Here is a 55,919-nt window from a genome sequence, read left to right as displayed (position 1 = left end):
CCCGTCCGCGCGGGACCCGGCTCATGCTCGCGGCCACGGCCGGTATGACCGCGACCGGGGTCGCGGTCGCCGTCTGCGCCGGCCCGCTCGCCCGTCTCAGCGAGCAGGCCGCCGACGACCTGCTGCACCCGCGCGCCTACCGGTCAGCCGTTCTGGGGGAGGAGAATCCGTGATCCGTTCCCTGACCCGTCCGGAACGGGCCCGCCGGGGCCTGCGCCACCTGCCGATGATCGCCTGGCTGTGGATCCTGTGGGTCCTGCTGTGGGGGTCCACCGGCGCGGTGGTCCTCATCGGTGGCCTGCTCGTCGCCGTCGGGGTGGTCCTGGCCTTCCCGCTGCCCGCCGTCCTGCCCGGCGCCGTACCCAGGCCGCTGCGCACCGTAGGAGTGCTGGTCCATCTGCTCACGGACCTCGTCCGGTCGGGGACCACCGTCGCCTGGCAGGTCGTCCGCCACGGCAGGAAAACCTCCTCCGCGATCATCGAAGTCCCCTTGCACCTGGACAGCGACCTTCTGATCACAGCCGTGGCCGAACTCACCACCATGACCCCGGGAACGCTTGTGGCGGAGATCGACCGGCGCCGCAAACGCCTGTACGTGCACGCACTGCCGATCCGCGACCGGCACGACATCACCCATCGCCGACACGGAGTACAGGCCGTGGAAGGCCGGGTCGCACGCGCCGTCGGCCACCGCCACAGAGCCGACGGACCCGGACCGGAAGCGGGTCGTCCGGACAACCCCCCGCGGCGCACCCGAAGGAGGAAATCATGATCACCGTCTACGGTGCCACGCTGGCCATGATCGCGGTGGCCGGCCTGCTCACCCTGCTGCGTCTCGTGAGCGGCCCGCGTGCCCTCGACCGCATCATGGCGCTCGACGTCCTCGTCACCATGGCCATCGCCGCGATCGCCGTGGGGATGACCGTACGCGAGGACACCACCGCCATCCCCGTGGTCGTCGTTCTCGCCCTGCTGGCCTTCATCGGGTCGGTGACGGCAGCCCACCTGATCGAGAAGCGGGAAGGCATGCGATGACCCTCGTGCTGGACGCGGTCACCGCCGTCCTGTTCACCACTGGAGCCGCCTTCTGCCTGCTCGGCGCCCTCGGCCTGCTCCGCTTCCCGGACACCGTGAGCCGTCTCCACGCCGCCGCCAAGGCCCAGACCCTCGGCCTGCTGCTCATCCTGGTCGGAGCGGCCGCGCAGGCGCCCGCGCGCCATGCCCCCGTCCTGCTGCTCGTCGCCCTCTCCCAGCTGCTCACCGCCCCGATCACCAGCCAGATCATCGGCCGAACCGCCTACCGCACCCACGGCCTCGACCGCGATCTGCTGCTCCGCGACGAACTCGCGGACCGCCTCGCGCGCGAGGGCACGCCCCTCCAGGGACGCGACCGGCCCGAGCGCGACGAGGACGCCGAACGCTGACCGCACCTCACCCGTGGCAGCGACGACGGGCGCCGTGGCGTTTGCGCCGGTCGCCGACAGGTAACCCGTCAGGCCCCCGGGGTGGCAGGTGCCCGGAAGGAGCAGGTGTGGCATCAGCGGAAGCGGAAGGTCGAGGGCGGCATGAAGGTATCCGACTACATCCTCCAGCGGTTGCGCGAGTGGGACGTGGACCATGTCTTCGCCTACGCCGGCGACGGCATCAACGGTCTGCTGGCGGCATGGGGACGCGCCGACAACCACCCCAGGTTCGTTCAGTCCCGCCATGAGGAGATGTCCGCCTTCCAGGCCGTGGGGTACGCGAAGTTCTCCGGCAAGGTGGGCGTCTGCGCGGCGACCTCGGGCCCGGGCGCCATCCACCTGCTCAACGGCCTGTACGACGCGAAACTCGACCATGTCCCCGTCGTCGCCCTCGTCGGACAGACCAACCGCAGCGCGATGGGCGGCTCGTACCAGCAGGAAGTCGACCTGCAGAACCTGTACAAGGACGTGGCCTCGGAGTTCTGCGAGACGGCGATGGTGCCGGAGCAGCTGCCGAACCTCATCGACCGGGCGATGCGCACCGCGTACGCCAAGCGCACCGTCACGGCGATCATCCTCCCCGCCGACGTGCAGGAACTGGACTACAACCCGCCGACGCACGCCTTCAAGATGGTGCCGTCCAGCATGGGGCTCAGCCACTACGCCCCGGTGCCCGCCGACGCGGACGTCGAGCAGGCCGCCGACGTCCTCAACGCCGGTGACAAGGTGGCGGTTCTCATCGGCCAGGGCGCCCGCGGGGCCCGCGCCGAGGTGGAGGAGCTGGCGGACATCCTCGGTGCGGGCGTGGCGAAGGCGCTGCTCGGCAAGGACGTCCTGCCCGACGACCTGCCCTACGTCACCGGAGCCATCGGCCTGCTCGGCACCCGCCCCTCCTACGAGCTGATGCGGGACTGCGACACCCTGCTGATGATCGGCTCCAGCTTCCCCTACACGCAGTTCATGCCGGAGCTCGACCAGGCCCGGGCGGTGCAGATCGACATCGACCCGCACATGATCGGCCTGCGGTATCCCTTCGAGGTGAACCTCGTCGGCGACGCGCGCGAGACACTGCGCCGGCTGCTGCCGCACCTGCGCCGCAAGGACAACCGTGCCTGGCGCGAGAAGATCGAGAAGGACGTGGCGCGCTGGTGGGAGGTCATGCAGCGCCGCGCCGCCGTCGACGCCGATCCGATCAACCCGGAGTACGTGGTGCACGCCCTCGACGGCAGGCTCCCCGACGACGCCGTCATCACCGCCGACTCCGGTTCGGCCGCCAACTGGTACGCCCGTCACCTGCGGCTGCGCGGCCGGATGCGCGGCTCCCTGTCGGGCACCCTGGCCACCATGGGGCCGGGTGTGCCGTATGCCATCGGTGCGAAGTTCGCCCATCCGGACCGACCGGCCATCGCCCTCGTCGGTGACGGCGCCATGCAGATGAACGGCATGATGGAAATGGTCACGGCCGCCAAGTACTGGCCGCAGTGGCCCGACCCCCGCCTGATCGTGGCCGTCCTCAACAACCACGACCTGAACCAGGTGACCTGGGAGATGCGGGCGATGGAGGGCGCGCCCCAGTTCGAGGAGTCGCAAGCCATTCCCGACCTGCCGTACGCGGAGATCGCGCAGCGCATCGGGCTTGAGGGGGTCCGTGTGGAGAAGCCCGAGCAGGTCGAGACGGCCTGGGACCGAGCGCTGTCGGCCGACCGGCCCTTCGTCATCGACTTCCGCACCGACCCGGCCGTGCCACCCATTCCTCCGCACGCGGACCTGGACCAGATCGAGGCCGCCGCCGCAGCGGTTCTCCGCGGCGACAGCGACCGCGGGTCCATGATCAAGCAGGGGTTCAAGGCCAAGGTGCAGGAGATGCTGCCAGGCACCCGGCACCGCAAGGACCGCCCCGGCGCCGGCCCCGACGACAGCGCCGGTGGGAAACCACTCTGACGGCGATCAGCGCGAACCCTCTCAATGTTCAAGAACCCCAGTTGCCGTGTCTGTTCCGCCCGGCGTTTCGGAAGGTAGCTTGGTGGACAAGGCCCCTTAGAGGAGGGCGATTCGATGCCGTGGTTCGTATGGCTGCTCGCCGCCGCGGCGCTGGGTGCCGCGGAGTTCTTCACCCTGACACTGGTCTTCGGGTTGCTGGCGGGCGCCGCGTTGGTTGCCGCCGTAGTCGCTGGTGTGGGCATCGGCGTTCTCGGCCAGCTCATTGCCTTCGGAGCAGCAGCGGCTGCGGGCCTCTTCGTCGTCCGTCCTGTCGCGCTGCGGCATATGGCACAGCAACCCCTCACCCACGAGGGCAGTGATGCGCTGATCGGCAAGCGGGCCGAGGTCATGCAGGAGGTCACCGCGACCCACGGCCTGATCAAACTGTCCGGCGAGGAGTGGTCCGCCCGCGCCTACGACGAAAGCCTGGTGATCCCGGTGGGAGCGCTGGTGGATGTCATGGAGATCGAGGGCGCCACGGCCATCGTCTACCCCCGCGAACTCCTTCCATGAACGGCTGAACGCACAGCAACGGAGGCACTGTGGAGCCAGTTGTCATCCTCACTCTCGTGGCGGCCATTGTCGTCGTCTTCCTCGTGGCCTCCACTGTGCGGATCGTCCCGCAGGCGCGGCGCTACAACATCGAGCGGTTCGGCCGATATCGCCGGACGCTGCAGCCCGGCCTGAACCTGGTCCTGCCGGTGGCGGACCGCATCAACACCAAACTCGACGTGCGCGAGCAGGTCTATTCGTCCGACCCCAGGCCGGTGATCACCGAGGACAACCTCGTGGTGAACATCGACACCGTGCTCTACTACCAGATCACGGACCCACGGGCGGCGGCCTACGAGGTCGCTGACTACCTCCAGGCGATCGATCAGCTCACCGTGACCACGCTGCGCAACGTCATCGGCAGCATGGACCTGGAGGAGACGCTCACCTCGCGTGAGGAGATCAACTCCCGGCTCCGCGCCGTCCTCGACGACGCCACCGGCAAGTGGGGCATCCGGGTCAACCGTGTCGAGATCAAGGCCATCGATCCACCGCACACCATCAAGGAAGCGATGGAGAAGCAGATGCGGGCCGAGCGTGACAAGCGCGCGGCCATCCTGCACGCCGAAGGGGAGCGGCAAGCCAAGATCCTTACCGCGGAAGGCACGAAGCAGAGTGACATCCTGGAGGCGCAGGGCACCCAGCAAGCCATGATCCTGCGGGCGGACGGCGAGGCCAAGGCGGTGGAGCTCGTCTTCCAGGCCGTCCATCGCAACAATGCCGATCCGAAGGTCCTGGCCTACAAGTACCTCGAGACGCTCCCGCACTTGGCAGGCAGCGACAACAACACGTTCTGGGTGATCCCGGGGGAGCTGACCGAGGCAGTGCGGACCGTCACCCGAGCGTTCGGCGACCAGTCGACGACAGGCCCTGCCCAACCTGTGCAACCTGAGCAAGCGGCCACCGCCGACGATCACGGCACGTCGGACGAAACCCGGATTCCGCAGCTCGATGCAGGCTCGACGGTTTCCCTCGACGCCGCCACGGCTGCTGACGAGGCCGAGAAGCAGGCCGCCGCCGCGGTGAGCGACGCCAAGGCGGAGGCCGAGGCCGCGAAGACGGCCCAGGTGCCGCGCCGGGGGCGGACGTCCGGCGACTGACCCCACCCTCGCATGTGAGGGTCGGCTCATCCCGGCACCGCCCGCGGGGAGGGTGGCCACGTGTACGACGTCCCGCTCTGGCTGTGGTTGGCGTTCGCCGTGACCGTGGTGGTGTCGCTGACGGTGGACTTGCTGGCCCATCGCAGCGCGCATGTCATCGGGTTCAGGGAGGCGGCGGCCTGGAGCGGTCTGTGGGTCGGCCTCGCGCTGCTCTTCGGCGGTGTCGTCTTCGCCGTCGTCGGCACGACGGCGGGTACCGAGTACACCACCGCCTGGCTGCTGGAGAAGAGCCTGTCGGTCGACAACCTCTTCGTCTTCGCCGTGATCTTCGCCTACTTCAGGGTGCCCCGCGCCTACCAGCACCGTGTGCTGTTCTTCGGCGTCATCGGCGCCCTGGTTTTCCGCGCCATCTTCCTCTCCCTCGGCGTCGCCGTGGTCAGCCGCTTCACCGCCGTCCTCTACGCCTTCGCCGCCGCCCTCTTCTACAGCACCTACAAGCTCCTCAAAGAAGAGGAGGAGTCCTTCGACCCCGGCAACAGCTTCGCCGTGAGAGCGCTGAGAAGGATCGTCCCGGTACGGGACGAGTACGCCGGCACGAGATTCTTCGTCAAGGAGGCGGGAAGGCGCGTGGGTACGCCGCTTCTCGCGGTCGTGGCCGCCATCGAAGCCGCCGATCTGATCTTCGCCGTGGACAGCGTGCCCGCCGTGCTCGCCATCAGCGATGACGTCTTCATCGTCTACACCAGCAACGCGTTCGCGATCCTCGGCCTGCGCGCCCTGTACTTCATGCTCGCCGGGCTCCTGGACCGCTTCCACTACCTCAACGTCGGCCTCGCGATCATTCTGTCCTTCATCGGCGTCAAGCTCGTCCTCCAGGCGTCCCACAAGATCATCAGTCCCGCCGTCCCCGAGATCCCCTCCCCGGTGAGCCTGGCCGTCATCGTCGTCGTCCTGGCCGCATCCGTCGGGCTGAGCCTGCTGCGGCCCGTCCAACCCATGCCCGAGCAGCGCCCCGACCCGCCGCCGCCCGAACCCTGACAAGCGCTTGCACGCAGCACGGGCGGCACAAGACGCTCGGGATCTTCGTGCCCGTATGGGCGCCCGGTCCTTGCAGCTCGACGCACCAGACCCCGCTCACCTGCGCTGATGCGGCACCGTTGGTTCCCTCCGACCTGATCCGCCGGACAGGCCCTAGCGACGCGGCGGTCGGAGGCGGACGGTCGTGATGGCGTGCCGGTGGATGCCGGTGACCTCGATGACCCAGCCCGCGAGCTGGACGCTCTCCCCAGGACGCTGCGGCAGGTGTCCCAATCGGGCCAGGACCAGGCCGGCGACGGTCGTGTAGGAGCCGTGGTCGAGGTCGCCGACGTCCACCCCGAGGTCGGGCAGGTCGTGGAGGGGGAAGCTGCCGGGCAGGTCCAGGGATCCATCGCGCTGTGTGTGCACGGTCGTCATATCGCGGTCGGTCTCGTCGTAGATCTCGCCGACGATCTCCTCCAACAGGTCCTCGATGGTCACGATGCCTCCGACCGAGCCGTGCTCGTCGACCACGACGGCGAACTGCTGGCGGGCGGCCATCAGGCGCCGCAACGCTTCGGAGACCTTCATGAAGTCGGAGAAGAAGGGCGCGGGGTGGGCGAGGCCGGCGACCGCGGTGCTGTCCTCACTGGTGATCAGGTCGCGCAGGTGAACAATGCCGATGACCTCGTCGATGCGGCCGGCTCGAAGGACCGGGGCACGGGAGTGCCCGGAGTGGGCCAGTTTGAGGCGGGCCTGCGCGGCCGGCATGCCGTCGGGCAGGGCGAACACCGAGCGGCGCGGGATCAGGACGGCACGCAAGGGCCGCTCGTGGATTTCCAGGGCGCCGGAGATGATGGTGCGCTGCTCGGTGGTCAGGCCCCGGTGGCCGACGACCATGTCGCGCAGTTCTTCGGGGCTGGGGGGCTGCTCGGCCTTGCGCGGATTGCCGCCGAACAGGCGGACGACCAGGTCGGTGGTCCTGCTCAGGGCCCATACGGCCGGACGGGAGACGGTGGCCAGCACATCCAGAGGCGTGGCCGCCAACAGCGCCCACCGTTGTGCGTACTGCATGGCCAGACGCTTGGGCGCGAGTTCGCCCGCCACCAGGGTCACAAAGGTCAGGACCAAGGTCACCAGGCCGATCGCCAGCGGTTCGGCGGCCCGCCCGGCGAAGCCCAGGGTGGGCACCAGGGGCTCGGCCAGCGACACCGCTGCGGTGGCCGAGGCCAGGAATCCCGCCAGGGTGATGCCGATCTGGATGGTGGCCAGGAACCGATTGGGGTCCTCCGTCAGGCGCACCAGCCGAGCGGCGGCGGCTCCTCCGCCGCGGCCCAGGCGTTTCACCTGACTCTCCCGCAGCGAGATCAGCGCGATCTCACTCCCGGCGAACAGGGCATTCAGCACGATCAGCGCGGCAACGAGTGCGAGAGTCAACCAGTAGCCGTCCATAACGTCACAGTGCCATCAGAGGGCACCTGGCGCCGTGCACGGCGGCGGCACCCCGTACCGGCGTAGCGGAGGCGCCGAGCTGCTGTGGGATGGATCGGGCGCCCCGATCGAGCGGAAGCACGCTCGTGCTGCTGGCGTGTTACCTCCGGGCCGGGGCGGGCCGACGCAGGCTCCTCGGCTGCCTCATCCGGCCCGGCGGTCCCTTGCCCCGCGGGCCCCGCGGAGGAGGGCCGCGCCGGCCAGGAAGCCGGCCAGGGCTGCGGTCGGCAGCCCGAACGGACCGTGGTCGGCCGGACCGGCGTCGGCCACGCCGAGCAGGCCGAGCACGCAGGCGGCGTAGCCGGCGGTGGTCGCGGTGGCGCGCAGCCCGGGCCGGCGGAGCGCCCTGGGCGTCCACCGACTGCGCGAGGTGAGGTCGCCGCGTCGCAGGCCGCGCCTCTCGATCCGGCCGAAGACCGCCACCAACGCGCCGAGCACGGCGAAGAGCCCGACCAGCCAGGGCAGCTTCCACAGCAGCCACGCTCCCGTGTCCCCCGGAGGCTGGGGCAGCGGGACCCGGCCGGACGCGTACGCGGCCGCGGCGACGAGCACGAACGCGCTCATGTGCCACAGCAGCACGGTCAGGATCACCGAGTTCACGGCGATCACGGCCATCCACGCCCCGAGCCGTTGCATCCACCGATCGCCCGCGTCGCGCAGCAGCAGTGCCAGCCCGAGCTGAGCCGTGGCCAACGCCAGCAGCGCGAGCGTCGGCGGCGAAAGATTGCGCAGCGGCATGCCGGCATAGTCGACCATGCTGACCGGATACGGGCCGGTCACCGTGAGCAGCACCGCCAGCCCGGCACCGCCCACCAGTAGCGGCACGGCCACCCCGGGCCGGACCGGTAGCGTCCCGTCCTGCCAGGCGAAGCCGATCTGGTGCACTGCCAGCCAGGCGAACAGGAAGTTGCCCAGCTGCAGCATCGGCGCGTCGAACGCCAGCCGCGCCACATCCCCCGCGGCGACCAGCCCGACCAGCACCAGCGGCACGACCAGACGCGCCCGCCGGTGCAGGCGGTGCATCAGCGGCGTCAGGAAGATCACCACGAGGTAGACGAGCAGGAACCACAGGGGGATGGAGGCCAGCCACACCGCCTGGCCCACCTGGCGGGGATCGACGCCCGCCAGCCGGGCGGTCAGAGCGGCGGCGGCGAGTGTCACCAGCAGCGCGGTCGTCGGCCGTACGAGCCGCGCGCTGCGGTCGAGCAGCCAGTCCGTGACGTCGCCGCCCCGACGGGTGTGCGAGGTCAGCGAGGCGGCGTTGGCGAACCCACCCACCATGAAGAACACCGGCATGACCTGGACCAGCCAGGTGATCGGGCGGCCCCACGGCAGCACTTGAAGGGCGCTGAAGCCGTCCAGGCCGTCCGCCCCGCCGGTGACGACGATGACCGTCCAGTGGCCGAGCACCACGATGAGGATGGCGAGCGCCCTCAGCAGGTCGACGTAGCGTTCCCGCTGCGGCGGTGTGCGCTCCGCGAGCTCGCGCAGGCCGGGCATGTGGCCATCATAGGAACGGGCGGCTGACGAAGATCGCAACCACCCACCGGATCTCGCGTACACCGGCGAGGTCGGTCTGCGCCGGATCCGGAACCGCACCTGCCCGTCCCTGTCTTCTACCTATAGGGATGACCCGTCTGCCCTACCTATAGGGATGGTCGGCCGCACCACCGGGAACCCATGGGGCGTCGATCCGGGCAACAGTACCCAGGACCGAGCGGTGCGGAATGGCCGCGAATCGGCGCGTCGGTGACCCATGGAGGAGTTGGTGCGGTGCTGTTCCCGCTGGCCGCTCACACCGGGGGCACGGCGCCGGTGCCCTGGCCGCAGCGGCGGCTCCGCCGTGCCGTGCGGGACGTGGCCGCCATGGTCGCGGCGGTGGCCTGGGCGTCGATGGCCCTTGGTGGTGGGCTGTTCACCTGGCGCAGTGAGGGCTACGGCTTCGCATGCTCTCGGCTCGGTCCGTGCGGCGGGAAAGCCGGGGCGGCCTGGTGACGCTCCAGGAGCTGTACCTGACACTGCTGGTCGCCGGCACGGTGCTGCTGGCCAGCATCGCCGCGGCCCGCGCCGCCCACCGCGTCGGTCTGCCCGGCCTGCTGCTCTTCCTCGCCGTCGGCGTGATCGCCGGCGAGGACGTCATCGGCCTGCACTTCGATGACGCGCAGCTAGCACAAGCGCTGGGCACCGCCGCGCTGGCGGTCATCCTCATCGAGGGTGGCCTGACCACCCAGTGGAGCGACATCAGGCGCCTTCTGGCGCCGGCCGGGGTGCTCGCCACCGTCGGGGTCGCCGTGTCGGTGGTCGTCACCGCGGCGGGCGTGCACTGGCTGCTGGGCATGGACTGGCACCTGGCGCTGCTGCTCGGGGCGATCGTGGCCTCCACCGACGCGGCGGCCGTCTTCGCCGTGCTGCGCTCGCTGCCGCTGCCGCAGAAGGTGACCGGCCTGCTGGAGGCCGAGTCCGGCTTCAACGACGCCCCGGCCATCATCCTGGTGATGGTCTTCTCCGCCGCCACCTCCGCGCTGCCCGGCGCGGGGTACATCGCCGGCAACGTCGTCTACCAGCTGGCCGTGGGCGGGCTGCTCGGCGTGGTGCTCGGAGGCATGGGCGCGGCAGCGCTCCGGCGCATCGCCCTGCCGGCGACCGGCCTGTATCCGCTGGCCACGCTCGGCTTCGGCATCCTCGCCTTCGCCGCCGCCGGCGTCGTGAACGCCAGCGGCATCATCGCCGCCTACCTCGCCGGCCTGGTGCTGGGCAATGCCAAGCTCCCCCACCGCGCCGCCACCCGCTCCTTCGCCGAAGGCGCCGGCTGGCTGGCCCAAATCGGCCTGTTCGTCATGCTCGGCCTGCTCGTCACCCCACGCCAGCTGCCCTCCGCGATCCTGCCCGCCATCGTCACCGGCCTCGTGCTGCTGCTCGCCGCCCGCCCCGCCTGCGTCGCCGCCTGCCTGAGCCCCTTCCGCGTGCCGTGGCGCGAGCAGGCGTTCATCTCCTGGGCCGGGCTGCGCGGCGCCGTCCCGATCGTGCTGGCCACGTTCCCCGTCGTCGCGGGCGTCGATGGCGCCCAGGACCTGCTCGACATCGTCTTCGTCCTGGTCGTCCTGTTCACCCTCATCCAGGGCCCGGCCCTGCCGGCCGCGGCCCGCGGCCTGGGTTTGACCCGCTCCGATGCCCTGCGCGACGTCCAGGTCGAGACCGCGCCGCTGGATGTGCTCGACGCGGACCTGCTCACCGTGACCGTCCCGCCGAGCTCCCGCCTGCAGGGTGTGGCGGTCTTCGAACTCCGCCTGCCGCCGCCGACCGTGCTCACCCTCGTCGTCCGCGACGGCACCGCCCTCGTTCCCGGACCTGACACCGTGCTCCGCACCGGTGACGAGCTACTGCTGATCACTACGCCGCAGACCCGGGAGGCCGCTGAGCGACGACTGCGCGCCGTCGGACGCCGCGGCAAACTCGCACGCTGGTTCGGCGAACACGGCGACCCGGGCCCCACCGCCGCCCCGGCGTCCGACGCCACGCCGTAACCACTGCTATGGCCGGGCACCCCGGCGTTCGCCCGGCCACTCAGCCGGCGTACACGTCGGATGAGCGCCTGGCCTCCAGGGGCACGCAGGACCAGACCCGGCCGACCCCCTGGCCTTGGCACCCGACCATCGCGTAACATGCGTTACGCAACACGCGTTACGCGAAGAGGAGGGCCTCGTGCCTCGACAGGTGGACCATGCCGAGCGCCGCGCCGAGATCTCCGGTGCCGTCTGGCAGGTCGTGAGCGAGAGCGGGCTGGAGGGGCTGACACTGCGGGCGGTCGCCGCCGCCGCCGGGTGCACGACGGGCATGGTCACCCACTACTTCCGCGACAAGAAGGCGCTCCTGGCGCACGCCCGGTCCGTCATGCATCGCCGCATGGCGGACCGCATCGACGCGATGCCCGTGCGGCACGCAGACCCGCGGGCCCACCTGTACGCCGTGGCCGAGCAGGCACTGCCGCTGGACGAGGAACGGCACCTGGAGGCCGTGGTGTGGTCGTCCTTCCTGCTCACCACCCGCACCGACCCGGAACTCCTGCGCGAGCACTCCGTCAGCCACGCCTCCTGGGTGCGCCGACTGACCGCTCTGGTGCGCGCGGCACTCCCCGGTGAGCCGGAGCCGGGGGACCTGGAGGACCGGGTGCGCGCCCTCGTCGCATGCCTGGACGGCCTGGCCCTGAACGCCGTCACCGATCCGGACGCCTACCCGCCCGACGTCCAACGGCGCGTCCTGGACAGACAACTGGACCTGATCCTCGAAGGAAACCGCACCCTGTGACCACCCCCGATCTCACCATCGCCGCCGCGGCGGCCGACCACCCGAGCGTCCGGCAACTGGTCCGCGCCCTCGACGACGACCTCGCCGCCCGCTACCCCGACGAGCCCTGCACCGGCGGCTCCCACCTGCGCCCCGCCATCCGCTTCCTGCTTGCGCAGGCCGACGGCCGCCCGATCGGCTGCTGTGCCGTCCAGCCCTTTCCCTCCCCCGACACCGCCGCCGAACTCAAGCGCATGTACGTAGTCCCCGAGGCCCGCGGCCGCGGCATCGCCGCCCGCCTCCTGGCCGAGGCAGAACGCACCGCCACCGCCCTCGGCCACCCCGAGATGCGCCTGGAGACGGCCGTCCACCAGCCCGAAGCCATCGCCCTGTACACCCGCGCCGGCTACCAGCCGATCCCCAACTACCCGCCGTACGAACACAAGACGCTCAGCCGCTGCTACGCCAAACCCCTCCCGCTCCCCAGACCGGCCCGGCCGGAGTGGGACGGGGGCGAACTGTCCACCTTCCTCGCCGGACAGGGCCTTTCCCCCAAGGACGTCCTCGCGCCCGGAAGCCGGTACTGGCTCACCCGGGACACCGCAGGCCCCGCCGCGGCCCTGGGCTGGGAACGCCAGGACGACCACGTGCTGCTGCGCAGCGTCGCCGTCCGCCCCGACCTGCGCGGCTGCGGCGCCGCACGACGCCTGGTCGAACACGCGCTCACGGACGCCGCCGCGCAAGGAGCCCGCACGGCCTACCTGTTCTCCACGGGAGCCGGAGCCTTCTGGACCCGACTCGGATTCCGCCCGGTATCGGTCGCCGAGGTCGCCCACGCCCTGCCCAACGCCCCCCAGATCCACCAGTACCGCACCGCCGGAACACTTATGGACGAAGCGGCCTGGCGACGCGACCTTCACACACTCGCCGCCGGCCCGGCCGACACCGCGGAGCCAACACCGGCCCCAAGCCGCTGATCATCAGCGGAGGCACTGGTGCGGGGCTTTTTGCGGTGCTATGGGTGTGTGGTGCTACAGGTGCACGACGACCAGGGCGATGTCGTCACGGGAGCCGCCGGCCACGCCGAGGCGGGCCAGTAGCGCGTCGGAGAGGCGGTCGGGGCCCATGCCGGCGTAGCGGGCCAGGGCGTCGGTCAACCGGTGCAGGCCGGCATCGATGTCCTCGCCACGGCGCTCGATGAGGCCGTCGGTGTACAACACGAGGGTGTCGCCGGGGGCGTAGGGCCGAGCGGCGTGCGGGCGGGTGAGGTGCTTGGGGCGGGCGCCCAGGGGCGGGTCGGTCGCTTCATCGAGCAGGTCGCAGCCTCCGTCGGGATGCAGCAGGACGGCCGGGGGATGGCCGGCGCTGCTGTACGTGATCCGGTGATGGTGGGTGTCGACCACGACCTGGACAGCGGTGGTGGCTACCGCCCCCTCCACCGAGCGGGCGTACAGGCCGAGGACTTCCAGCGACTTCGCGGGCTCGTGCAGGGCACGGACTGCGGCGCTCAGTGCGCTGCGGAGCATGCCCATGACGGCGGCGGCCTCCAGGCCGTGGCCGACGACGTCGCCGACGGCTACGCCGAAGCAGCCATTGGGCAGGTCGACCAGGTCGTACCAGTCGCCGCACACGTTCAGCGACCCGACTGCGGGCAGGTAGCGAACCGCGACGTTCGGGTGCCGGGCCAGGTCGGGCGCGTGCAGCATGGCCTCCTGCAGAGCGACGGCGACCTGGCGTTCCCGTGCGTGTGCCTGGCGCAACTCTTCGTTCAGGCGCTGCAGCTCCCGCGATCGCGCATACAGCTCGGCCTCCATCGCCTCGCGCTCGCTCAGCGTACCGCTTTGTGGGCGGGACGGGCGGGACAGGACGAAGGCGGTCACGTCCTCCACTCGGTGGATGATCCACGCCACTTGTCCGTCCGGCCCGAGGACGGGGGTGTTGATCGGGGACCACCACCGCTCCTCGAACGTCCCGGGCCGGGATGTGACGGGGATGTCGTACTTCTGCACCGCCATCGTGTCCGGCTCTCTCGACCGCAGGACCCGGTGCAGCGAGGCGTCAAGGTTGCGTACCCCGTCCGCGTCCGGGTCCGCCGGATTGTCCGGGAAGGCGTCGAACAGGTACTGCCCCACCAGCTCCGGCCTGCTCCGCCCGGTGGCCCTCAGGTACGCATCGTTGACATCGACGATCACCAAGTCGGACCCGAGTACCAGATAGGGACTGGGTGTGGCCGCGAACAACGCTGAGTAGTCGATCTGCGGTTCCACAGGTCTAGCGCCAGTCCTTTCCGCTGCTCAAAGGGTGCTTCTTGCCAATCTAGGCAGTGCGCGGCGCGCGCGCTCGCCGTCCTGCCGCCATCCGCGTCGCACGGGACGAGGGCGCAGCGGTCGGTGGGATCTCCCAGGGCCGCTCGTCCACTCCCGCCAGCCAATGGGGCCTTCCTCGCGGCCGATAGTTACACCTCGCTGGCCTGGCGGGTGTGGTCACCGGCAGTGCCCCAGGAACGTCTTGGCTTGTACCTCGTCGCTGCCGGGCTGGTGCTGGCTGTGGCGGCGCGCCTGTCCTCCGACGCCGCCAGGAAGAGGTACAGCAGCAGCCCGTTCGTACTCCCCGCTGCCGCAGCCGGCGCCGATCACCACGGCGGCGGCCGGCACCGCCACCACGGCCTCCGGCCAGTCCCGCGGCCGTACCACCGCAGACGCCGGCACCAGCACGAGCAGCGCGGCGGACAGCACCTCGGTGGTGCCCTGCGCGGTCGGGTGCTCGATCGTCTTGGTGTCGAGAGCCGTTCGCCGCCGGGCATGCTCAGCTGCACGTACAGGCTGACGGTGGCCGGGGTGCCGGAGGCTCCTGGTCGGTGACGCGGATGACGCGGCCGGCAGGCACCCCCGCCCCGTCCAGGAGCCGAGACGCGGGCGGGGATGATCATGCAGCCGAGTGGCGGGCCGGGACCGCCGTCTCCGTGGCGGCGTCACCGGCCCGCGCGGCCCGTTGCTTGTGCTGCATCCGCCATCCGTACCGGGTGATGCCGCGCGGCTTGTAGATCGAGAGAGCGGTAGCCGTGAGCAGGACGGCCACGGCTGCCGCGGCGTCGGCCACGAGCTGAACCCGCATCCCGTTGAGGTCGCCGCTGGACAGGTTCGTTCGTGCTGCGGTGTCTGCCACGCGGTCGGCCACCTGCATGTGCAGCAGGAGAAGGGACGTGGCCACGACGGTCAGTGCGAGCTTGGCCAGCACCCAGTAGTGGCGCAGCAGCCCCCACGTTGTTCCGAGCGACTGGACGACTCCGGTCAAGAGGGAGGCGAAGGCCAGCGGGACGATCACGTACCAGCCGGTCGTCTCCAGGGCGACATAGATGCCGCGGACGCGCTCGGCGTCCCGGCCGGTCAGGCCGGCGACCGCGAGGACCAGGAAGACCGCGACCGAGCCCAGCCAGCCCACCGACGATGCGACGTGCGCGGTGAGCGCGAGTTTGCGGAGGGCCGGCGGCATCAGCATCAGTGGCCGCCGTGCATGCCGGGTCCCATGCCACTGCCGGTGAGGTGCAGCACGAGGAACAGCACCACCACGGCGAGCGCCACGATCCCGGACACCTTCACCCAGCGCGGGGCGCCGGGGGCTGCCCCGCTGTCAGAGGGGGCGGTCGGTGAGTCGGTCGTACGGGTCCCCTCGGTCGGGCGGGGGCGGCCCTCGGGCTCGGATTCCATGCGGCCACTTTTATCGAGACACTGTGTCTACGTCAAGCCATGATGTTTCGAGACCGTCGTCCCGTACACTGCCGTGGTGCCGAAGCTGTGGAACGAGACCATCGAGGAGCACCGCCGCGCCGTACGGGAGGCGGTACTGGAGACCGCGGCGGCGCTCGTGGCCGAGCAAGGGCTGCGGGGCGTGACGATGTCGCGGATCGCCGAGCAGAGCGGCATCGGCCGGGCCACCCTGTACAAGTACTTCCCGGACGTCGAGTCGATCCTGGTGGCGTGGCATGAGCGGCAGATCGGCGGCCACCTTGCCGAGCTCTCCGAACTCTGTGACCGCCCCGGCACCCCGGGCGAGCGGCTGGAGGCGGTGCTGGAGCGCTACGCGCTGATCCAGCAGCAGCGGCATGGCCATGGGGGCGAGCTGTCCGCCCTCATGCACAGCGGTGACCATGTCACGCACGCCGAGCAGCATCTGCGCCACTTCGTCAGGGAGTTGCTGACCGAGGGCGTTCAGGCGGGCGAGGTCCGGGACGATGTCTTGCCGGACGAGTTGGCAGGCTATTGCCTGCACGCCCTCGCCGGAGCCGCAAGCCTGCCGTCCAAGGCCGCGGTGCGGCGGCTCGTCGCCGTGACCCTGGCTGGGTTGCGTCCTCAGGGCTGACGACCCATCCGTTGCGCTGTGCGGCTGGTCCTGGCGCCGAGTCCCGGGCGTAGATCAGGCCGTGGTGCGTGCTGTGGCGAAGAGACGCCCGCGGAGACAGAGGAATGCGAGGCCACTCGCGACGAGAAGCCGCAGAGACGAGTCCGCTCCAAAGTGCTCGCCGAGCGGAGATCGCGGCGCCCCGGACGCCGGGCATGCCGATGATGGTCACGGCCACGGAGTTCAAATCCGCGTCCCGGCGCCCGGTGCGATCGAGCGGGTGCCGGTCAGTGTCCACCGCTCGATTCGACGGCGAGGCGCATGCGGAAGGTCTTGCCGCCGTCCTTCGACTCGTACACGCCGTCCTGGGTGGCGGCCAGGATGTGCTCGGCGCCGACCGCGGTGAGCGCCTGGGGTGGTTGGCCGCCCGGCACGGTGGAGACCTTCTTCCACGTGGCGCCGCCGTCGCTGCTGCGGTTCAGGACACCGGCCTGGTCGATCCCGTAGAGGGCGTCCGCGGCCTTCCAGGAGAGGTACGCCAGCACCGGCTTCTTGCCCTTGGCGAACGTCCTGCCGCCGTCGGTGCTGCGGGCGACGCCCTCGGCGGTGGTGGCGAGGATGAGACGGGGGTCGTTGGGGCTGACCGCGATGTCGAGCGCCTCGAGGCTCGCCCCGTCCTTCCAGGTGGTGCCGTCCTTGGTGGTGCGCAGCAGGGCGTTGGTGGCGTCGTAGCCATAGACCGTGCCGTGTGCGTGGTCCAGCGCGTGGAAGTCCGACTCGCCGGACAGGGACAGCGACGTCCAGGTCTTTCCGGCGTCGGTGCTCTTGATCAGTCCCTTGTTGCCGCCGGAGGCGGGATGGCCGCTGGCGTAGAAGGTGTTGTCCCCGGCCACCGTGAAGCCCATGAAGTCGTCCCTGCTGTCGCCGACGAGCCGGGGCTCGCCGCCTGTGCCAGGGGTGTAGACGCCCTCGTGGGTGGCGACGTACAGGCGCTGGTCGGAGGGGTCCAGGCCGAGGCCGTGGATGTGGCTCACCGTTGTTGCGGCGGTGGACGTATCCGCGCCGTCTTTGTCATCGGAGCAGGCGGCCACGGTCAGGGCGAGAGTCAGGGCGGCCGCTGTCGCGGCGGCATGGCGCTTGTTCATGGTTCCTCGGAGACATCGGGCGCGCGGTGACGCGGAAGGCCGGGAGGGTGCGGTCGAGGGAAATGTGCGGAGGCCAGGGCCCGGGCCGTCCGGCTCCTCGGCGAGCGTGCCGCGGAGCCGGACGGCCCGGTGCGACCTGGCTCAGAGCCGGTCGAGGATGCTCTGCAGTTGCGTGACCTCGGCGGACTGGCCCTTGACGATGTCGCCGGCCATCTTCTTGGCGGCGGCGTTCTTGCCGTTCTTCTGCTCGTCCTTGGCCATGGCGATCGCGCCGTTGTGGTGCTCGATCATCATCTGGGCGAACATCTTGTCGAACTCCTTGCCCTTCATGGCCTGGAGTTCCTTCATGTCCGCGTCGGACATCATGCCGTCGCCACCGTGACCGCTGCCGTGGTCCATGCCGGGCATGGACTCCATCGCGGTCGGCTGCTTCCAGGACTGCAGCCAGCCCTTCATCGTCTTGATCTCAGGGTCCTGGGCCTGCTCGATCTTCTGCGCGATGTCCTTGATCTCCGCGTCGGAGGCGCGGCCGTCGGCGAGCTGAGCCATCTCCAGGGCCTGCTCGTGGTGGGGGATCATCATCTGCGCGAACATCACGTCCGCGTCGTCGAAGTCCCCGGCCTTGTCCCCGGCGTCGGTGGTCGCCGTGGCCGATGACGAGCTGCTGCCGTGGTCCATGCCGCTCATGTCGTCACCGTCGCCACCGCAGGCGGACAGCAGCAGAGCTCCCGCCGCGACGATGCTCGCTGCCGCGATACGGCGAGTGGACGTGCGGCGCAGGGCGCGCGTGAAGGCAGTCATGATCGGTTTCACCTCGGGTGTTGTCTGGTTCTAGTGGCTGTTTTCGGGCGTGCGAGACGGCGGGATCGCGCGTGGTGCGCGCCCGCGAGGGTGTCTCGGCCTACAGCCGAAGGACCGACAACTGGGTGAGATCGGGGCCGCGTGGCGGCGGGTTGGGGTGCAGCACCGCGGCGACCTGGGCACGAAGGCTCGCCAGCCAGTCGGGGTGGCGGGCGAGCGCCGACCGGACGAGCGCGGCGAGCACCCATGCGGCGAGCAGGACGGCCAGGCAGAGGGAGAGCATGTCCATCGCCATGACGGGCGTGTCGGTGGACGGCGCGTGCCCGGAGGCGGCCGCGTGCTCGGATTCCGCCATGGTCGGAGTCGAGGCGGCCTCGTACGTCGCCGAGACCGCATGGGTCGTCGGCGCCGATGCATGGGAGGCCGGGCCCATCTCGGCGGCATGCGAATCGGTGGGATGACCGATGGTGTGCATGACGAACACACCGAACGCGAGCACGACCACGAGCAGCAGGTGCCCGAGGGCGCCTCCTGTTCGTACGTACCGGCTCACGGTCGCTCCCCACACATCCTTCGAGAGCCGCCGCGGCCCTCGGCCCCCGACACTACCGAAGAGGAGCCGGAACTGGTTGTGGATTCGAACCTCTTGGTTGTACAGTCGAACCATGTCAAGGGATCGCAGGGCCGATGACCCGGCCGCTCTGCAGGAGGCACTGGCGGGTTTTGTGCGTGCCTTCGGGCTGCACCAGCCGGAAACCACTCCCTGTGGCCAGCAGATCTCGGTCTCCGAGGCGCACGCCCTGGGCGAGTTGGCGCAAGAGGGCGCACTGCGGCAGGTGGAGCTGACGCGTCGGCTGCGGCTGCAGAAGAGCACCGTGAGCCGCCTGGTCACCCAGCTGTCCGCCCGCGGGTGGGTCGAACGCGCCCCGGCCCCTGACGACGGACGCGGTGTCGTCCTGCGCCTCACCCCCTCGGGGCGGCGAGCCGCGCAGAACCTTGCTCAAGCTCGACGGGAGCGCTTCTCCCAACTGCTCGAAGCAATCCCGGCCCACGAAAGAGCGGGCGTGCTCCACGCCCTCGATGTGATGGTGGAGGCACTGGATGAATAGCGGCAAGCGCCGTGCCCTGGTGGCGGGCGCGGGCGTGATGATCGCCGGCGCGGTGACGGCTGTCGCCTTGGTGGCCGGCGGCTCAGAGAAGGAGCCGGGCGACGGCCGGACCGAGCGGCAGGAGTTAGTGGCCGAGCGCGGCAGAACCGTGATGCCCTTCGACCTTGAGCGGACCACCCACCGCTTCACCCCCACGGCAACCGGGGGCACCCAGGATGTCGTGGCCGACCGGCGCGGCGATACCGAGCAGATCGACCTGATACGCGATCACCTGCGCAAGGAGGCCGCGGCGTTCAGCCGGGGGGACTTCGCCGACCCCGCCCGGATCCACGGCGCCGACATGCCGGGCCTCGCCGAACTGCGGGACGGGTATGACCGTATCGAGGTGACGTACGAAGACCGGGCCGACGGGGCCACCCTGACCTACACCACGCAGGATTCGGCGCTGGCCGACGCCCTGCACGACTGGTTCGAAGCCCAGCTCGGCGACCACGGCGCGCACGCCGAGTCCGGCCATTGAAGCGGAAGGAGCAAAGGGGGCAAGGGCGCGACAGCGCGATGACGAACACCACCACCGCGTCTCCACCTGTGCTCGCCCGGGTGCTGATCGTCGGCTCCGGCATCATGAGCCTCGCCAACTCGGTCACCGTTCCCTTCCTGGCCGTGTTCCTCCACCAGGAACTCGGGCTCCAGCCGGGCATGATCGGCTTCATCATCGGCTCATCGGTGTTCTTCTCGGTCTTCGCCGGGTTCGTCGGAGGCTCGCTCTCCGACCTCCTCGGCCGGACCCGGCTGCTACTGGTCTCCCTGCTGGGAGTGATCGGCTCCTTCGTGGGCCTCTACTTCAGCCACGGCGTCCTTGCGGTGTTCGTCTTCAACGCGACGATGGCGCTCAGCAGCAGCTCCTTCGGCCCCGTGGGCAAGGCGCTGCTGAGCGACCTGCTCCCGCCGGGCCGGCGGGTGAAGTGGTTCTCCTACCAGTACGTGGCCACCAACATGGGCTTCGCCGTCGGGCCGGTCGCCGGCGCGGCGGTCGGTCTGGCCGGCGACCGGTCGGCGTTCCTCGTCGGCGCGCTCGGCTACGGCGTCTACCTGCTCGGCCTGGCCGGAGTCCTGCTGCTGACCTCGTCGTCCGCGCCGGCCGGCGAGCCCGACGGGACGGCCACCGGCGAGGGGCAGGCGCGGCTCTTCGGCAGCGTGCTCAAGGGACTCGCGGACAGCGCGCGGGTCGTGGCGACTGACGCGCGGCTGCTGTTCCTCATCCTCGCCGGACTGCTGCTGGAGGCCGTGCACGGCCGTATCTCCTCGCTGCTCGCGCAGCATCTCTCCGACGGTTTCGCCGACGGCACCGCGATCCTGGGGTACGTGCTGACCACCAACGCGGTGACCGTGGTCGTCCTGCAACTGTCCGTCTCCCGGTTCACGGCCAAGCGCAACCCCGTAGCGTCCATCGTCGTCGGCGGTCTGCTGACCGTCCTCGGCATGGCAGGCTTCGCGTTCGCGGAGGAGACCTGGCACTTCGTCGCCGCGATGGTGGTGTTCTCGCTCGGCGAGATCCTCATCTATCCGGCTGAGTTCGCCATCATCGACCGGATCGCGCCGGAGGACCGCCGAGGCTCGTACTTCGGCGCGCAGACCTTCGCCCAACTCGGCGTCTTCCTCGGCCCCTACACCGGTGGCCTGCTGCTCGCGGCCTACGGCGGCACGACCATGTTCCTCGGCGTCGGCTCGTTCGCCCTGGCCAGTGTGGTCATCTATCTGCTCGTCGGCCGGCGGATCCCCGGCTTGTCCGGCCCCGTGCCGGAGCGCACCGCGGAGCGGCCGAAGCAGGAGCCTGCCGATGACATGGCGTGAGCGGGGACTACGACTACTGGCGCCGGGGACCTGCGAACGGGCGCCCGCTGGCTCAGTCCTCGCCCACCACGGTCAGATCGTCGCCGAGGGCTGCGGCGATCTCGGCGGCCCGGGGTGCGGATACGCCTACTCCCCGAGAGAGGTCCCCGGGACCTTGCCCCGCCCCCCGTACCCCGGCCAGTACGTGGCGACAGGCTCGTCCAGTGACCCAGCGGGGTCCTGCCTTCCGGCAGACCCCGCTGGTCAATGGCTGCACGTCTACCTGAAGGACCGCAGGCGCAGGCTGTTCGTCACGACGAATACGGACGAGAAGGCCATCGCCGCGCCCGCGATCATCGGGTTGAGCATCCCGGCCGCGGCCAGCGGCAGGGCGGCGACGTTGTAGCCGAAGGCCCAGAAGAGGTTGCCCTTGATGGTGGCCAGCGTCCTGCGGGAGAGGCGGATCGCGTCGGCCGCCACCCGCAGGTCGCCGCGTACGAGGGTCAGGTCGCCGGCCTCGATGGCGGCGTCCGTGCCGGTGCCCATGGCCAGGCCCAGGTCGGCGGTGGCCAGGGCGGCCGCATCGTTGACGCCGTCGCCGACCATGGCGACCGAACGGCCTTCGGCCTGCAGCCGCTTGACGACATCCACCTTGTCCTGGGGGAGGACCTCGGCGATGACCTCGTCGATGCCGACGCTCCGCGCCACGGACTCGGCGACGAGCCGGTTGTCGCCGGTCAGCAGCACGGGCTCCAGCCCGAGCCTGCGCAGTTCGGCCACCGCCTCGGCGCTGGTCTCCTTGATCGCGTCGGCGACGGTCAGGACGCCGCGCGCCTCGCCGTCCCAGGCGACGGCAACCGCCGTACGTCCCTCGGCCTCCGCGGCGGCCTTGGCCTCGGCCAGCTCCCGTGGCAGCTCGATCACCCACTCCTCCAGGAGCTTCTCGCGGCCTATGAGCACGGCGTGGCCGTCGACGACGCCCTGGACGCCGAGCCCGGCGACGTTCTCGAAGTTCTCCGGTACCGGCAGGCTGCGGGCCCGCTCGACCGCGCCGACGGCGATGGCCTGGGCGATCGGGTGCTCGGAGGCGTGCTCCAGGGAGCCCGCCAGCCGCAGCAGTTCGCTCTCGTCGACGCCTTCGGCGACGTACACGTCCTGCAGAGTCATCCGGCCCGTGGTGACCGTGCCGGTCTTGTCCAGGACGATCGTGTCGACGCGGCGCGTGGACTCCAGGACCTCCGGCCCCTTGATGAGGATGCCGAGCTGCGCCCCGCGGCCCGTGCCGACCATCAGCGCGGTCGGCGTGGCCAGGCCCAGGGCGCACGGGCAGGCGATGATCAGGACCGCGACGGCGGCGGTGAACGCGGCGGCGGTGTCACCGGTGGCGCCGAGCCAGCCGCCGAGAGTGGCGACCGCGATGAGGAGAACGGCCGGGACGAAGACGGCGGAGATCCGGTCGGCGAGGCGCTGCACGGCTGCCTTGCCGTTCTGCGCGTCCTCGACGAGCTTGGCCATCCGGCCGAGCTGGGTGTCGGCGCCGACGCGCGTCGCCTCGACGACCAGTCGGCCGCCGGCGTTGACCGTGGCGCCGGTGACGGCGTCGCCGACCGTCACGTCGACCGGCACGGACTCGCCGGTGAGCATAGAGGCGTCGACCGCGCTCGCGCCCTCGACCACGGTGCCGTCCGTGGCGATCTTCTCGCCGGGCCGTACGACGAACCGGTCGCCTACCGCCAACTGCCCGACAGGGATGCGCACTTCCTTACCACCGCGCAGCACGGCGACATCCTTCGCGCCGAGTTCGAGCAGCGCCCGCAGCGCCGCGCCCGCCTTGCGCTTGGACTTCGCCTCCAGATAGCGCCCGGCAAGGATGAAAGCGGTCACGCCGGCCGCGGCTTCCAGGTAGATCGACGAGGAGCCGTCCGTGCGGGAGATGGTGAACTCGAAGCCGTGCCGCATGCCGGGCATGCCGGCGTGCCCGAAGAACAGCGCCCACAGCGACCAGCCGAGCGCGGCGAGCGTACCGATGGACACCAGCGTGTCCATGGTCGCGGCGCCGTGCCGGGCATTCGTCCAGGCCGCCTTGTGGAAGGGGAAGGCACCCCAGACGACGACCGGGGCCGCCAGGGTCAGTGACAGCCACTGCCAGTTGTCGAACTGCAGGACCGGGACCATCGCCATCAGCACCACGGGCACGGACAGGGCCAGCGACACGAGCAGCCGCTGCCTCAGCGAGAGCAACTCGTCGTCCGCCGCCACGGGCGCCTCGGCGGCGCTCTCCTCAGCGGCGGGTGGCGACGGCTCCTCGGCGGTGTAGCCGGTCTTCTCGACGGTGGCGATGAGGTCGGCGACCTCGACGCCCTCCGCGTACGTAACCTTCGCCTTCTCGGTGGCGAAGTTGACGGTCGCGGTGACGCCGTCCATGCGGTTGAGCTTCTTCTCGATGCGGGCGGCGCAGGAGGCGCACGTCATGCCGCCGATGGAGAGCTCGACATCGGTGGCGGGCGCGGACGCTGCGCCGGGGGACGTCTTTTCGGGAGCCGTGCTGGTCATACATATCTCCTGGGAGAGGCCGGGACGCACAGCGTCCGTATCAGCGGAGCGATGCGTCCCGGCGCGGGAGGTAATGCCCGGTAGGTGGTCTGGGCCGGATGCCCGAGCCGGACCGTCAGGCCCGGCCGACGAGCTCGTAGCCGGCCTCGTCGACGGCGGCCCGGACGGCCTCCTCGTCGAGCGGGGCGGCGGAGGTGACGGTGATCTCACCGGTCTCGGCCACGGCCTTGACCGCGGTCACGCCGTCCAGGGCGGATATCTCCTGGGCCACTGCGCCCTCGCAGTGGCCGCAGGTCATGCCGGAGACCTTGTAGACGGTGGTGACGCCGTCGCCCTGGACGGCGGTCGCGGCGCCCGAGCCGCAGGAGCCGTCGGAGGAGCAGCAGGATCCGGAGTTCGTCTGGGTGGTCATGGGTGCTCCCTCAGGGGGTGGATGCGTGGGTCTGCCGTCGGGAGAGCGTGATGTCCTCGGTCTCTCCCGGCACACCGATGCTATACCCCCTGGGGGTATGTGCAACCTGTGATGCCGCCCACACGTGCAGCGTTGGGGATGTGATGACGGCACCAACCCTCGCGCCGGATGTGGGCGGCGAGCGCCGCTCCGGTGTCGCGCCGGGCCGGCGCCGGCGTCTGCGGCGGCGGCGGCCCCAGCCGCGGGGTCGGCCGCCCGAGCAGCCATTCTTCCGGGCGTCGTGCACGCGCGGCCATGCGGATGCGGCGATCGACAACAGGAAGTACACCGCCGGCGCGGCAACCACGAGCTGTCAGACGGGTGACGACATCCCGGCAGCCCGGCGGTGCTCGCTGGGGCTGCCATGAGTCGCGGCTCCTTCCTCGGGCCGCCAGCGCGCGGATTTACCCCTGGGGGGTATATTGAGCCTGGGCGGATGGTGGCGGACAACGGGAGGGGATCGGGTGTGAGGCCCGTGGGGCGCTGCTCCAGGCCGGCGTCGGCGTACGCTCGGACCGCCGGCCGGTCGGCACTCGGCGTGCTGGTGGCCGCCTTGGTTGCGCTTGCCGTCCTCGTCCACCATGACTCGACCGCGATGGCCGGAACCCATGACATGCCGGGCACGTCGATGGCGGGGATGACCGAGCCGGGAGCCCGCCACCTCAGCGCAGACCCACATGCGTCGCACTCCGGGGCGGCTGGACCATCAGCTCACGAGGATGCCCCGGCCGGACACGCGGGCAACGTCATGAACTGCGGTGACGGCATCGCCCAGCACTGTGGCGCGGCGAGCGTCACGACCACCAACCTCTGCCCGCCGAAAGAGACGCTCCGCGCGAGCGCAGCCGCGGACCCGGTTCCCTCGCGCGCCACCGTCACCGCCCGGACGGCCGAACGGGCCCCGCCCGAGCTGTCCGTCCTCTCTCAACTGCGCATATAGGCCGCGAGTTCGCCCCGGTACGGCCGGGGCCCGGCCACAGCCCATGGCGTCGCCACGTACGCGATGCCGCGCACTTGAGAGAAGAGGACCCATACCGTGAACAGCCTCAACCGTCGCTCCCTCCTGCTCGCAGGTCTCGGCGTCGCGAGCGTCGGCACGCTCGCCGCCTGCAGCAGCGGTTCATCCAACACACCCACCCTGATGAGCCCTTCGGGCTCTGCCGTCGCCCGCGCGGAGAAGAAGCGCCGCGCCACCGGCACCGAGCGCAAGGTCACCCTGACCGCGGCCCCCGTCACCCTCGACCTCGGCGGCGTCAAGGCCAGGACCTGGGCCTACGGCGGACAGGCCCCCGGCAGGGAAATCCGGATCTCCGCCGGTGACACCCTCGTCGCCGAACTCTCCAACCAGCTCCCGGACAGGACCCCCACGTCCGTCCACTGGCACGGTCTCGCCCTGCGCTCCGACATGGACGGCGTGCCGATGGTCACCCAACGGGACATCCGCGCCGGCAGCGCCTTCACCTACCGCTTCATCGCCGCCGACCCGGGCACCCACTGGTTCCACCCCCACTCCGGGCTCCAGCTCGACCGCGGCCTGTACGCACCACTGATCGTCGAGGACCCCAAGGAGCCGCTCTCCTACGACGACGAATGGGTCGTCGTCCTCGACGACTGGCTCGACGGCGTCACCGGCACCCCCGACGAGGCCCTCGCCGAACTCCGGCAGGGCATGGCCGACCACGGCTCGGCCGGCACCGGCAGCACGCCTGGCCACGACATGTCCGGCCACGGCATGTCCGGCCACGGCATGGGAGACACGGACATGGACGGGATGAGCACGTCGCCGTCCGCGTCCTCCTCCGGTGACGGCGATGACATGTCGATGAGGTTCATGCTCATGGGCGCCACCAGTGATCTCCTCGGCGGCGACGCGGGCGACGTGAAGTACCCCTACCACCTCATCAACGGCAAGGTGCCGGCCGACCCGGACGTCTACACCGGCAAGCCGGGCCGGCGCGTGCGGATGCGCTTCATCAACGCGGGCGGCGACACCGCGTACCGGGTGGTGCTCGGCGGGCACAGGATGACCGTCACCCACACCGACGGCTACCCCGTCGAGCACCGGCAGACCGACGCCCTGCTGATCGGCATGGGCGAGCGCTACGACGTGCTGGTGACCCTCGGCGACGGTGTCTTCCCGCTCGTCGCGCTCGCCGAGGGCAAGGACGCGACCGGCCTGGCCCTGGTGCGTACGGGATCCGGCAGCGCGCCGTCCGCGGCCGTCCGCCCGAAGGAGCTGAACGGCACGGTCACCACCGCATCGGCTCTCAAGGCGGCCGAGGACGTGCGTCTGCCGTCGAGGAAGGCGGACGTCGTGCACCGCGTCGAACTGACCGGCGGTATGGAGAAGTACGACTGGGCCGTCAACGGCCGCAGGTTCGACATGGCGAACCCGGACGCCGCCCCTTTCCTGGTCGAGGAGGGGCAGCGGGTCCGCCTGGACTTCGTCAACACCACGGAGATGTGGCACCCGATGCACCTGCACGGCCACACGTTCCAGCTCGGTGGTAGCGGCGCCCGGAAGGACACCACGATCGTGCTGCCGAAGAAGACGGTGTCCGTCGTCTTCGACGCCGACAACCCGGGGCAGTGGATGCTGCACTGCCACAACGTCTACCACGGCGAGGTGGGGATGATGGCTCTCGTCGCCTACCGGGCATGACGGCCGACGTGTGCAGCACCCGGGTCCGGCCACCGGCCGGGCCCGACCCGTCCCCACACCAGCAGGTAGGGCGCGGCGAGGACGAGGCTGCCGTCGGTGGCCTCGTTGTGCTCGGCGAACAGGTCGGCCAGATCGGCCCTGGCGCGCTTCCAGCGCCCGGCGGCCTCCAGGACCGCGCGATGCTCACGGAGTGGACCCGGCTTGTTCTCGAAGACGGTGACGGCGTGCGCGACCGAGGAGTATGCGACGCGGACCCGTTCGACACGCGTTCGGACGGCTATGGGGAGCGGGGTGAACCAGGCGCGGACGTGCGCGGGGTCACCCCAGCGCATCGGCGAGCCGTTGTCCTCCGGTCGGCGGCCGAGGTGGCGCCGCACGGTCGGGGCGATCCGGCCCATGATCCCGTCGGGCGTCCAGGAGGCGACCGCGAGCAGTCCTCCGGGACGGCAGACACGGACCAACTCGGCAGCGGCCCGGGACGGTTCGGGCGCGAACATCACACCGAAGGTGGACACCACGACATCGAAGGCCCCCGCGGCGAACGGCAGAGCCTGCGCATCTCCGGCCACGAACCCGACGCTCCGGCTCGGCAGTTCCGCCCGGCGAGCGCGATCCGCCGCGATCCGCAGCAGTCCCGGCTCCAGGTCCACGCCCACGGTATGGGCTCCGGCACGTGCGGCGGCGAGCGCTGCGGGCCCGGACCCGGTGCCCACGTCCAGGACGCGCGGCACGGGCGCATGCCGTGCCCGACCCGGCTCGGGGCCGAGAGCAGCCAGGGCAAAGGCCGTCACATCGTCCGCGGCATGCGCCCATGCGTCACCGGCGGCGGTGTAATCGCCTCCCTGCCAGTCGCCGCTCACCGCCGGCCCGTCCGCCCCGAGTGGCGCAGCAGCGTGACGCCGTACTCGGCCAAGTCCTCCGGCAGCCGGGCCAGGCCCGGGAGCTGCTCGATGTGGTGGACGCCCGGGGGCGCGGTCCCGGTGAGCAGTTCGCGAGTGACGTACGCGGCGGTCAGGCCGGTGACGCGGCTCTGCTCGCGTCCGGTGAGCGCGTAGGCCGCGTGCCGGTCGCCGTGCCAGGCATCAGCCCGTACGGCGAAACCGTCGCCGCCCAGGTGGACGCGGCCGGAGAGGTCGGCCAGCCGCCGCTGAACGTCCGGTCGGGCGGTCAGTCGCGTCAGACCGGCTCGGCGCATCGTGAACAGGGCGGTGCTCAGCGCACGGGAGTCGAGGCACAGGCGCGTGGTCACCTGGGGGACGCCGAGGGTGCGGGGCAGCGTGTGCTGGTCGGAGAAGGGGAAGGGGTGGGCGGTCCGGGGACCGTGGCCGGGCAGTTCGGTGCGCAGCGGACGGGCGCGCACCGGCTCGGCCAGACCGGCCATCGTCCAGCGCAGCGCGTCGGTGCCGTGCCGCTCACCGGTCCCGAACAGCAGCGTGAGGTCGATGCGGTCGGCCCCGCCGACGGCTTCGTGGGCGCGACGGGCGAGCAGGTTCGTCACACCCGGCGCGACGCCGACGCTCAGCACGCCCGTGGCCCCGGCGTCCGTGGCCACACCGCCCAGCTCCGCCACGGCGTCCAGCAGCCGCGCGGTGGCTGAGACGTCGACGACATGGATGCCGCCTTCGAGGCAGACCCGGGCGACCCCCGCGTCCGGCGGCTCCACACACAGCACCACCGCGGCCACCGCGCCGAGTCCATCCAGCACCCGCCGGAAGCCCTCGGGGTCGGCGACGTCCACGCGGACGCCGCCGAGCCGACGCGCCCGCTCCGCGTTCCGCCCGCCGGGCACGACACGGCCCGGGTACCAGGCGCCGAGCGTCGACGTCACGGTCGCGCCGACAGCACCGTAGCCGCCGACGACCAGGATCCGGCCGTCGGTTCCCCGTGATTCCGCTGTAGTCATACTCCAGTGAATTACACTGTAGTGGCACTACAGTCAAAATCCGGGAGTCCAGGGAGCCCTCATGCCGATGACCCGCGCCGAGAAGGCCCGCCGCACCCGGCAGCGCATGCTGGAGGCCGCGACCCGGCTGTTCACCGAACGCGGCTGGACGCGGACGACCGTCGAGGACGTCGCCCGCGCGGCCGAAGTCGGGGTCCAGACCGTGTACTTCACGTTCGGCACCAAGCGGGCCCTGCTGAAGGAGGTCCTGGACGTCGCGATCGCCGGTGACGGCGACCCGGTCGCCACCCTCGACCGCCCCTGGGCCCGCAAGGTGCTCGCCGAACCGGACCCGGCCGGACAACTCGCCCTCCAGGCCGCCGGAGCACGCGAGGTGCTGGAACGTGCCGCCCCCGTGCTGGACGTCGTACGCGGCGCGGCGGCAGCCGACCCGGAACTGGCCGAGCTGTGGCGCACCAACCTCCAGCAGCGGCACACCGTCCAGCTCCACTTCGCCGAGGCACTGTTGGCCAAGACCGGCGGGTGTCTGCGGGACGGCCACGACGGGGCGGCGGCCGCCGACATCGCGCTCACGGTGCTCGGACCGGAGACCTACGACCTGCTGGTCAGCGGACGCGGCTGGACCCCGGCCCGCTGGGAACGCTGGGCCGCGGACACGCTCGTACGACAGTTGCTGCCCTGAAGGCTGGAGTCCGGGAGCGGGCGGATCCAGCGGCCCCGCTTGGGGGACCGGGTTTGCGGCGTCTGACGCGGTGTTACCCCTACGGGGACGGCATCAGCCGTCGCTGCCATACCCGCTGGAGGTTCCTGTCATGACCACTGCCGTCAAGGACATGCTCGACACCTACCCTGCCGATCTGGGCCGGGTGGACCGGGAGAAGCTTGCCCGGTGTATCGAGGAATGCATCGCCTGCGCGCAGGCGTGTACGGCGTGCGCGGACGCGTGCGTGTCGGAGGAGATGGTCAGTGAACTGACCAAGTGCATCCGTACGAACGCCGACTGTGCCGACATCTGCAACGCGACCGCTTCCGTTCTGTCCCGCCACACCGGCTACGACGCCAACGTCACCCGAGGGATCCTGCAGGCGTGCGTGACCGTCTGCAAAGCCTGCGGCGACGAGTGTGAGCGCCACGCCGGCCGGCACGAGCATTGCCGCGTGTGCGCCGAGGCGTGCCGTCGCTGCGAGCAGGCGTGCCATGACCTGATCGGTTCCCTGGGCTGACATGCGGCCCGTCCACCCCGTACTGCAGCGGGGCGGACGGCGCCGACTCCGGCAGGCAGCAGCTTGCTGGTGCCCCCGGGGTACACAGCGGACTCGGCTACGCCGGTAGGGAGGCATCGCGACCGACCAGCGAGACCAGCCGGAACGACCCGGCAGGATCCGGCCGCCGCGCGCCGCGTGCGCCGAAGTCGAGGTCTGCGCCGCGATCCCGGCACCCGCGGCGACGGCGGCACCCGCCGTCGCCGTGATCACGGCATACGGCACGCGGACGGCGCACCGGCCCAAGACGATGTGTGCTCCGACACGGCGAGATCGACGCACTGACGGCCCCCAACCGTCGCCGCCCCGCCCCGCATGGCGCGGCATGGTTCTTCCGGCATCGCGGGTGTCCGGAGCGGATCGCACAGTAGTCGGCATCGACCCCGTGATCGGGAAATCCGCGTCCCTTGATCACCACAAGATCCCCTCAAGGCGCGGCAAATTCATGGCCTCGGTGGCGGCGACTGTTCGCAACGCGGGCTTCGAGCAGCCGGTCATCCTGCCCCGCCGGCACCAGGACAGACCGTGACCACGCGGCCGTCGTCTACGCGCCGCGTACGTTCACGAACAAGCCCGACCTGTTCCAGGGCGGAGCCTTCACGGCCGTCGTCAACACCAGCACGGGCTCGGTCACCAAGCTCGGGTTCACCGCGTCGCTCGCGTACTTCGACCCCACGTGCAACTCCTCTGCGCACATGGCGGCGTTCATGGTGACGTCCGCGGACGCGGTCGACTTCGACATCCGGCCGCCCCCGAAGACCTTCTTCCCACGCCGTTTGAACAGCGTGTCGTCCACCGCCACCGTCAGCGGGGTTCCAGTCGGGCACCAGCGAGCGCACCACCAGGTGGGACAGCGACGCGCCCAGCGGATGCGGCTCTCCAGCAGGCACAGGCGAAGAAGGAGTGGGCCCGGTCACGGGGCCAGCAACGGGTCAACAGAAGCATCGGCGGGTCCCTCACCACAGGCGACACAAGCACCGCCGACGCTTCCTTGGTGTCTGCCTCCCGACCGGGCCGATGGCCACCACTTTCACGAGGCCGCTCCGAAGACGCGGAGCGAGTACGTCGCCCCGTCCTTGCCCGCGCCGTACACCACCAGGACGGTCGCGGCGGAACCCGCCCGGTACAGGGGGCTGTCGACGGTCTTCCCGGTCCGGTCGTGCAGCTTGTCGACGGCGGCCGTGGTCGTAGTCAGCCAGCGGGCCGCCGCCTCCGGATGCGCGTCCGGGGGGTCCAGTTCGACACACTGGCGCAGGAAGTCGGCGCGACCGGGGGCCGTCCGGCCGGCGGCGCACGTCAGGGACTTCAGGTCGCCGTCCAGGCTCCACACGACGGCGACGGACAGCTCGGTGCCGGCCGTGGGGTGGGCGACACCGGAGGAGAACCACACGGCGGGCCGGTCGTCGTCCGCGTCGAAGTCGTTCTTCTTCCTCGCGCTCAGTGTGATGTGCCACCGCTTGGTCAGCCGGGCCAGGTAGTCAGCGCCGGTGTATCCCTTCGCAAGAACGGCATTGGGGACGGCGTCGCGAACCTTGTCCGAGGTCGCGGGCCGGGTCGGCCAGTCGTCCAGGTCGGCGGTGGCCGAGGGCGACGGCGTGGCCGCCGCCTTCGGGGCGGACGAGGTGGCGGACGAGGTGATCTCGCCCTCGCCCGGCCCCGGAGACGCCGAGGAGCCGGAGCCCGGTGAGGAGCCGGGGTGCGAGGAACACCCGGTGAGCAGGGCGCCGGCGGCCAGCGCCGCCGCGAGGGCGTGCGGGAACTTCATGAGCGTGGGCTCCGTTGCGAGGTGCAGCCTGGGAGATGTGCGGCAGTGGGAAGGCGGTGCGCCCGCACCTCCCGGTCGTACGCGGACCGTGGGACGGACGCACCGCCGTGCCGTGGTGTACTGCTGTGGAGTACGGCCGTGTGTCAGGGCATCGCGTCGTGGAAGCAGATGCCCGTGCTGGACGCGGTCGTCGTCGGCTTGAAGACCACCGCGTCGTAGGCCACGTCCTGGTCGCCGGTGTAGTCGCTGCGGCTGGTGTTGTCGGCCTGGAGGTTGCCGCCCTGCCACATCCGGACCGTGCCCAGCTCCACCCAGACGTCGTTGCCGTTGCTGCGGGTGGCCTGCTTGACGCCGCAGGTGCGCGTGGGTGTGGCCACAGCGGTGTTCATGCCGACGTGGACGGTGTACGGCACGATGGCCTGCGCCCCGTGGTTGGGCAGGTGGACGTAGATGTCGTACAGAAGGCCCGTGGTGCCCGGCTCGGACATTTTGGACGGGTCCGGTGTCCAGGTCGCGGTGACCTTGTGCCACAGGTTGGCCGCGCTGCCCGTGCCACCCGCGTAGCCGTGGGTGAACCAGGCGTGCCCGTCGTATCCGGCGCCGAGCTGGTGCAGGTCGATCGGGGCGATGTCGCCGGTCGCCCGCCAGGTGCCGTCGCCGCGGTGGTAGGTGAAGTTGTCCCCGAACTGGAGGGTGAACTTGCCGCCGCTCGGCTGCGATTCGGTGCAGCCCTGGGTGTTGTCGTCCGGGTCACCCAGGTCGTCGACCAGCAGCCCGCTGGGGGCGTTGCCGCAGGGGCCCGCCGCGTACTGCCGGTTGAGCTGCGGCTCGCCGCTGCCGGGGGAGTAGGCGAGGTTCTCGCTGGAGCCGTTGGTCGAGTCGCCACCGGCACCCCAGTCGACCGAGCCGTGGAACCAGCAGGTCTCGTTCTCGGCCGGGCACGGATCGGTACCGGACGCGGCCCCGGGGTCGCAGTTGTTGGAACTGTCGCAGTAGGCCCGGTAGTTCAGGTTCAGGTTGAGCTTGCCGGCCGGTCCGGTGCCCCCGGTGGGGAACTGAGGGTAGGAGTACGAGGGCCGGCCGTTGTAGGTGAGCTGCGGCGTCTCCACCCAGCCCATGATCTTTTCCTCGTACGGCCAGTCGGCCGGGTGCGCGGCGTCGTCATAGGAGTCGCGCAGGAACGGGGCGCGGTCGGCCCGGTAGTTGGGATTGGCCGGGTTGTTGAACCAGCCGAGCCCGATGTGGCCGCCGTTCTGCGAGGTGTCCGTGTAGATGCCGCTGTTATAGCCCCACAGCGCCATGAACCAGTTCTCGACGTACGCCGGGTTGCCGGTGTTGACGTTCATCCCCAGGCCCTTGAGCTGGTTCCAGGTCTTGCTCAGGATCTGCAGGCCGGCGGCGATGTTGGCCGCGTAGTCGGTGGCGATGGCGTACGCCTCGGTCGGTGCGTACGGGTCCGGCTTGGCCTCGTTCATGCCCGAGGTGACCTGGGCGATGCCGTAACCGCAGTCGGCGGCACCGTTGTTGGGGTAGTAGTGGATGCTGTCGCCGTTGCCGTAGTAGTCGCCGAGCAGCGGGTTGCCGCCGTCGCCGGGGACGGAGTGCCAGGTCGCCTGCTTGAAGTTGGACTCCTGGGCGAGGATGCCGAGCATCACTTGGGCGGGCACGGTGCCGCCCCCGGTGAGCGCGACGCGCGGGAAGAGGCCCTGCGGGGTGTAGGAGGCGCTGCCGGTGCCCAGGTAGTTCGCCGGCCGGGTGATGTTCAGGTCACCGTGCACGGCCTGGTCGACGGCCCACTCCACCATGTTCGGGCTGGGCTGCAGGGCCTGGGCGTGCGGGTCGTTGCGCTTGACGAGGCAGTTGGAGTAGTGCGACTGCGGGTTGGGGTCGCTCGGCGCCACGCCGGACTGGGCGAGTGCGTCCTTCTCCGGCTGGCCGTTGACGTCGGGCTCCACGTCGTCGGGTCCCGACGACGTGGCCTCGGCGGTGGCCACCTGTGTGGTGGCCATGGTGCCGGTTTCCGGCGCGAGGGCCTGCACGTCGATGAGTCCGGCTCCCTGCCCGCCGGAGGAGCCGATCTTCGACGTGATGCCCTTGAGTTCCTCCGACGCGGCCTTCGTGGTGAGCAGGTGCCCCTGCCTGGAGGCCGCGAGGGGCTTGCCGGGGGCGTTCGCCTTCGCCAGACCGGGCGCCTCGGTGGCGTCGATGCCGGACACCTGGCCGGCGACGAGGTCGCCGCCGTGGCGGGGGAAGAGGCCGAGCTTGCCAAGCGGGGCGGTGCCGAGTTTCGTCAGTTTGCTGCCGTCCCAGCGGTGCAGGACGTCCTTGCCGTTCGACACGACGGCCAGGTCGACGGCTCCGCCGGTGGACGGGGCGATGGCGAACAGGCGGCCGGGCAGGTCGGTGAGCGTGGAAACCCGCCCGCGGGCCTCGTCGGCCGAGACCTTGACGAGCCGGCCGCCGAGCACGCCGATGTCGCCGTCCGCGGTCGGCAGCGGGTTGGTGAACTGGCCTGTGACGGTGGTGCTGTCGACGGTTCTGCCGGTGGTGGCGTCGACGTCGAAGAGCTGGGTGGTTCCGTGCCCGGAGTCGCCGACGGCGCTCCGGGTGAAGGTGACCGTGTCGCCCTGCCCGCATCCCGGGGAGAAGTAGGCGAGCTGGACACCGGTGACGGACCGGGTGACCTTCCCGGTCTTCAGGTCCACGACCGCGGCGAAGGCGCCGTGCTGCATCAGGGCGGGCTTGTTGGCGGCCATGGACGGCGCGTAGACGGCCGCGGCGTAGCGGCCGGAGCCGGTGGCGCACACGTATCCGGTCCACGGCCCGATGCCGTCGAGTCCGGCCTCGGTCAGATCGGCCACCTCCCGGTACCGGAACGACTGCGACTCGTCGGCCACCAGAACGTGGAAGCCCTTCGAATCGCCGGTCCCGATGACCGCGCGGTCGCCGGAAGTCCGCCAGTTGCCGCCCAGCGCCTTGGCGGGCGAGGCGAACAGCGTGCCGTCGGTGTGGGGGACCGGCTGTTGCGGTGCGGCCGCCGCGGTCACGGCGGAGGCCGGCAGCAGGCTCACGGCCAGTGCGGCGCAGGACAGCGGGACGATCCTGGCCGTCAGGCGCCGCGCTCGTCCCAGTGGACGCAAGACGCCCGCTCTCCTCCCCTTCGTATCCTTCTTGTCAATGCCATTGCGTACAGTCTCCGCTCGTCCCTTGCTGCTTCCACGTCTCCGGTGCAGGGTCGAATCCTTGGCCCAGTTCCGTGACACAGCCCTTGGCCATCGAATCTCCGCCGACCATCGGCGTCGCCTTGGCCACGTCCGCGGTGGCGATGTATCCGGTGGAGTACGACGCCTCGCTGCCGCCCAGCGGAGGGACGTAGAAGATGTTCGCGGCTTGCGGGTCGAGGGTGTAGTCGGTGTCGAGGGTCACCTTGGCCCAGGACGCGTCGCAGGTGCCCGAGTAGAAGAACCGCAGGGAGAGCCCGGTCTCGTCGACCTCCTCCAGGAGCCGGGCGTCACTGTCACAGCCCGCCGTGACCGGGCTCTGGCCGGTGCACGCGGTGCCCTTGCAGGTGGCGGCCGACGCCGGGCTCGTCATGGCGCACACGGAACCGCCGGCCAGGGCGAGGGCCAGCAGCAGGGACTTCAGAGAGGGAGCGATCCGGGATCCGGCACCCGAGGAAAATCTTCGCGTCAACATGGCTGTCCTTCACATCCGTTGACAGTGGGTACGTCCACAGCGGTGGCGGCAGGTTCGCCATTCGGGCATGCGTGCATGCGTGCATGCGTACGCGCGACGCTTCCGCTCCGTTGCCGTCGCGCACGAACACGCATGATCACGCGACGGTCACAGACTGTCGCCCGCCGTACGGCGTGATCAACCAAGGTTCCGCCAAGAGGTACCCAAAGCATCCCGAGTCGCAAGCCCTGACCGTGTCAGCCGGCGATCCTTCATCGCGGTCGATGCCGACCGGCAATGCTCACGGAGGCGGAAGAGATGCTCCGTCCCGCGCTCGGCCCCACCTCCACCGGCTGCGGCTGCGTCACGCTCTCGCGGAGGACCTTCTTGCTCAGCGAGTACGTGGCCCCGGACGGGGTCATCGCGGTCTTCAGCGACAGGAGCCTGTGGACGGCCTACAGCCCGTGGCAGCGAGCCGCTCGGAGGGCAATCTCCAGTGGCTGATTTCCACGTGTACGGAGCGTTGATTGCTCCGCCCCGATGAGTGGAGGATGTTGGCGATCACGCCGGATATCCCCCGAGGAGTCTTCCGTGGCAAGCGGTGGGGCGGCCGAGCTGTTACTGGGTGGCATGGCTGACGGGAATGGGATTCGCACTCATCGCGGTTCCCACGCTCGTTTTGGTGCTCGGCCCGACCGAGGGCGTGGTCCTCGCAAATTGCGCGGCCGGCGCCATCAGCGTGGTAGGACTCACTACGGGCTGGAGGCGAGTGCATCTTGGCGCGATGGTGCCCTTGGTAATTGCCTCCGCGTGTACCGTTCCAGCGGGTACGTGGATTGCCGCGCGGCTGCCTGAACCGGTGCTGTTGGCGGGAGCCGGGGCGTTGGTGAGTGCGGCCGTCATATTCGTGATGGGTGGCGTCCGAATACCCGCTCTGACAGGGACAAAAGGAGCACTGACTGCAGGCGCTGTGGGCGGCTTCATGAATTCGTCTGCCGGTGTCGGCGGACCGCCCTTCTCCCTGTACGCAGTGAATGCGGGATGGGCGGTGCAGGAGTTCGTGCCGAATGCGCAGTTCTACGGGATCGTAGTGAACGTCTTCTCGGTCGCCTCCAACGGCGTGCCCGAGCTGACCGGGGCATCCTGGGGAGTTGTTGTGGCTGCTATGGCAGCAGGCGCTGCTCTCGGTAGGGCGCTCGCACCGCGGATCCCGGAGAAATGGGTCCGGCGGCTTATCCTTGCGCTTGCCCTGACTGGTGGTTTTTCTGCCCTGATCAAAGGGTTGTGGGGTCTATGAGGGCAGGGCGTCCCATGCTCGAATGCAGCGGCCTCGGCGTGTAAGAAAATTAAGTAGGCCGTCTTATCGCCATCACGGGCGGGTACGGCCGCCTCGATTCGCTGGAAGAAGCGGGCCATGAATAGATCCGCTAGATCCGCTGTCTTCAGGGGCTGGTAGAGCGCGAGACTGGACAGTGATTCCGGGTTGAGCCTGATCTGCTTCAGCGTCTTGGGATCAAGGGCGGAACGCCGACAGCAGCGCGGGCACGAGCTATGGATGAATTGCTCTGCGTCTCAGCCGCGCTGGGATCGTCTGTCTCGGTCGGGTGAGTCGGGACACCGAGCGCCCCTCTCGACGCCGCCTCGCGCCTTCCATGTCCAACGCGCGGTCGATGACGTACGTGGCGGGCAGCGGAGCGTGCGCGGGTGGCCGCCGGCCCGCAGGTCGGGCTTGACGGAGCGCGTGTACAGGTCGCTTCCAGGGGTCTCCGAGAGACGTCAGGGAGTCACGCGCGTGCGCGCCCGGGCTCGGCGGTCTTCGTCGGCGGAGTCGAGTCGAACGAAGGGGACAGCGCGTCCCGCCTCTTGGTACGACGACTCGCTGCCGTCGACGGGCAGTTCCATGAACGCGCACAGGCGGCGGGCTGTTCGGGGGTGGCGGCGCGCGTAGTCCAGCATGATCTCGGCACCCTCCTCGGGCGTGAGGAAGTGCGCGGTGACGGCGTGCGGGCGGTTGCCGAACTGGATGAGCGTCTTCGGGCGTGCGCGCAGATTTCGGTACCAGTCGGCGTTCGGCCCGAAGCCCGAGGCGACGGTCCAGCTCGCGCCGCCCGGGTTGTAGGACACCACTTCCAGGACGACCATGCGATCGAGGCCGCTCACCCGGCCGGTGTGATGCAGCAGGAGCAGCCGTTTACCGAAGAGGGGACCAAGTCCTGCCCGGAAGAACAGGATCGGCAGCCGGATGGCCAGGCGACGCCATCCGGTAGGGAGTTGGGGACGACGGAGTGGGGTGTCTCTGTGCGTCATGGTCGCCTTCCGCGGGTCGGGAATGTCGATCTCTCGGCGTCGATTGGGCAAAGGTCCGGGGTCGAGAGCCGCCTCGCGCCAGCCACCTTTGCATAGTCTAAAGGTTTGAGGGAGGGGCGCCTGAGAGGACGAAGGGCGGCTCTCCGTCGAGCTGGACCGTGCTGTCCTGCATGCCGGTCTTGGTGATGGTGACGGTGGCGGTCGCGGACGTCGCCCAGCGGTGCTGCTGAGACCGGTGCCGCTGACTGCGGGCCCGTTGCAGGTGGCCGTGTCGTACCCCTCGGCGGTCGCGGAGGCGCGCATCGGCGGCGATCTGTACGAGGTGGTGGCCTCACCGCACGGCGTTTCGCGTGATCGTGGGCGACCTGCAGGGCAAAGGGCTGTCCGCGGCGGAGACGGCGGCTGTCGTCCTCGTGGCCTTCCGGGAGGCGGCGCGCGACGAGCCGGACCTGGTGGGGCTCGGTGAACGCCTGGAACGCTCGGTCTGGCCAACTCCTGCTGTACACCGACGGCGTCACCGAGGCCCGCGACGAACACGGCCCGCTTCTACCCCGTCGGCGAACGGGCGTACCTGCTGAAGGGCCCGGATGCGCACCGCGCCCTGGAAGCCCTGCGTGCGGATCTCGCCCAGTACGTTGGCGGGCCGCCCCACGACGACGCCGCGACGCTCCTGCTCCGGTATCACGGTCATGGAGAAGGAAAGTCTGTTCCCCTGGCGTGAGTGAGCAGGGACTTCGGCGCGGTAGAAAGGACTCATGCCCGAACGCGAGACCTCCATGGGAGCCATGGACGATGTCGATGCGGTCACCCGTGCGGTGCTGACCGCGTCCCGGCTGCTGGTCGCGGTTTCCGCTCGTTCTCTCGCGGCGGTCGAGGAGCGGGTGACGCTGCCGCAGTTCCGGATGCTGGTGGTGCTGTCCACGCGCGGCGCCACGAAGCTGGTCGCGCTCGCCGACCTGCTCCAGGTAGCCCCGTCCACCGCGATGCGGATGGTCGATCGGCTGATCGCGGCAGGGCTCGCCGACCGGCAACACAATCCCGTCAACCGCCGCGAGACCCTGCTGCAGCTCACCGAGGAGGGGCGGCGCACGGTCGAGGACGTGACAGCCCGGCGCCGGGCCGAGATCGCCGCGATCGTGGAACGGCTCACCTCGACGCAGCGGCTGGCCCTCGTCGACGCGCTGGCCGCCTTCAATGAAGCCGGGGAAGAGCCCCTCGCGCCTGCGCTGGACGAGGCGGAGCCGCACCCGCTGGGCTGGGCGGTGGATCTCCCTGTGGCCCGTGACGTCTGATCCGCGCGGGTGCCGCAGCTGGATTCGCACCGGTCGCTTCCGTCCCCCTCCGCGCCTTTTGCATAACGCAAGGAAATCCTGCCGGTTGGCTGCCGGACACGGAAGAACGCCGGGAGGGGAGACGGGCAAGCACCGACGCCATCGCCCTGTCTCCGCGCCGGACCCACACCTGATGGTGGCTGGCTGGGGAGGTTTCCTCGCCGGATGCCTGGGGGCGGGGACGATCGTCGGCGCCACGGTCGCCGGGGCCTGGTACGGGATCCCCTGGCCGCGGACGGCGCGCCCGGCCCGGTCTGTACCGCGGCGCTCGCTCTCTATCTCTGCGTGGTGCGGGCGGGGCGGGCGCTGGTCGGCATGGTCGCGGTGCTCGGGGTCTGCCTCATGGCGGGACTGGTTCGGGTTCCCGCGCGTCTCCGTGGAGCGGTCCGCGCTCGCCCGGCCCGGACTGTTCGTGCCCAAGCGCGTCACCCTCTACCGTGCGGCCGCGACCCACGGCAGCCGATGTCCGTCGAGCCTGCCTCGGCTCGGGACCGCTGACGACGGCCGGCTCTTCTTCAGTGAGAGCGGCCGCATCGTCGCCTACACCACCTACCACCGCGTCTGGCAACGAAGCCCGCGACCTCGCCCTGCCTCCCGCCCTCACCAGGACTCCGCTCGCGAAGCGCCCGTACGACTTGCGTCACTCGGCGCTGTCCACGTGGCTGTGCGCGGGCGCTGACCCCGGCCGAGGTCGCCCAGCGGGCCGGGAACAGCGTCGAGGTTCTGCTGAGCCGGTACGCGAAGTGTCTGTATGACCGGCAGTCCATCAACAACCAGCGCGGTCGAGGTTGAGAAGGTGAGCCGGGCGCGGTTGGAGGAACTGGTCGCCGACGAGGGGATCTCGTTGGCTCACCGTGCGCTGTGGTCGGCGCTGTGGGAAGGCGAGACGCGGGTGACGGACTGACTGCGGGCGCAGATCGAGGACGTGGAGCTCCCGCGTCGGCAGGTGCGCATGCGGGAGCCGGTAAGAGCGGACACGCCGGAGTGGGTCCCGGTGAGTGAGCTGACGGCATCGCTGCTGGACCAGATGATCGGTGATCTGACGAGCGGGCCGTTGTTCCGCGACGGCCCGGCCGCTGACTCGGCGGCGACGAAACTTGGGAGGGCGGCGGGTCAGACCTTGATCACGGTGACCCGTCCGCCGCACAGCGCCATGAGGTCCTGGGGATCCGAGGTGAGGACCGTGACGGGGCCCGGGGCAGCGAGGGCGGTGGCGCTGAGCATGGCGTCGATGGCGTATTTGTGGCCGTGCAAGCCGGCGTCGGCCAGCAGGACGGCCGCGTGACGGGCGATGGGCTCGGTGACCGGTTCGACGACGAGGCGGGAGAGGGTCCACTCCAGAGCCGGGCGGTTGATCCGAGGATGGACCACCTCCACCAGGGTTGCCGCGGATGTGATCACTCTCAGGTCGTCGGCGCGGGCGAGGGCGAGCCATCCGGTGACCGCGCGATCACGCAGGACGGCCTTGGCCAGTCCCTCGCTGTCCAGGACCAGCGTGCCGCCCGGGACGGCGGGGGAGCGGGTCACGCGGCGTCCGCCCCGCTCTGGCGCTGTTCCCGGCGGGCCTGATGAAGCTGGTCGCGCAGGGCCTGGATCTCCTCGTCCGTGACGGGCCCGTGCTCAGCCTCGGCCACAGCGATGAGCTCGTTGAGGTTGTCGCGCTCGATCTGGCGGGCGACGGCGGCGGCCACGTAGGCGGACAGGCCGGAGGGGCCGCTGCGGGCCTTGGCGGCCTCGGCGATGTCGCGCGGCATGGTGATCGAGTACTTGCCGGTAGGCTCACTCATGCCACCTATCCTACTTGTAGTCCCCCACTGAGTCGGACCGGCAAATATAGATGTCCGCCCCCCTTTCAGCCTGGCGCGCGCTGCAGTGCGAGTCCACCCATTCGGGCCTGGGGCGGTTCGCGTGCTTGGGCAGGCGCCGACCGGGCCCAGTGCTGGGGCCGTAATGCGCGTCCTCGCGACGAGGCGCACAGGCGGGGGTGGAGGCCAGCCGGCCGCCTCGAACCCGCACCGTCCCACAGTTGCACATCCACGCAACAAGGTGTTCCGGCAGGAATGTGGACCTTCCCTCAGCGACCGAAAACCGACCACCACCCAGCCCGCCTGTCACCCTCACGTTTGCAGTCAGAGGGCGCACCCGACGTACGGACCACGGTCACCGCCCGGCCCACCCCGGCTCAGACGGGATCTTCCCCTGTGGCCGTTCACGCCGGGTGAGGAGTCCGGACGTCTGCGATCAGTTTCGCCGATCCGGGCCGGAAGGTGCCGTCAGGGCGGGCCCGTTGGCGCATTCGGGGGCCGTTTTCAGTGGTCGGCAACGCCGGGCATCGCACCTCCGTGCACGCGCGACACCGGCGGCGACCTGCGCAAACGTCAGGTTGGGAGGGGTCCGCGAAGCCCATCCCAGCATATTTGCGCATTGACGCAATAAGCGGCATGCTAACCGGCGGCACCCGCCTGTCGCGCCCCGCGCGAGGCTCGTGCTCACCGCCGGAACCGTACAAGCGACACGACTGAACGGGGGCACTTATGGACATCGACCCACCCAGTCCGCGCTGCCTCACCGGCAGTCGCTGAACCCTTTCGGGCTTCTCTCCTCCTTCTTTCCACTTTCTTGCCATGCCGGGCCACGCTGACCCAGGCGCATGGCACCAACCCGGGCACCAACCCGCTGTGCGATCGCGCCCGGACACGCGTGTGCCGAGAGCGTGGTTGGAGGTTTCTGTGATGTCGTTCCGGACGAGCACGCCCGCCTCGCGGACCTCCTCCCGGTTCGCGGGCCGCCTGTCCCGTATGACCTGGGTGGACGTGGTGGTGGCCGCCGCGGTGCTGGTGCTGCTGTACGTCGCCCTGCGGGTCGGGAAGGGGACCACGGTCTCGTTCTCGCCCAGCCAGGGCGCGAAGGTGGACACCAGCGTCGGCCAACTGCCCTACGACGCGGCCCGCTCGCTGCTGCGCATGTTCGTCGCGCTGGCCATCTCCACCGTGTTCACCTTCGTCTACGCCTACGCCGCCGCCAAGTCTCGCCGCCTGGAACGCATCCTCATCCCGGCGCTGGACATCCTGCAGTCCGTCCCCGTCCTGGCCTTCCTGACGGTGGCCGTGACCGGGTTCGTCGCCCTGTTCCCCGGCTCGATGCTGGGCCTGGAGTGCGCCTCGATCTTCGCGATCTTCACCTCGCAGGCGTGGAACATGACGTTCAGCTTCTACTCCTCGCTCACCTCTCTGCCGCGCGAACTGGACGAGCTGTCCCGGTCGTTCGGCTTCACCCGGTGGATGCGGTTCTGGAAGGTGGAACTGCCCTCCGGGATGACCGGCCTGGTCTGGAACGGCATGATGAGCTTCGGCGGCGGCTGGTTCTTCCTGGTTGCCTCCGAGGCGGTCACCCTCGGCCACACCGACTACGCCCTGCCCGGCGTCGGCTCGTATGCCGGTGCCGCGATCGCCGACGGCCACCTGGGCAAGGTCGGCTGGGCCATCCTCACCATGGCGATCATGGTGATCGGCGTGAACTTCCTGTTCTGGCGGCCGCTGACCGCCTGGACCGAGCGGTTCAAGAACGAGCAGTCCGAGGCGAGCGAGGTCCAGCGGTCCGCCGTCCTGGACTTCCTGCGCCGCTCCCACTGGCCGCACATGCTCGGCCGCGCCCTGCGCCCCGCCGGGCAGGCACTCAGCCGCGCGGGTCGCGTCCTCGGCACCGACGACCGGCCACTGGTCATCGACCGCACCAAGCAGCGCACCGGGGACCTGGTCTTCGGCGCGGTCGCCGGCGGTCTGATCCTGTGGGGCCTGATCGACCTCGGCCGCTACCTGTACAACCACACCGGCCTCGGCGTGTTCGGTGAGCCGCTGCTGCTGGGCCTGGCCACGCTCGCCCGCGTCGCCGTGCTGGTCGCGGTGGCGACCCTGGTGTGGGTGCCGATCGGCGTGAAGATCGGCTTCTCACCGAGGCTGACCCGCATCGCCCAGCCCGTCGTACAGGTCCTGGCGTCCTTCCCGGCCAACTTCCTCTTCCCGCTGGCGGTCTGGTTCTTCCTCAAGACCGGCCTGACCATCAACATCGGCGGCATGTTCCTCATGGCGCTGGGCGCCCAGTGGTACATCCTGTTCAACGCCATCGCCGGCGCCATGGCCATCCCCACCGACCTGCGCGAAGCCATGGACGACCTGGGCGTGCGCGGCTGGCAGCGCTGGAAACGGCTGATCATCCCGGGGATCTTCCCCGCCTATGTCACCGGCGGCATCACCGCCTCCGGCGGCGCCTGGAACGCCTCCATCGTCGCGGAGGTCGTCACCTTCGGCTCCACCACGCTCACCGCCACCGGCCTGGGCTCCTACATCGCGCAGGCGACCGCGGACGGGAACTACCCCGAACTGATCGCCGGGGTCGCGGTGATGAGCCTGTACGTCGTCGGCCTCAACCGCCTCTTCTGGCGCCGCCTGTATCGGCTCGCCGAGTCCCGCTACTCCCTGTGAACCTCCCCACCCCCAGGACCTGTTATGGCGATGAACACTCTGCCCTTGAGCGCCACCGCCCGCCCCGCCGACGGCGAGCTGCTGCTGGAAACCGTCGGGCTGACCAAGTCCTACGCCGGCGCCGACGGCGAACTACCCGTGCTGTCCGGCATCGACCTCCAAGTACGTGCCGGCGAGGTCGTAGCCCTGCTCGGCAAGTCCGGCTCCGGCAAATCCACCTTGCTGCGCTGCCTCGCCGGCCTCGTCCCGGCCAGCTCCGGCACCGTCACCTACAAGAGCGCCCCGCTGACCGGTGCCAACCCCGGCACGGCGATGGTCTTCCAGACGTTCGCGCTGCTGCCCTGGCTGACCGTGCAGCAGAACGTCGAACTCGGCCTGGAGGCCAAGGGCATTCCCGCCGCCGAGCGGGCGGAGGCGGCCCGGCAGGCGATCGACCTGATCGGCCTGGACGGCTTCGAGTCCGCCTACCCCAAGGAACTGTCCGGCGGCATGCGCCAGCGCGTCGGCTTCGCCCGCGCACTGGTGGTCGAGCCGGACGTGCTGATGATGGACGAGCCCTTCTCCGCCCTCGACGTACTGACCGCCGAGAACCTGCGCGGCGAGCTGATGGAGCTGTGGGAGTCCGGCCAGTTCCCCACCCGCGCCATCGTCCTGGTCACGCACAACATCGAGGAGGCGGTGCTGATGGCCGACCGGATCGTGGTGCTCGGCGCACGCCCCTACGGCACCATCCGCGAGGTCTTCGAGGTCGGCCTGGACCGCCCGCGCGACCGGGACTCGGCCGCGTTCGAGGAGTTGATCGACCGCGTGTACCGCACCATGACCGGACGCCAGAAAGAGGGTCGTACTCCCGGTCGCGCCGAGCCGGTGGAGCTGGACAAGCGCACCCCGGCCAACACCCCGCTGCCCCGGGCCAGCGTGGATGGCCTGTCCGGTCTGGCGGAGATGGTGCTGCACCGCGGCGGGCGCTGCGACCTGGCCGACCTCGCCGACGACCTCGGCCTGGAAATCGACGACCTGATGCCCCAGGTCGACGCCCTGGACCTGCTCGGCTTCACCACGCTCAGCGGCGACGACCTCCTGCTCACCGACACCGGCACCACCTTCGCCGGTGCCGACGTCCAGGAGTCGAAGAAGATCTTCGCCGAGGCGGTCATGGACCATGCCCCCCTGGTCCATCTGATCATCCGCAGCCTGCGCCAGAACCCGGGCAGCACACTGCGTGCCGGCTTCTTCCGTGACATCCTCGCCCACCACTACACCAGCGAACAGGTCACAGCCCAGATGGAGACCGCCACCGACTGGGGCCGCTATGCGGAGTTGTACGCCTATGACGCCGAACCGCAGGAGTACCGGCTCGACGAGAGCGCAGACGACACGAGCGCGACGAACCCGTAGCTGCGCCAGGTGGTCGTGGATGAACTGACACCCCGTCCGCTGCTCACTGAGGGACTCTCGTGCCACCGGTGAGCATTTGATCACCACGTGTGATCCGGTCGAACCGGCGTGGCCTTCAGCATCACACGAGGGCCGCGCCGGTTTGCGTGTCAGGCCGCGCGATGTCCACGCACCAGCACAACACGCCGCGGATGAGGACTCTCGACCGGAGTCCGAAGGGACCGCGAGCACCACGCCCCGCTGGCCCTGCTCCCGTCGCGGGGGGAAGACTGGGGGTGCAACGTCAAGCACCAGGAGGGCCCCGGTGAGCGAGCGCGCCGACAGGCAGAGGTCGTTGCCCGCGCTGGGGTACGGCGGGGAGCGCCGCCCGCCCGACTCCTTCTCTGCGCTGGGTCGGGCCCATGCCATGCTCGGCGAGGCGGAGGCGCGCGCCCTCATCACCGAGATCGCCGGCCATGTCGCTCCGGACGCCTCCGAGTGGGCCGAACTCGCCGCGGACCGCGCCGTTTACGAGGTTCTGCGCGGCGACCTGCCGCTGGTCCTGCTGCAATTCCGGGCCCGAAGACTCGGCCGCGCCCTGCACCGCACGGCACAAGGGCAAGGACAAGGACAAGGGCAAGGGCAAGGGCCCGGTCAGATGGCAGACGCCCCCGTTCAGTGGGCAAAGCCATCGCCGACCACCTCCATGACCGGTCCGCAGGCGGCTGACCCCGTGTTGGCCGCCGCCGGCGACGCGGTCCTGCTCGCCCGTCTGCTGATCGGCTACCGCCTGGCCACCGAGGAGCGGGAGCCGGACCTGCCGGCAGACCTGCTCGGCGCCGTCCCGGACACGCTGCGCTCCATCACCACCCGGCTGGAGGGCCTGACGGGATGACTCCCAGGGCCGCACCCGTCCGACCTGCCGCCCCACCGGACGCCGTGTCCCGGACCGACGGCCGCACCGCACGAGGTTCGACAAGGCCGACCGGTGTGGTGCGCGGTGAGGTGCGGATCAGACACCCAGGACGGCTTTCGCCGTCAGGAAGTAGATGATCAGGCCGGTGGCGTCGACGAGGGTGGTGACCATGGGGGCGGAGACGACCGCCGGGTCGATCCGCAGCCGTTTGGCCAGCAGCGGCATGGTGCCGCCGATGGTCGCCGCCCACCCGCAGATGAGCACCAGGGTGATGCCGACCACCAGGGCGATCTTCGCGCTGACGAACACCGTGCCCACCACCAGGCCGAGCGCGGCCAGCAGCGAGCCCAGCACCAGACCCACCCGGCACTCGCGCCAGATCACCTTCAGCAGGTCCGAGCCGCGCACCTCGCCGACCGCGAGCGCGCGGACGCAGGCGGTGGCGGCCTGGGCGCCGGCGTTGCCGCCCGCCCCGATGAGCATGGGGATGAACAGGGCGAGGGAGGCGACCTGCTCCAAGGTGGCCTCGAACGCCTGGGTCACACCGACCGTGAAGGTCGCCGCGACCAGCAGCAGGCTCAGCCACATCGCCCGGTAACGGGCGAGCTGCCACACGGTGGCGGCCATGTAGTGACCGGCCCACGGCGCGGCACCGGCCTGACGGGCCACGTCCTCGGTGTCGGCCGCCTCGATGACCTCCACGGCGTCGTCGATGGTGAACAGCCCGACGAGCCGGTCCTCGCTGTCGACGACCGGGAGGTTGAGGTCGTTGGTCTCCCGCATCAGCCGGGCCGCGGACTCGGCGGAGTCGGTGGCGTACGCCGAGGCCGGCTCGGTGACGACCAGCTTGGAGATCAGCGTGTCTGGCCGGTTGAGCACCAGCTCGCGCAGCTCCACGATGCCGGTCAGCCGCCGCCCGGCATCCACCACGGGCAGCGTGTACACCGTCTCCGCGTCCGCCCCCTTCGCCCGTACGGTCCGCAGCGCCTGCTCGACGGTCAGATCCTGCGGCAGCGCCACCACCTCGGGGGTCATGTAGCGGCCGACCGAGCCCTCCGGATAGCCCAGCAGCGCGGAGGTCATCCGTCGCTCGTTCGGGCTCAGCCCGGCCAGCACCCGCTTGACGACCTTCGCCGGGGCCTCCTTCAGCATCCTGGCCCGGTCGTCGGGATCCATGCCCTCGACGAGATCCAGGAAGGACCGGTCCCGCAGCCCTTCCAGGATCTGCTGCTGGTCGACCGGCTCCAGCTCCTCGAACACCACCAGCGCCCGGTCCTTGTGCAGCAGCCGGAACGCCACCCCGGCGTCGACCGCGTCCATACGGGCCAGCTCATCGGCGATCACATGCGGCGGATACGTCTCCAGCCACTCCTGAGCGGCATCGAGCCGCTGATCCTCGACGAGGTCCCGCAACGACTCGGCCGGCTCCACGCTCGGCTCGGGGAACAGGTGCGACTGCGGCATGACAAGGTCCTCAGCACAACAGTGGAATCGAACATCGGGCATCAGACGACCGTGCGCGAGCACCGACTGACATCCGCCGCTTCGCCAGCGGCGGCCAGGCGGTACTACGCGGGATACGGACTAGGAGGTTCGCTGAGCATCGCAGCACCACCCCCTGCTCTCGGTTCCACTGCCGGTACACCACGCCGTGCAGGCGTGATCGCAGGATACCGCGCACACTCTGTCAGGCCCGGCCGCGCGAGGCGGTCCCACCGGCGACGCTGTCACGGTCGGCCTTAAGGGCTGCGAGTTCATCCAGGGGGCCCTTTCTGGGCTCGTCTCGGTCTTCGGCCTCTGCGGAATGGCTCCCGCCCGGCGGCCTTCCACCGCAGGACTACTGCGCCGGCGCCGGGCGTCCGCCCAGTACTCCACGTGCCACGGCCGCCGGCTCCTCCGCCACCGCCGCGGCCGACTCCTCGCGCACACCGCCACCGGGTCCCGGCGTATCGGCGCCGGCGTTCGCCACGAGCTGCGCCTCCTCCAGCAGGGCACGCACGCGCCGCGCCCGGTAATAGATCCGCGTGCCCTCCCGCCGGGTGGTCACCAGCCCGGCTGCACGCAGCTTCGCCAGGTGCTGGGAGGTCGCGGCCACGTGGGCGCCCAGGATCCGGGCCAGCTCGCTCACCGGCAGCTCACGGCCGCTCAGCGCCCACAGCAGCCGGTACCGCGACGGGTCGGCCACCGCCTTGAGCAGGGCCACCGCCCGCTCCGCGGCCTCCGCATCCCACGCCTGTCCTTGCGCATCCATGCAACTATGGTACTGGCAGGTCGAACCGCGTCCCCCTGCCCGTCACGGAATCCCGGAGAAGAGGGGGTACTTCCGTGGCGTCGCCGTTCCACCAGTCCCAAGGGCTGCCACCGTGGCCGCGCGGTTCCCGGCCGACCGGTGAGGCCGGCGGAGACCGGGCGGTGGGGCGCTGAAGCCGACCCGGCCGACGGCCACCTGCACATCACGGAATCCGGGAACCGCCAGCCGGCCGCGTCGTGGGGGAAGCTGTGGCGCCGCAGATCCGGCGGTACGGGGCGTCCAGAGAAGGGCTGGGGCACGCTGACCCTGGGGGAGACACGACGGTCGGGGTGCGGTCGAGGGTGATGATGTGCGCGTCGAGCAGGTCGACGTCCGCGAGCGGGGCTGAGGGGAGCCGGATGTTCCGACTTCAACGGCGCGCGGCTCCCCGGGTGCCTCCCGGGAGCCGCTGTTCGGGCCGTTCCACCACTGAGAGGAACACGACCCAATGAGCCACATCGTCACTGTTCAGGACGCTGTTAGACGCTGCGGGCGCCGCCGGCCATGGCCCGGGTCATCGGCGGAAAGGTCAGCAGCGCCACGTTCGCCACCTCCGCACTTGCTGAGAGTCGCCGATCCGAACTCTGGCAAGCCATGCGCAGGGGAGAAGCCTTCCGAATCAAGGACGGTCTTCCCGAGTCCGAGGTACGGCAGACGGAAGCGGAAGCGGCCGCACAGGCTAAGGCCAAGTTGGACCCTACTTGGTGGGAATTCTCGCGTGAGTTCATGAAGCGTCGTTGGCGCACAGCAGCGGCAAAAACGAGAGAGGGATTCGCAGACAGCCTTGCCTCAGCAGCTCTGGGGATGATTGGGGCCGGGCCCGATGCTCCGGAACTCCCCGAGGTGCGCCGGGCCGTGAGGTGGGCCGTCGTACCGGCTCACGAGGACGAGGAGCCCCCGCCCGACCTGGAGAAGGTGTGCACATGGCTCGCAGAGAACTCCCTGCCTCTGTCGGCTCTGATGGAAACCAGCATTGCTGAAGACGTCCCTTACCGGCTTGCCTACAGACTGGACGGCAAGTTGGCGGCCAAGGATACGTACAAGCGACGTCGGCGCGGTTTCAACGCGGCCGTGGCGTACGCGATCCAGAAGGGGTATATGGACGAAAACCCGATCGCTGCATTGGAGCGGCCCGCCACTGCTGCCACCGGTCCGATCGATCCACGAGTCCTCATAAATGCCGTGCAGGGACGCGAGTTCTTGACGGCCGTTTCCTATGTGGGATCGGTGCATCGAAACCGTGGGAGACGTCTGGTCGCTTTCTTCGGCTGCATCCTGTACGCGGCGATGCGGTCGGCGGAAGTCGTGGGGCTGCGGCTGGATGACTGCTACTTGCCGGAAACGGGATGGGGAGTGCTCACCCTTCGGGAAACGCGCCCTGTGTCGGGCAAGAAGTGGACCGATTCCGGTGATCGGCACGACAAACGGGGGCTGAAGATGCGGGACCCCGAGGCGGACCGTCCGGTGCCGATTCCGCCTGTCCTGGTGGCGATGCTCCGGGAACACGTGAAGGAGTTCGGCACGGCGGCCGACGGCCGGCTGTTCCAGAACGAGCGGGGCGGTCTGGTGGGTACGTCCAGCTACTGGCGCGTCTGGCAGGAGGCTCGCCCGCCTCGCCTTCCCTCCGCACAAGGTGGCGTCTCCCCTCGCTCGGAAGCCGTACGACGGGCGGGCCACGTGCATCACGGATTGGCTCCGCTCGGGCCTCCCGGTGGCAGAGGTGGCCCGCCGCGCCGGCACGTCCCCAGAGGTGATCGACCGCCACTACGCGGGCTGCCTCGACAACAGTGATGAGGAGAACAACAAGAAGATCGAAAAAGCGATGGGTTGGAGCGAGGGCGACTCCCGCAGGTGAGCTTGAAGGGGGGCGTGGGTCGTATGCGTCCCACGCCCCGCCGTCGGCTGCTCAGAGCCTCATGGGCATCAGTCTTACTCAGTCAAGAACTTCCTCAGGGTGAACCCCAGGGTGGCCACACCGATGAAGGTGGCACCCCCCGCCCCCAGTGCGGCGTACGCAGGCGCTCCCACCGTCCAGAGAGCGGCGGTGCTCAGCATTGCGGCCATGAGTGCACCGAGCACGATGACCGCCGCCCAGAGGCCTCGGAGCGATGAGTCGTGGTTGGACAACCTGTATCAATCCCCTCATCAGTGGAATCGCGGCAGCGTCCAGGTGGGCCGCTCGACGATCTCCGGCTTGACTGAGGCGATGTTGGCAGGGGGAAAACAGCAGGTCAAAAGGGGTGTTTGTTGTTTGTGAAGGAGACATTTCGCATCAGCAGCGGAGTCGTCTTCCCTTCTGCTGTGGAGGTATGCGCTCTTGCTGTAGTCTCTCGACTCCTGTGACGGGATCCATAGTGAAGCTCCAAACACCCCCGTGCACCCCTGTAAGCCCCATATCCCTGTTACTCCTGCAGGAAGGTAAAAGTCGTGCCGCTTGATGGACGTCAGTCTGAGGCGCTCGGCTACCTGCGGGGGGCAGCGGACAAGGCGAAGAGGCGGGGGCACATCCCGTTCCCGCCGGCGTTCGTCATCGCGTCTGAGGACGACGACACGCCTCCACCGCTTGCTCGGCTCATCCAAGGCGGACGCGGGGGCATGGTGCGCCTCCGGCTTTACATGTGCATCACCATGATGGCCACGAAAGAGCCCTTTGACCTGCGGAGACCACCGGGCCCGAACGGCTGGACGCAGATGCTCGCACTCGACTCAAAGACGGGACCGAGGCGAGTTGCCAGCAACCTGAAGTGGCTCAAAGAGAACAAGTTCATCGAGCTCCAGCCGCAGTGGGGGCGGCCCTCAGCGATCACGCTGCTGAGCGCCGCCGGTGATGGAGGGGTGTACACGCAGCCAAGAGAGGAAGGCCGCTACGTCGGCATGCCAGTTGAGTTCTGGACGCGCGGTTGGCTCCTCCAGTTGTCGCCGACGGCAACGGCCCTGCTGTTTGCCCTCAGAGAGGCCCTCGGAGGGCACTCGGAGCCGCGATACATCCACACGGCGAGGCGTCAGCGATACGGCCTGTCCTCGGACACGTGGACCAAGGGTCGCAAGGAGCTTGAGGTGCAGGGGCTGTTGACCGTCAAGCGCGAGCCGCAGGGTGACTTCTATGACTTCACGCGGCTGAGGAACGCCTATCAGCTCACCTTGGAGCGGCTGGACGAGGCGCCCTCCTAGTCCTGACGCGTAGCGATTGCCTCTATCGCAGGTCTATCGCGGCCAGCGCGAAACAACGAAAAAGAGCGGGACCCAGTGAGACTGGTTCCCGCTCTTTCGTGTAGGCATCCGCCCTGGCCAGCGCATGATCTCTGCTGATCTTCGGCGAGTGCCCCCGGCAGGATTCGAACCTGCGCACACGGCTCCGGAGGCCGTTGGATTCCTAGGCGTTTCCGCCAGGTCAATGGCCTGTCTGACGGTTTGTCAGGCTCGCCGTCCCGCGCATGTCCCATGGAAATGAAATGCTTTATTTGGTCGACTTGCCTCGATCATTCCCCGTGGTGGTCGATCCATGCGTCATGACGTAGATCACGGCTTCCTCGGATAAGCGTAGGGGGTATAAGGTGCCGCCTTCAATCGAACAGCTGGGTGGCCCGGAGTGCGCGGGTAAGCGAAGTGAGCGGGTTGCGCGCCTGGTTCGGCGAGGGCGCTCCCGCGCGGACGCCTGAGGCGAACGGTGGCCGTGGGGCGCGTCCCAGGGCTTCCCGTCGGAATGCCTTGGGTGCGTGTGACGGTCAGCGACCGTTGAGGGCTGCAAGCCGGACCGTGAAGGTCGGGTCGGGTGGGCAGTACAGGCGCCGAGAGGGCGCTGGTTCGGCCTCGCTGTTTCGGATCTGCCCGGAGGCGGGGTGCCGAACTCCTGTGAGCCAATCCTTTTGGGACATGCGGATCGTAGGTACACGGGCTTGGCCACCTGAATGTGTGCAGGATGTCCCGGCCGAACCTGGTGATGAAACGCTGGCGGCTGTCGTGTGATTTCTGCTGGAACTGGCCGACGGCAGCGAGATGATCCTCACGGTCGGGCCGCGCCACCCGCACGGAAGTCGGCGATGTGGCCTTCGAGTACGTCGATTCCCGTGGAAACTGGTCCCGTTCCTGCACCGTCCACAGTGCCCAGGTGAAGACCGCCTACGCACGGCGCGTCGGCGAGGACGGCGTGGCCCGCTGGGTACCGCTACTGTCAACAGGCTGCTGGTGGGCGTACTGAACAGCGCCCGCCGCCGTCATTCCCAACCCCTCATGCTGCGCCACTCAGTGGGCGTTTAGGGATGTTCAGTAGGGATGCGTCACCTTTGATGTCGGCGGCTTTCGTGGCGCTTCGTCCTGCAGGAGCACATCCGCGCGCTCCAAGGTGCTGATCGGACCGCCCGTTCAGTTCGCATATGCCGCACGAATTCCGTCTGGTTTAGCGATGGAGTGGAAGCTCCTATTGACAGGGAGCTTCCAGACATTTCAGGCCGTGCGCGTTGGTGATAAATGATCCCTGCGTCTGCGGGCAAGGAGTGGTGCGCTGTGCGACAACTGGCGGCGCGGCGTCCGTCCTAGCGTGACCGAGTCCCTATCCACCCGCATTCATCCCCGAACGAGGAAGCAACGCATGCCGTTCATCACTGTGGGCCAAGAGAATTCCACTACCATCGACCTCTACTACGAGGACCACGGCACCGGGCAGCCGGTCGTACTGATCCACGGCTTCCCGCTCGACGGCCATTCCTGGGAGCGCCAGAGTGCCGTGCTGCTCGACGCCGGCTACCGAGTGATCACCTACGACCGCCGCGGTTTCGGGCAGTCCAGCCAGCCGACGACCGGTTACGACTACGACACGTTCGCGGCCGACCTCAACACCGTGATGGAGACCCTCGACCTGCGGGACGCCGTCCTCGTCGGATTCTCGATGGGCACGGGAGAGGTCGCCCGGTACGTGTCCACGTACGGCTCCGCCCGGGTTGCCAAGGTCGCCTTCCTGGCCTCGCTGGAGCCCTGCCTGCTCAAGAGCGACGACAACCCGGACGGGGTTGCCCCGAAGGAGTTCTTCGACGGCGTCGTGGCGGCGGTCAAGGCGGACCGTTACGCGTACTACACGGCCTTCTACAAGGACTTCTACAACCTCGACGAGAACCTCGGCACCAGGATCAGCGAGGAAGCGGTCCGCAACAGCTGGAACGTCGCCGCGGGCGGTGGGTTCTACGCGGCGGCCGCCGCGCCGTCGACCTGGTACACCGACTTCCGGGCCGACATTCCGGCCATCGACGTGCCGGCCCTGATCCTGCACGGCACGGGCGACCGCATCCTGCCCGTCGAGGGGACTGCGAGGCCGTTCCACAAGGCCCTCCCGTCCGCCGACTACGTGGAGATCGAGGGCGCTCCGCACGGCCTGCTCTGGACCCACGCGGAGGAGGTCAACGCGGTACTCCTCACCTTCCTGCGGAAGTGATCCCACGGGAGCCGGGCCGTCTGTCGAAGGCGGCCCGGCTCCCGCATGTCTGAGGCTGCTGTCCCCGCCGGTGAGTCCTGCTAGACCACCCACTGCGGACGGAGCGGCCGTTCGGCGGCCTGTCCGAGCCGGACGACCGCTGTTGGCGTCCGCTTGAGCACGGCAAGGTCCTGCTCCTGCAGGGCGATCACGAGTGCGGTGTCGGGCAGGGCCTCGGGCAGTGCGGCCAGGAGCGCCTCCGCGGTGGGGCGGTCCAGCCCGGCCACCGGCTCGTCGAGCAGCAGGATCGGTGGACGCCTCAATACGGCGCGTGCCGTGGCAAGGCGCCTTCGCTGCCCCTGGGACAGCAGACGCCCGCCGGGGCCCACCGGTGTGTCGAGCGGCAAGGCCGACAAGCCGATCACTTCCAGTGCGCCCCGTAGCGCGGTGGTGTCGGCCCACGGCGCCGCCTGACGCAGATTGGCCGCGACCGTGTCGTCGGCCAGCCAGTCGTCGGCCTCGACGAGGGTGACCGTCTCGGCGACGGCCGAGGCAGGTAGTGCGTGCACGGGGGTTCCGTCCAGTAGCACCGTTCCAGCAGGGGCTGGTACGCGCCCGGCCAGTTGGCCCAGCAGTGTCGACTTCCCGCTGCCGTTGGGGCCGGTGACCAGGGCCAGTCCGGGGCCTCGCAAGCTCATCGTGAGTTCAGCGGGCGAACCGATGAGCGGGAGGCCCGCCGCGTCGATGGAGTGGACGGCCGCAGGTCGTCGGCCCGCCGGGTGCGCCTCGGCGGAGAGAGGGGCGAGGCGCCCGGCTGCGTCCCCGGCCAGAGCCACGTGTTGCATCAGCCGGGGGAGTCTCTCCAGGAGCTCCCACCCGGCCGCGACGAGCAGCACCTCGCCGACCGCGATGGCGATCGGCTGGGCCGGGGCGGCGCGCAGAGCGATGACCAAGACCGCCGCTTGCCCCAGTGCGGCAAGAAGACGCAGCGCCAGACGGCCGTGCCGCTCGGCTCGGGCCGCGGCCCACTCGGCGGACTCGACGTCGGCCATGGCGCTCGTCGCCGTCCGCTGAGCCTGTGGCAGGGCGTCCAGGCATCGCAGTTCGTTGAAGGCGGCCCGGCTGCCGAGCAGCGCGGTGCGGAGTGTGGCCCTGGCCTCTGCGGCGTGGGCCAGCTGGGCGCGTGCACGGCGGTGGGCCTGCCGGGCGCAGGCATTGCGCTTGACTGAGGCTGCACAGTTGCGGTTGCACAGGCAGCGGCCCATCGCGCGGGCCGGGACAGGGCACTCACGGGCAAGCTCCCCTGCACGCACAGGCATGACGGCCGTCCGGCCGCTGCCTACATTTTCGGCACCCACAACGTTGCCGGAATGAAGAGGCCCCCATGCAGTTCGGAATTTTCTCGGTGGGGGACGTGACCCCCGACCCGACCAACGGCCGTACCCCCTCGGAGCGTGAGCGCATCAAGGCGATGGTTGCCATCGCGCTGAAGGCGGAAGAGGTCGGACTCGACGTCTTCGCGACCGGCGAGCACCACAACCCGCCGTTCGTACCGTCGTCTCCGACGACGATGCTCGGCTACATCGCCGCCCGTACCGAGAAGTTGATCCTGTCCACCGCCACGACGCTGATCACCACCAACGACCCGGTGAAGATCGCCGAGGACTACGCGATGCTCCAGCACTTGGCCGACGGCCGGGTCGACCTGATGATGGGCCGCGGCAACACCGGCCCGGTGTATCCGTGGTTCGGCCAGGACATCCGGCAGGGCATCAACCTGGCCAAGGAGAACTACGCCCTGTTGCGCCGGCTGTGGCGCGAGGACGTCGTGAACTGGGAGGGGAAGTTCCGTACGCCGTTGCAGGGCTTCACGTCCACGCCGCGCCCGCTGGACGGTGTACCGCCGTTCGTCTGGCATGGCTCGATCCGCTCGCCGGAGATCGCCGAGCAGGCGGCCTTCTACGGCGACGGCTTCTTTCACAACAACATCTTCTGGCCCGCGCACCACACGAGGCAGATGGTCCAGCTGTACCGGCGCCGGTACGCCTTCCACGGTCATGGCCGGCCCGAGGAGGCGATCGTCGGTCTCGGCGGGCAGGTCTTCATGCGGAAGAAGTCGCAGGACGCCGTACGGGAGTTCCGCCCCTACTTCGACAACGCGCCCGTCTACGGGCACGGGCCCTCGCTGGAGGAGTTCACCGAGCAGACTCCGCTGACGGTGGGCTCTCCGCAGCAGGTCATCGAGCGGACGCTGTCCTTCCGTGAGACCGTCGGTGACTACCAGCGGCAGCTGTTCCTGATGGACCACGCGGGTCTGCCCCTGAAGACCGTCCTGGAACAGATCGATATCCTCGGCGAAGAGGTGGTTCCCGTGCTGCGGAAGGAGTTCGCGATCGGCCGCCCGGCCGATGTGCCGGACGCTCCCACGC

The 55,919-nt window shown here is 69.9% G+C and carries 53 protein-coding genes and 2 pseudogenes (2 of these 55 cut by a window edge); 32 read left to right on the top strand and 23 right to left on the bottom strand.

What is annotated here, in order from left to right; all coding sequences use genetic code 11:
* From HJD23_RS12715 to HJD23_RS12680, 8 genes are all read left to right on the top strand, one after another.
* A protein-coding gene (locus HJD23_RS12715; RefSeq protein ID WP_171118227.1) for a Na+/H+ antiporter subunit D crosses the window boundary here: on the top strand, positions 1 to 173 show its final stretch. Its footprint begins 1,360 nt before the window's first position; 173 of the gene's 1,533 nt are visible here — the last part of the coding sequence; its start codon lies off the left edge, out of view; the stop codon is at positions 171 to 173.
* Positions 170 to 772: a Na+/H+ antiporter subunit E gene (locus HJD23_RS12710; RefSeq protein ID WP_240980695.1), complete on the top strand. Its 603-nt coding sequence runs from the start codon at positions 170 to 172 to the stop codon at positions 770 to 772. The genes HJD23_RS12715 and HJD23_RS12710 overlap by 4 nt, the downstream gene beginning before the upstream one ends.
* Positions 769 to 1,035 (top strand): monovalent cation/H+ antiporter complex subunit F, encoded by a 267-nt coding sequence (locus tag HJD23_RS12705; RefSeq protein ID WP_171118225.1) that lies wholly within the window; start codon positions 769 to 771, stop codon positions 1,033 to 1,035. The genes HJD23_RS12710 and HJD23_RS12705 overlap by 4 nt, the downstream gene beginning before the upstream one ends.
* Positions 1,032 to 1,424 (top strand): monovalent cation/H(+) antiporter subunit G, encoded by a 393-nt coding sequence (gene mnhG, locus HJD23_RS12700; RefSeq protein ID WP_171118223.1) that lies wholly within the window; start codon positions 1,032 to 1,034, stop codon positions 1,422 to 1,424. Before HJD23_RS12705 ends, mnhG begins: the two co-directional genes overlap by 4 nt.
* Before the next feature lie 141 nt (positions 1,425 to 1,565).
* On the top strand, positions 1,566 to 3,404 hold the full coding sequence (locus HJD23_RS12695; protein WP_171118221.1) for a thiamine pyrophosphate-requiring protein: 1,839 nt from the start codon (positions 1,566 to 1,568) through the stop codon (positions 3,402 to 3,404).
* A 114-nt stretch (positions 3,405 to 3,518) separates the two neighbouring features.
* The gene (locus HJD23_RS12690; RefSeq protein WP_171118219.1) at positions 3,519 to 3,956 is read left to right on the top strand and encodes an NfeD family protein; all 438 of its coding nucleotides are present in this window, start codon (positions 3,519 to 3,521) and stop codon (positions 3,954 to 3,956) included.
* A gap of 29 nt (positions 3,957 to 3,985) precedes the next feature.
* Entirely contained in the window at positions 3,986 to 5,095 is a 1,110-nt protein-coding gene (locus tag HJD23_RS12685; RefSeq protein WP_171118217.1) for an SPFH domain-containing protein, read from the top strand.
* Positions 5,096 to 5,155: 60 nt separating this feature from the next.
* Positions 5,156 to 6,133 (top strand): TerC family protein, encoded by a 978-nt coding sequence (locus HJD23_RS12680; protein ID WP_171118216.1) that lies wholly within the window; start codon positions 5,156 to 5,158, stop codon positions 6,131 to 6,133.
* A gap of 153 nt (positions 6,134 to 6,286) precedes the next feature.
* Here the strand turns inward: HJD23_RS12680 and HJD23_RS12675 are convergent, their stop codons facing one another.
* Entirely contained in the window at positions 6,287 to 7,564 is a 1,278-nt protein-coding gene (locus HJD23_RS12675) for a hemolysin family protein (protein WP_171118214.1), read from the bottom strand.
* A 183-nt stretch (positions 7,565 to 7,747) separates the two neighbouring features.
* Positions 7,748 to 9,103: an acyltransferase gene (locus HJD23_RS12670; RefSeq protein ID WP_171118212.1), complete on the bottom strand. Its 1,356-nt coding sequence runs from the start codon at positions 9,101 to 9,103 to the stop codon at positions 7,748 to 7,750.
* A 273-nt stretch (positions 9,104 to 9,376) separates the two neighbouring features.
* On the opposite strand from HJD23_RS12670, the gene HJD23_RS12665 reads away from it, so the two are divergent.
* The 4 genes from HJD23_RS12665 to HJD23_RS12650 all read left to right on the top strand — a co-directional run bounded on the left by HJD23_RS12665 (position 9,377) and on the right by HJD23_RS12650 (position 12,864).
* The gene (locus HJD23_RS12665; RefSeq protein ID WP_171118210.1) at positions 9,377 to 9,598 is read left to right on the top strand and encodes a hypothetical protein; all 222 of its coding nucleotides are present in this window, start codon (positions 9,377 to 9,379) and stop codon (positions 9,596 to 9,598) included.
* Positions 9,595 to 11,127 carry a potassium/proton antiporter gene (locus tag HJD23_RS12660; protein ID WP_171119230.1) on the top strand — a complete coding sequence of 511 codons (1,533 nt, stop codon included), beginning with the start codon at positions 9,595 to 9,597 and terminating at the stop codon, positions 11,125 to 11,127. Before HJD23_RS12665 ends, HJD23_RS12660 begins: the two co-directional genes overlap by 4 nt.
* 178 nt (positions 11,128 to 11,305) lie before the next feature.
* Positions 11,306 to 11,908, top strand: a complete 603-nt coding sequence (locus tag HJD23_RS12655; RefSeq protein ID WP_171118208.1) for a TetR family transcriptional regulator C-terminal domain-containing protein — start codon at positions 11,306 to 11,308, stop codon at positions 11,906 to 11,908.
* Positions 11,905 to 12,864, top strand: coding sequence for a GNAT family N-acetyltransferase (locus HJD23_RS12650; RefSeq protein WP_171111920.1), 960 nt, complete (start codon positions 11,905 to 11,907; stop codon positions 12,862 to 12,864). Before HJD23_RS12655 ends, HJD23_RS12650 begins: the two co-directional genes overlap by 4 nt.
* Before the next feature lie 54 nt (positions 12,865 to 12,918).
* Here HJD23_RS12650 and HJD23_RS12645 read toward each other — a convergent pair whose 3' ends face one another.
* The 4 genes from HJD23_RS12645 to HJD23_RS12630 form a co-directional block, all read right to left on the bottom strand.
* On the bottom strand, positions 12,919 to 14,154 hold the full coding sequence (locus tag HJD23_RS12645) for a SpoIIE family protein phosphatase (RefSeq protein ID WP_171118206.1): 1,236 nt from the start codon (positions 14,152 to 14,154) through the stop codon (positions 12,919 to 12,921).
* A gap of 216 nt (positions 14,155 to 14,370) precedes the next feature.
* A complete protein-coding gene (locus HJD23_RS43050) occupies positions 14,371 to 14,622 on the bottom strand; it encodes a hypothetical protein (protein WP_180686686.1) in 252 nt (83 codons plus the stop codon).
* 190 nt (positions 14,623 to 14,812) lie between these two features.
* Positions 14,813 to 15,379, bottom strand: a complete 567-nt coding sequence (locus HJD23_RS12635; protein WP_232108013.1) for a hypothetical protein — start codon at positions 15,377 to 15,379, stop codon at positions 14,813 to 14,815.
* Between the two features lie 5 nt (positions 15,380 to 15,384).
* Entirely contained in the window at positions 15,385 to 15,594 is a 210-nt protein-coding gene (locus HJD23_RS12630) for a hypothetical protein (RefSeq protein WP_171118202.1), read from the bottom strand.
* Between the two features lie 76 nt (positions 15,595 to 15,670).
* Between HJD23_RS12630 and HJD23_RS12625 the strand changes: the two genes are divergently transcribed.
* On the top strand, positions 15,671 to 16,246 hold the full coding sequence (locus HJD23_RS12625) for a TetR/AcrR family transcriptional regulator (protein ID WP_171118200.1): 576 nt from the start codon (positions 15,671 to 15,673) through the stop codon (positions 16,244 to 16,246).
* A 266-nt stretch (positions 16,247 to 16,512) separates the two neighbouring features.
* Here the strand turns inward: HJD23_RS12625 and HJD23_RS12620 are convergent, their stop codons facing one another.
* From HJD23_RS12620 to HJD23_RS12610, 3 genes are all read right to left on the bottom strand, one after another.
* Positions 16,513 to 17,370, bottom strand: coding sequence for a F510_1955 family glycosylhydrolase (locus HJD23_RS12620; protein WP_171118198.1), 858 nt, complete (start codon positions 17,368 to 17,370; stop codon positions 16,513 to 16,515).
* Positions 17,371 to 17,511: 141 nt separating this feature from the next.
* Complete coding sequence (locus HJD23_RS12615) at positions 17,512 to 18,171, bottom strand: DUF305 domain-containing protein (RefSeq protein WP_171118197.1); 660 nt, start codon at positions 18,169 to 18,171, stop codon at positions 17,512 to 17,514.
* 100 nt (positions 18,172 to 18,271) lie between these two features.
* Positions 18,272 to 18,724 (bottom strand): DUF6153 family protein, encoded by a 453-nt coding sequence (locus HJD23_RS12610; RefSeq protein ID WP_171118195.1) that lies wholly within the window; start codon positions 18,722 to 18,724, stop codon positions 18,272 to 18,274.
* Positions 18,725 to 18,836: 112 nt separating this feature from the next.
* Here HJD23_RS12610 and HJD23_RS12605 point away from each other — a divergent pair, with 112 nt between their 5' ends.
* Genes HJD23_RS12605 through HJD23_RS12595 form a run of 3 tightly spaced genes read left to right on the top strand, consistent with a single transcriptional unit; the run spans position 18,837 to position 21,134 of the window.
* On the top strand, positions 18,837 to 19,280 hold the full coding sequence (locus HJD23_RS12605) for a MarR family transcriptional regulator (protein ID WP_171118192.1): 444 nt from the start codon (positions 18,837 to 18,839) through the stop codon (positions 19,278 to 19,280).
* Entirely contained in the window at positions 19,273 to 19,800 is a 528-nt protein-coding gene (locus tag HJD23_RS12600) for an aspartate carbamoyltransferase (RefSeq protein ID WP_197973095.1), read from the top strand. Before HJD23_RS12605 ends, HJD23_RS12600 begins: the two co-directional genes overlap by 8 nt.
* Positions 19,801 to 19,838: 38 nt before the next feature.
* Positions 19,839 to 21,134 carry an MFS transporter gene (locus tag HJD23_RS12595; protein WP_197973094.1) on the top strand — a complete coding sequence of 432 codons (1,296 nt, stop codon included), beginning with the start codon at positions 19,839 to 19,841 and terminating at the stop codon, positions 21,132 to 21,134.
* A 258-nt stretch (positions 21,135 to 21,392) separates the two neighbouring features.
* Here HJD23_RS12595 and HJD23_RS12590 read toward each other — a convergent pair whose 3' ends face one another.
* Both HJD23_RS12590 and HJD23_RS12585 read right to left on the bottom strand, forming a co-directional pair.
* Entirely contained in the window at positions 21,393 to 23,666 is a 2,274-nt protein-coding gene (locus HJD23_RS12590; protein WP_171118190.1) for a heavy metal translocating P-type ATPase, read from the bottom strand.
* 115 nt (positions 23,667 to 23,781) lie between these two features.
* Complete coding sequence (locus tag HJD23_RS12585) at positions 23,782 to 24,078, bottom strand: heavy-metal-associated domain-containing protein (protein WP_171118188.1); 297 nt, start codon at positions 24,076 to 24,078, stop codon at positions 23,782 to 23,784.
* A gap of 787 nt (positions 24,079 to 24,865) precedes the next feature.
* Between HJD23_RS12585 and HJD23_RS43045 the strand changes: the two genes are divergently transcribed.
* Together HJD23_RS43045 and HJD23_RS12575 are read left to right on the top strand one after the other, a co-directional pair.
* Entirely contained in the window at positions 24,866 to 25,057 is a 192-nt protein-coding gene (locus HJD23_RS43045) for a DUF6153 family protein (protein WP_206352699.1), read from the top strand.
* Between the two features lie 96 nt (positions 25,058 to 25,153).
* Entirely contained in the window at positions 25,154 to 26,779 is a 1,626-nt protein-coding gene (locus HJD23_RS12575) for a multicopper oxidase family protein (RefSeq protein WP_171118184.1), read from the top strand.
* Here HJD23_RS12575 and HJD23_RS12570 read toward each other — a convergent pair.
* Both HJD23_RS12570 and HJD23_RS12565 read right to left on the bottom strand, forming a co-directional pair.
* A complete protein-coding gene (locus HJD23_RS12570) occupies positions 26,767 to 27,570 on the bottom strand; it encodes a class I SAM-dependent methyltransferase (RefSeq protein WP_277347803.1) in 804 nt (267 codons plus the stop codon). The two genes, HJD23_RS12575 and HJD23_RS12570, sit on opposite strands and share 13 nt — an antisense overlap.
* Before the next feature lie 65 nt (positions 27,571 to 27,635).
* The gene (locus HJD23_RS12565; RefSeq protein WP_206326336.1) at positions 27,636 to 28,682 is read right to left on the bottom strand and encodes a saccharopine dehydrogenase; all 1,047 of its coding nucleotides are present in this window, start codon (positions 28,680 to 28,682) and stop codon (positions 27,636 to 27,638) included.
* Positions 28,683 to 28,743: 61 nt separating this feature from the next.
* On the opposite strand from HJD23_RS12565, the gene HJD23_RS12560 reads away from it, so the two are divergent.
* Together HJD23_RS12560 and HJD23_RS12555 are read left to right on the top strand one after the other, a co-directional pair.
* Complete coding sequence (locus HJD23_RS12560; RefSeq protein WP_240980694.1) at positions 28,744 to 29,364, top strand: TetR/AcrR family transcriptional regulator; 621 nt, start codon at positions 28,744 to 28,746, stop codon at positions 29,362 to 29,364.
* 130 nt (positions 29,365 to 29,494) lie between these two features.
* Positions 29,495 to 29,905, top strand: coding sequence for a four-helix bundle copper-binding protein (locus HJD23_RS12555; protein WP_171118180.1), 411 nt, complete (start codon positions 29,495 to 29,497; stop codon positions 29,903 to 29,905).
* Between the two features lie 583 nt (positions 29,906 to 30,488).
* On the opposite strand, the gene HJD23_RS12550 is transcribed toward HJD23_RS12555, so the two are convergent.
* From HJD23_RS12550 to HJD23_RS12535, 4 genes are all read right to left on the bottom strand, one after another.
* Positions 30,489 to 30,740, bottom strand: a complete 252-nt coding sequence (locus tag HJD23_RS12550) for a hypothetical protein (RefSeq protein ID WP_171118178.1) — start codon at positions 30,738 to 30,740, stop codon at positions 30,489 to 30,491.
* A gap of 234 nt (positions 30,741 to 30,974) precedes the next feature.
* The gene (locus HJD23_RS12545; protein WP_171118176.1) at positions 30,975 to 31,709 is read right to left on the bottom strand and encodes a hypothetical protein; all 735 of its coding nucleotides are present in this window, start codon (positions 31,707 to 31,709) and stop codon (positions 30,975 to 30,977) included.
* A gap of 143 nt (positions 31,710 to 31,852) precedes the next feature.
* A complete protein-coding gene (locus tag HJD23_RS12540; protein WP_171118174.1) occupies positions 31,853 to 34,849 on the bottom strand; it encodes a hypothetical protein in 2,997 nt (998 codons plus the stop codon).
* Positions 34,850 to 34,883: 34 nt separating this feature from the next.
* Positions 34,884 to 35,405: a DUF2690 domain-containing protein gene (locus HJD23_RS12535; RefSeq protein WP_171118172.1), complete on the bottom strand. Its 522-nt coding sequence runs from the start codon at positions 35,403 to 35,405 to the stop codon at positions 34,884 to 34,886.
* 622 nt (positions 35,406 to 36,027) lie between these two features.
* On the opposite strand from HJD23_RS12535, the gene HJD23_RS12530 reads away from it, so the two are divergent.
* Entirely contained in the window at positions 36,028 to 36,681 is a 654-nt protein-coding gene (locus tag HJD23_RS12530; protein WP_171118171.1) for a sulfite exporter TauE/SafE family protein, read from the top strand.
* 479 nt (positions 36,682 to 37,160) lie between these two features.
* On the opposite strand, the gene HJD23_RS12525 is transcribed toward HJD23_RS12530, so the two are convergent.
* Positions 37,161 to 37,691, bottom strand: a complete 531-nt coding sequence (locus tag HJD23_RS12525; RefSeq protein ID WP_171118169.1) for a nitroreductase family deazaflavin-dependent oxidoreductase — start codon at positions 37,689 to 37,691, stop codon at positions 37,161 to 37,163.
* 220 nt (positions 37,692 to 37,911) lie between these two features.
* Between HJD23_RS12525 and HJD23_RS12520 the strand changes: the two are divergent.
* From HJD23_RS12520 to HJD23_RS12510, 4 genes and pseudogenes are all read left to right on the top strand, one after another.
* Positions 37,912 to 38,412, top strand: a pseudogene (locus HJD23_RS12520) (SpoIIE family protein phosphatase); the annotation flags it as partial.
* Between the two features lie 34 nt (positions 38,413 to 38,446).
* The gene (locus HJD23_RS12515; protein ID WP_171118167.1) at positions 38,447 to 38,983 is read left to right on the top strand and encodes a MarR family transcriptional regulator; all 537 of its coding nucleotides are present in this window, start codon (positions 38,447 to 38,449) and stop codon (positions 38,981 to 38,983) included.
* A gap of 526 nt (positions 38,984 to 39,509) precedes the next feature.
* Positions 39,510 to 39,814, top strand: a pseudogene (locus HJD23_RS43750) (site-specific integrase); the annotation flags it as partial.
* A complete protein-coding gene (locus HJD23_RS12510) occupies positions 39,774 to 39,926 on the top strand; it encodes a hypothetical protein (RefSeq protein WP_171118165.1) in 153 nt (50 codons plus the stop codon). The pseudogene HJD23_RS43750 and the gene HJD23_RS12510, both read left to right, overlap by 41 nt.
* A gap of 209 nt (positions 39,927 to 40,135) precedes the next feature.
* On the opposite strand, the gene HJD23_RS12505 is transcribed toward HJD23_RS12510, so the two are convergent.
* Positions 40,136 to 40,549, bottom strand: coding sequence for a PIN domain-containing protein (locus HJD23_RS12505; RefSeq protein WP_171118164.1), 414 nt, complete (start codon positions 40,547 to 40,549; stop codon positions 40,136 to 40,138).
* A complete protein-coding gene (locus tag HJD23_RS12500; protein ID WP_171118162.1) occupies positions 40,546 to 40,809 on the bottom strand; it encodes a CopG family transcriptional regulator in 264 nt (87 codons plus the stop codon). Before HJD23_RS12500 ends, HJD23_RS12505 begins: the two co-directional genes overlap by 4 nt.
* Before the next feature lie 945 nt (positions 40,810 to 41,754).
* Here HJD23_RS12500 and HJD23_RS12495 point away from each other — a divergent pair.
* The 3 genes from HJD23_RS12495 (at position 41,755) to HJD23_RS12485 (ending at position 45,775) form a co-directional block, all read left to right on the top strand.
* Positions 41,755 to 43,503, top strand: a complete 1,749-nt coding sequence (locus tag HJD23_RS12495; protein WP_171118160.1) for an ABC transporter permease subunit — start codon at positions 41,755 to 41,757, stop codon at positions 43,501 to 43,503.
* 24 nt (positions 43,504 to 43,527) lie between these two features.
* On the top strand, positions 43,528 to 44,901 hold the full coding sequence (locus HJD23_RS12490; RefSeq protein ID WP_171118158.1) for a nitrate/sulfonate/bicarbonate ABC transporter ATP-binding protein: 1,374 nt from the start codon (positions 43,528 to 43,530) through the stop codon (positions 44,899 to 44,901).
* 304 nt (positions 44,902 to 45,205) lie between these two features.
* Complete coding sequence (locus tag HJD23_RS12485; protein ID WP_171118156.1) at positions 45,206 to 45,775, top strand: hypothetical protein; 570 nt, start codon at positions 45,206 to 45,208, stop codon at positions 45,773 to 45,775.
* Between the two features lie 117 nt (positions 45,776 to 45,892).
* Here HJD23_RS12485 and mgtE read toward each other — a convergent pair whose 3' ends face one another.
* Both mgtE and HJD23_RS12475 read right to left on the bottom strand, forming a co-directional pair.
* Positions 45,893 to 47,260 (bottom strand): magnesium transporter, encoded by a 1,368-nt coding sequence (gene mgtE / locus HJD23_RS12480; protein WP_171118154.1) that lies wholly within the window; start codon positions 47,258 to 47,260, stop codon positions 45,893 to 45,895.
* A 373-nt stretch (positions 47,261 to 47,633) separates the two neighbouring features.
* Positions 47,634 to 48,047 (bottom strand): metalloregulator ArsR/SmtB family transcription factor, encoded by a 414-nt coding sequence (locus HJD23_RS12475; protein ID WP_171118152.1) that lies wholly within the window; start codon positions 48,045 to 48,047, stop codon positions 47,634 to 47,636.
* A gap of 543 nt (positions 48,048 to 48,590) precedes the next feature.
* Between HJD23_RS12475 and HJD23_RS12470 the strand changes: the two genes are divergently transcribed.
* From HJD23_RS12470 to HJD23_RS12460, 3 genes are all read left to right on the top strand, one after another.
* Positions 48,591 to 49,877 (top strand): site-specific integrase, encoded by a 1,287-nt coding sequence (locus HJD23_RS12470; protein WP_232108011.1) that lies wholly within the window; start codon positions 48,591 to 48,593, stop codon positions 49,875 to 49,877.
* 636 nt (positions 49,878 to 50,513) lie between these two features.
* The gene (locus HJD23_RS12465) at positions 50,514 to 51,257 is read left to right on the top strand and encodes a hypothetical protein (RefSeq protein ID WP_171118150.1); all 744 of its coding nucleotides are present in this window, start codon (positions 50,514 to 50,516) and stop codon (positions 51,255 to 51,257) included.
* Between the two features lie 1,417 nt (positions 51,258 to 52,674).
* Positions 52,675 to 53,511, top strand: coding sequence for an alpha/beta hydrolase (locus HJD23_RS12460; protein ID WP_171118148.1), 837 nt, complete (start codon positions 52,675 to 52,677; stop codon positions 53,509 to 53,511).
* An 80-nt stretch (positions 53,512 to 53,591) separates the two neighbouring features.
* On the opposite strand, the gene HJD23_RS12455 is transcribed toward HJD23_RS12460, so the two are convergent.
* Entirely contained in the window at positions 53,592 to 54,809 is a 1,218-nt protein-coding gene (locus HJD23_RS12455) for an ATP-binding cassette domain-containing protein (protein ID WP_171118147.1), read from the bottom strand.
* 65 nt (positions 54,810 to 54,874) lie between these two features.
* On the opposite strand from HJD23_RS12455, the gene HJD23_RS12450 reads away from it, so the two are divergent.
* On the top strand, positions 54,875 to 55,919 hold the 5' portion of the coding sequence (locus HJD23_RS12450; protein ID WP_171118145.1) for an LLM class flavin-dependent oxidoreductase. Its footprint extends 41 nt past the window's final position; only the first 1,045 of its 1,086 coding nucleotides appear in the window; the start codon lies at positions 54,875 to 54,877; the stop codon falls past the right edge of the window.

It is taken from the genome of Streptomyces sp. Z423-1 (assembly GCF_013009255.1).
GTDB lineage: Bacteria > Actinomycetota > Actinomycetes > Streptomycetales > Streptomycetaceae > Streptomyces > Streptomyces gossypiisoli.
Note: the sequence above shows the minus strand (reverse complement) of the source record. Positions and strands in the feature narration are given on the sequence as shown.

Excerpts from the sequence above, each read along its gene's own strand:
- HJD23_RS12705 (WP_171118225.1), top strand. The coding sequence starts at position 769 with ATGATCACCGTCTACGGTGCCACGCTGGCCATGATCGCGGTGGCCGGC.
- mnhG (WP_171118223.1), top strand. The coding sequence starts at position 1,032 with ATGACCCTCGTGCTGGACGCGGTCACCGCCGTCCTGTTCACCACTGGA.
- HJD23_RS12695 (WP_171118221.1), top strand. The coding sequence starts at position 1,566 with ATGAAGGTATCCGACTACATCCTCCAGCGGTTGCGCGAGTGGGACGTG.
- HJD23_RS12690 (WP_171118219.1), top strand. The coding sequence starts at position 3,519 with ATGCCGTGGTTCGTATGGCTGCTCGCCGCCGCGGCGCTGGGTGCCGCG.
- HJD23_RS12675 (WP_171118214.1), bottom strand. The coding sequence starts at position 7,564 with ATGGACGGCTACTGGTTGACTCTCGCACTCGTTGCCGCGCTGATCGTG.
- HJD23_RS12670 (WP_171118212.1), bottom strand. The coding sequence starts at position 9,103 with ATGCCCGGCCTGCGCGAGCTCGCGGAGCGCACACCGCCGCAGCGGGAA.
- HJD23_RS12635 (WP_232108013.1), bottom strand. The coding sequence starts at position 15,379 with ATGCCGCCGGCCCTCCGCAAACTCGCGCTCACCGCGCACGTCGCATCG.
- HJD23_RS12630 (WP_171118202.1), bottom strand. The coding sequence starts at position 15,594 with ATGGAATCCGAGCCCGAGGGCCGCCCCCGCCCGACCGAGGGGACCCGT.
- HJD23_RS12620 (WP_171118198.1), bottom strand. The coding sequence starts at position 17,370 with ATGAACAAGCGCCATGCCGCCGCGACAGCGGCCGCCCTGACTCTCGCC.
- HJD23_RS12615 (WP_171118197.1), bottom strand. The coding sequence starts at position 18,171 with ATGACTGCCTTCACGCGCGCCCTGCGCCGCACGTCCACTCGCCGTATC.
- HJD23_RS12605 (WP_171118192.1), top strand. The coding sequence starts at position 18,837 with ATGTCAAGGGATCGCAGGGCCGATGACCCGGCCGCTCTGCAGGAGGCA.
- HJD23_RS12600 (WP_197973095.1), top strand. The coding sequence starts at position 19,273 with ATGAATAGCGGCAAGCGCCGTGCCCTGGTGGCGGGCGCGGGCGTGATG.
- HJD23_RS12595 (WP_197973094.1), top strand. The coding sequence starts at position 19,839 with ATGACGAACACCACCACCGCGTCTCCACCTGTGCTCGCCCGGGTGCTG.
- HJD23_RS12590 (WP_171118190.1), bottom strand. The coding sequence starts at position 23,666 with ATGACCAGCACGGCTCCCGAAAAGACGTCCCCCGGCGCAGCGTCCGCG.
- HJD23_RS12585 (WP_171118188.1), bottom strand. The coding sequence starts at position 24,078 with ATGACCACCCAGACGAACTCCGGATCCTGCTGCTCCTCCGACGGCTCC.
- HJD23_RS43045 (WP_206352699.1), top strand. The coding sequence starts at position 24,866 with ATGAACTGCGGTGACGGCATCGCCCAGCACTGTGGCGCGGCGAGCGTC.
- HJD23_RS12565 (WP_206326336.1), bottom strand. The coding sequence starts at position 28,682 with ATGACTACAGCGGAATCACGGGGAACCGACGGCCGGATCCTGGTCGTC.
- HJD23_RS12560 (WP_240980694.1), top strand. The coding sequence starts at position 28,744 with ATGCCGATGACCCGCGCCGAGAAGGCCCGCCGCACCCGGCAGCGCATG.
- HJD23_RS12555 (WP_171118180.1), top strand. The coding sequence starts at position 29,495 with ATGACCACTGCCGTCAAGGACATGCTCGACACCTACCCTGCCGATCTG.
- HJD23_RS12545 (WP_171118176.1), bottom strand. The coding sequence starts at position 31,709 with ATGAAGTTCCCGCACGCCCTCGCGGCGGCGCTGGCCGCCGGCGCCCTG.
- HJD23_RS12535 (WP_171118172.1), bottom strand. The coding sequence starts at position 35,405 with ATGTTGACGCGAAGATTTTCCTCGGGTGCCGGATCCCGGATCGCTCCC.
- HJD23_RS12530 (WP_171118171.1), top strand. The coding sequence starts at position 36,028 with ATGGGATTCGCACTCATCGCGGTTCCCACGCTCGTTTTGGTGCTCGGC.
- HJD23_RS12525 (WP_171118169.1), bottom strand. The coding sequence starts at position 37,691 with ATGACGCACAGAGACACCCCACTCCGTCGTCCCCAACTCCCTACCGGA.
- HJD23_RS12515 (WP_171118167.1), top strand. The coding sequence starts at position 38,447 with ATGCCCGAACGCGAGACCTCCATGGGAGCCATGGACGATGTCGATGCG.
- HJD23_RS12510 (WP_171118165.1), top strand. The coding sequence starts at position 39,774 with ATGACCGGCAGTCCATCAACAACCAGCGCGGTCGAGGTTGAGAAGGTG.
- HJD23_RS12500 (WP_171118162.1), bottom strand. The coding sequence starts at position 40,809 with ATGAGTGAGCCTACCGGCAAGTACTCGATCACCATGCCGCGCGACATC.
- HJD23_RS12495 (WP_171118160.1), top strand. The coding sequence starts at position 41,755 with ATGTCGTTCCGGACGAGCACGCCCGCCTCGCGGACCTCCTCCCGGTTC.
- HJD23_RS12490 (WP_171118158.1), top strand. The coding sequence starts at position 43,528 with ATGGCGATGAACACTCTGCCCTTGAGCGCCACCGCCCGCCCCGCCGAC.
- mgtE (WP_171118154.1), bottom strand. The coding sequence starts at position 47,260 with ATGCCGCAGTCGCACCTGTTCCCCGAGCCGAGCGTGGAGCCGGCCGAG.
- HJD23_RS12475 (WP_171118152.1), bottom strand. The coding sequence starts at position 48,047 with ATGGATGCGCAAGGACAGGCGTGGGATGCGGAGGCCGCGGAGCGGGCG.
- HJD23_RS12470 (WP_232108011.1), top strand. The coding sequence starts at position 48,591 with ATGGCCCGGGTCATCGGCGGAAAGGTCAGCAGCGCCACGTTCGCCACC.
- HJD23_RS12460 (WP_171118148.1), top strand. The coding sequence starts at position 52,675 with ATGCCGTTCATCACTGTGGGCCAAGAGAATTCCACTACCATCGACCTC.
- HJD23_RS12455 (WP_171118147.1), bottom strand. The coding sequence starts at position 54,809 with ATGCCTGTGCGTGCAGGGGAGCTTGCCCGTGAGTGCCCTGTCCCGGCC.